The 41,607-nt window shown below is 60.8% G+C and carries 39 protein-coding genes; 14 read left to right on the forward strand and 25 right to left on the reverse strand.

All coding sequences use genetic code 11. The annotated features are described in order from the left end of the window. Positions 1 to 76: 76 nt before the first annotated feature. Complete coding sequence (gene bipL, locus ACW9IB_RS22815; RefSeq protein WP_457368594.1) at positions 77 to 1,018, reverse strand: phospholipase BipL; 942 nt, start codon at positions 1,016 to 1,018, stop codon at positions 77 to 79. A 99-nt stretch (positions 1,019 to 1,117) separates the two neighbouring features. Here bipL and ACW9IB_RS22820 point away from each other — a divergent pair, with 99 nt between their 5' ends. Further along, on the forward strand, positions 1,118 to 1,693 hold the full coding sequence (locus ACW9IB_RS22820; RefSeq protein ID WP_457368595.1) for a DUF6436 domain-containing protein: 576 nt from the start codon (positions 1,118 to 1,120) through the stop codon (positions 1,691 to 1,693). A gap of 31 nt (positions 1,694 to 1,724) precedes the next feature. Beyond that, positions 1,725 to 4,079, forward strand: coding sequence for a penicillin acylase family protein (locus tag ACW9IB_RS22825; protein ID WP_457415622.1), 2,355 nt, complete (start codon positions 1,725 to 1,727; stop codon positions 4,077 to 4,079). A gap of 32 nt (positions 4,080 to 4,111) precedes the next feature. Here ACW9IB_RS22825 and ACW9IB_RS22830 read toward each other — a convergent pair whose 3' ends face one another. Continuing rightward, the gene (locus tag ACW9IB_RS22830; protein WP_457415623.1) at positions 4,112 to 5,014 is read right to left on the reverse strand and encodes an AraC family transcriptional regulator; all 903 of its coding nucleotides are present in this window, start codon (positions 5,012 to 5,014) and stop codon (positions 4,112 to 4,114) included. Positions 5,015 to 5,113: 99 nt separating this feature from the next. On the opposite strand from ACW9IB_RS22830, the gene ACW9IB_RS22835 reads away from it, so the two are divergent. Beyond that, positions 5,114 to 5,467: a carboxymuconolactone decarboxylase family protein gene (locus ACW9IB_RS22835; protein ID WP_016973032.1), complete on the forward strand. Its 354-nt coding sequence runs from the start codon at positions 5,114 to 5,116 to the stop codon at positions 5,465 to 5,467. Here ACW9IB_RS22835 and ACW9IB_RS22840 read toward each other — a convergent pair. Continuing rightward, a complete protein-coding gene (locus tag ACW9IB_RS22840; RefSeq protein ID WP_457415624.1) occupies positions 5,445 to 6,410 on the reverse strand; it encodes a GlxA family transcriptional regulator in 966 nt (321 codons plus the stop codon). The genes ACW9IB_RS22835 and ACW9IB_RS22840 overlap by 23 nt on opposite strands. A gap of 259 nt (positions 6,411 to 6,669) precedes the next feature. On the opposite strand from ACW9IB_RS22840, the gene ACW9IB_RS22845 reads away from it, so the two are divergent. Then, complete coding sequence (locus ACW9IB_RS22845) at positions 6,670 to 7,311, forward strand: HD domain-containing protein (protein WP_457368599.1); 642 nt, start codon at positions 6,670 to 6,672, stop codon at positions 7,309 to 7,311. Between the two features lie 142 nt (positions 7,312 to 7,453). Here ACW9IB_RS22845 and ACW9IB_RS22850 read toward each other — a convergent pair whose 3' ends face one another. The 8 genes from ACW9IB_RS22850 to ACW9IB_RS22885 all read right to left on the reverse strand — a co-directional run bounded on the left by ACW9IB_RS22850 (position 7,454) and on the right by ACW9IB_RS22885 (position 16,670). Continuing rightward, entirely contained in the window at positions 7,454 to 8,338 is an 885-nt protein-coding gene (locus ACW9IB_RS22850) for an ABC transporter permease subunit (RefSeq protein WP_457368600.1), read from the reverse strand. Then, positions 8,335 to 9,255 carry an ABC transporter permease subunit gene (locus tag ACW9IB_RS22855; protein WP_457368601.1) on the reverse strand — a complete coding sequence of 307 codons (921 nt, stop codon included), beginning with the start codon at positions 9,253 to 9,255 and terminating at the stop codon, positions 8,335 to 8,337. Before ACW9IB_RS22855 ends, ACW9IB_RS22850 begins: the two co-directional genes overlap by 4 nt. After that, positions 9,252 to 10,394, reverse strand: a complete 1,143-nt coding sequence (locus ACW9IB_RS22860; RefSeq protein ID WP_457368602.1) for an ABC transporter ATP-binding protein — start codon at positions 10,392 to 10,394, stop codon at positions 9,252 to 9,254. The genes ACW9IB_RS22855 and ACW9IB_RS22860 overlap by 4 nt, the downstream gene beginning before the upstream one ends. 71 nt (positions 10,395 to 10,465) lie before the next feature. Then, positions 10,466 to 11,560, reverse strand: a complete 1,095-nt coding sequence (locus tag ACW9IB_RS22865) for a polyamine ABC transporter substrate-binding protein (protein WP_457415625.1) — start codon at positions 11,558 to 11,560, stop codon at positions 10,466 to 10,468. Positions 11,561 to 11,780: 220 nt separating this feature from the next. Beyond that, positions 11,781 to 12,875 (reverse strand): polyamine ABC transporter substrate-binding protein, encoded by a 1,095-nt coding sequence (locus ACW9IB_RS22870; RefSeq protein ID WP_457415639.1) that lies wholly within the window; start codon positions 12,873 to 12,875, stop codon positions 11,781 to 11,783. Positions 12,876 to 13,070: 195 nt separating this feature from the next. Beyond that, on the reverse strand, positions 13,071 to 14,435 hold the full coding sequence (locus ACW9IB_RS22875; RefSeq protein ID WP_457368604.1) for an aspartate aminotransferase family protein: 1,365 nt from the start codon (positions 14,433 to 14,435) through the stop codon (positions 13,071 to 13,073). Between the two features lie 57 nt (positions 14,436 to 14,492). After that, positions 14,493 to 15,851, reverse strand: coding sequence for a glutamine synthetase family protein (locus tag ACW9IB_RS22880; protein WP_457368605.1), 1,359 nt, complete (start codon positions 15,849 to 15,851; stop codon positions 14,493 to 14,495). 39 nt (positions 15,852 to 15,890) lie between these two features. After that, positions 15,891 to 16,670, reverse strand: a complete 780-nt coding sequence (locus ACW9IB_RS22885; protein WP_457415626.1) for a gamma-glutamyl-gamma-aminobutyrate hydrolase family protein — start codon at positions 16,668 to 16,670, stop codon at positions 15,891 to 15,893. Positions 16,671 to 16,948: 278 nt separating this feature from the next. Between ACW9IB_RS22885 and ACW9IB_RS22890 the strand changes: the two genes are divergently transcribed. Together ACW9IB_RS22890 and ACW9IB_RS22895 are read left to right on the forward strand one after the other, a co-directional pair. Beyond that, a complete protein-coding gene (locus ACW9IB_RS22890) occupies positions 16,949 to 18,325 on the forward strand; it encodes a glutamine synthetase family protein (RefSeq protein WP_457368607.1) in 1,377 nt (458 codons plus the stop codon). 235 nt (positions 18,326 to 18,560) lie between these two features. Then, positions 18,561 to 19,220 carry a TetR/AcrR family transcriptional regulator gene (locus ACW9IB_RS22895; RefSeq protein WP_457415627.1) on the forward strand — a complete coding sequence of 220 codons (660 nt, stop codon included), beginning with the start codon at positions 18,561 to 18,563 and terminating at the stop codon, positions 19,218 to 19,220. 75 nt (positions 19,221 to 19,295) lie between these two features. Here the strand turns inward: ACW9IB_RS22895 and ACW9IB_RS22900 are convergent, their stop codons facing one another. The 8 genes from ACW9IB_RS22900 to ACW9IB_RS22935 form a co-directional block, all read right to left on the reverse strand. After that, the gene (locus ACW9IB_RS22900; protein ID WP_003213899.1) at positions 19,296 to 19,511 is read right to left on the reverse strand and encodes a TOBE domain-containing protein; all 216 of its coding nucleotides are present in this window, start codon (positions 19,509 to 19,511) and stop codon (positions 19,296 to 19,298) included. Positions 19,512 to 19,539: 28 nt separating this feature from the next. Next, positions 19,540 to 20,346, reverse strand: coding sequence for an aliphatic sulfonates ABC transporter ATP-binding protein (gene ssuB / locus ACW9IB_RS22905; protein WP_457415628.1), 807 nt, complete (start codon positions 20,344 to 20,346; stop codon positions 19,540 to 19,542). Next, positions 20,343 to 21,128, reverse strand: a complete 786-nt coding sequence (gene ssuC, locus ACW9IB_RS22910; protein WP_457368610.1) for an aliphatic sulfonate ABC transporter permease SsuC — start codon at positions 21,126 to 21,128, stop codon at positions 20,343 to 20,345. The genes ssuB and ssuC overlap by 4 nt, the downstream gene beginning before the upstream one ends. A gap of 9 nt (positions 21,129 to 21,137) precedes the next feature. Beyond that, positions 21,138 to 22,286 carry an FMNH2-dependent alkanesulfonate monooxygenase gene (ssuD, locus tag ACW9IB_RS22915; protein ID WP_457415629.1) on the reverse strand — a complete coding sequence of 383 codons (1,149 nt, stop codon included), beginning with the start codon at positions 22,284 to 22,286 and terminating at the stop codon, positions 21,138 to 21,140. Positions 22,287 to 22,311: 25 nt separating this feature from the next. Continuing rightward, a complete protein-coding gene (locus ACW9IB_RS22920) occupies positions 22,312 to 23,280 on the reverse strand; it encodes a sulfonate ABC transporter substrate-binding protein (protein WP_457368612.1) in 969 nt (322 codons plus the stop codon). A gap of 95 nt (positions 23,281 to 23,375) precedes the next feature. Next, positions 23,376 to 23,969, reverse strand: coding sequence for an NADPH-dependent FMN reductase (gene ssuE / locus ACW9IB_RS22925; RefSeq protein WP_457368613.1), 594 nt, complete (start codon positions 23,967 to 23,969; stop codon positions 23,376 to 23,378). Positions 23,970 to 24,285: 316 nt separating this feature from the next. After that, complete coding sequence (locus ACW9IB_RS22930; RefSeq protein ID WP_457415630.1) at positions 24,286 to 24,924, reverse strand: peroxiredoxin; 639 nt, start codon at positions 24,922 to 24,924, stop codon at positions 24,286 to 24,288. 272 nt (positions 24,925 to 25,196) lie between these two features. Further along, the gene (locus ACW9IB_RS22935) at positions 25,197 to 26,549 is read right to left on the reverse strand and encodes an OprD family porin (protein WP_457415631.1); all 1,353 of its coding nucleotides are present in this window, start codon (positions 26,547 to 26,549) and stop codon (positions 25,197 to 25,199) included. A gap of 370 nt (positions 26,550 to 26,919) precedes the next feature. On the opposite strand from ACW9IB_RS22935, the gene tauA reads away from it, so the two are divergent. Beyond that, positions 26,920 to 27,906: a taurine ABC transporter substrate-binding protein gene (gene tauA / locus ACW9IB_RS22940; RefSeq protein WP_457415632.1), complete on the forward strand. Its 987-nt coding sequence runs from the start codon at positions 26,920 to 26,922 to the stop codon at positions 27,904 to 27,906. Positions 27,907 to 28,035: 129 nt separating this feature from the next. On the opposite strand, the gene argA is transcribed toward tauA, so the two are convergent. Together argA and argE are read right to left on the reverse strand one after the other, a co-directional pair. Further along, positions 28,036 to 29,334, reverse strand: coding sequence for an amino-acid N-acetyltransferase (argA, locus tag ACW9IB_RS22945; protein WP_457368618.1), 1,299 nt, complete (start codon positions 29,332 to 29,334; stop codon positions 28,036 to 28,038). A 133-nt stretch (positions 29,335 to 29,467) separates the two neighbouring features. Next, positions 29,468 to 30,616 (reverse strand): acetylornithine deacetylase, encoded by a 1,149-nt coding sequence (gene argE, locus ACW9IB_RS22950; RefSeq protein WP_457368619.1) that lies wholly within the window; start codon positions 30,614 to 30,616, stop codon positions 29,468 to 29,470. A 158-nt stretch (positions 30,617 to 30,774) separates the two neighbouring features. Between argE and ACW9IB_RS22955 the strand changes: the two genes are divergently transcribed. Next, positions 30,775 to 32,142 (forward strand): CYTH domain-containing protein, encoded by a 1,368-nt coding sequence (locus ACW9IB_RS22955; RefSeq protein ID WP_457368620.1) that lies wholly within the window; start codon positions 30,775 to 30,777, stop codon positions 32,140 to 32,142. Positions 32,143 to 32,229: 87 nt separating this feature from the next. On the opposite strand, the gene ACW9IB_RS22960 is transcribed toward ACW9IB_RS22955, so the two are convergent. After that, positions 32,230 to 32,700 (reverse strand): Lrp/AsnC family transcriptional regulator, encoded by a 471-nt coding sequence (locus tag ACW9IB_RS22960; RefSeq protein ID WP_010167872.1) that lies wholly within the window; start codon positions 32,698 to 32,700, stop codon positions 32,230 to 32,232. A gap of 127 nt (positions 32,701 to 32,827) precedes the next feature. Between ACW9IB_RS22960 and ACW9IB_RS22965 the strand changes: the two genes are divergently transcribed. The 6 genes from ACW9IB_RS22965 to ACW9IB_RS22990 all read left to right on the forward strand — a co-directional run bounded on the left by ACW9IB_RS22965 (position 32,828) and on the right by ACW9IB_RS22990 (position 38,078). Then, the gene (locus ACW9IB_RS22965; protein WP_457415633.1) at positions 32,828 to 33,166 is read left to right on the forward strand and encodes a hypothetical protein; all 339 of its coding nucleotides are present in this window, start codon (positions 32,828 to 32,830) and stop codon (positions 33,164 to 33,166) included. Between the two features lie 83 nt (positions 33,167 to 33,249). Continuing rightward, entirely contained in the window at positions 33,250 to 34,932 is a 1,683-nt protein-coding gene (locus tag ACW9IB_RS22970) for a GspE/PulE family protein (RefSeq protein WP_457415634.1), read from the forward strand. A 78-nt stretch (positions 34,933 to 35,010) separates the two neighbouring features. Further along, positions 35,011 to 35,931 carry an SPFH domain-containing protein gene (locus tag ACW9IB_RS22975; protein ID WP_457369220.1) on the forward strand — a complete coding sequence of 307 codons (921 nt, stop codon included), beginning with the start codon at positions 35,011 to 35,013 and terminating at the stop codon, positions 35,929 to 35,931. A gap of 10 nt (positions 35,932 to 35,941) precedes the next feature. Beyond that, a complete protein-coding gene (locus ACW9IB_RS22980) occupies positions 35,942 to 36,388 on the forward strand; it encodes an NfeD family protein (RefSeq protein ID WP_457369219.1) in 447 nt (148 codons plus the stop codon). Positions 36,389 to 36,457: 69 nt separating this feature from the next. Further along, positions 36,458 to 36,772 (forward strand): DUF2388 domain-containing protein, encoded by a 315-nt coding sequence (locus ACW9IB_RS22985; RefSeq protein ID WP_003176799.1) that lies wholly within the window; start codon positions 36,458 to 36,460, stop codon positions 36,770 to 36,772. 163 nt (positions 36,773 to 36,935) lie between these two features. Further along, positions 36,936 to 38,078 carry a DegT/DnrJ/EryC1/StrS family aminotransferase gene (locus ACW9IB_RS22990; protein WP_457415635.1) on the forward strand — a complete coding sequence of 381 codons (1,143 nt, stop codon included), beginning with the start codon at positions 36,936 to 36,938 and terminating at the stop codon, positions 38,076 to 38,078. A 140-nt stretch (positions 38,079 to 38,218) separates the two neighbouring features. On the opposite strand, the gene gcvH is transcribed toward ACW9IB_RS22990, so the two are convergent. The 3 genes from gcvH to ACW9IB_RS23005 form a co-directional block, all read right to left on the reverse strand. Beyond that, the gene (gcvH, locus tag ACW9IB_RS22995) at positions 38,219 to 38,605 is read right to left on the reverse strand and encodes a glycine cleavage system protein GcvH (protein WP_457415636.1); all 387 of its coding nucleotides are present in this window, start codon (positions 38,603 to 38,605) and stop codon (positions 38,219 to 38,221) included. A 53-nt stretch (positions 38,606 to 38,658) separates the two neighbouring features. Continuing rightward, a complete protein-coding gene (gcvT, locus tag ACW9IB_RS23000; protein ID WP_457415637.1) occupies positions 38,659 to 39,741 on the reverse strand; it encodes a glycine cleavage system aminomethyltransferase GcvT in 1,083 nt (360 codons plus the stop codon). A gap of 156 nt (positions 39,742 to 39,897) precedes the next feature. Continuing rightward, positions 39,898 to 41,514, reverse strand: coding sequence for an ABC transporter permease (locus ACW9IB_RS23005; protein ID WP_457415638.1), 1,617 nt, complete (start codon positions 41,512 to 41,514; stop codon positions 39,898 to 39,900). Positions 41,515 to 41,607 lie beyond the last annotated feature (93 nt).

Raw genomic sequence — 41,607 nt, forward strand, 5'->3', positions numbered from 1 at the left:
GCAGTGGATCAGTCAGCAAATCCGGTGACTGACACTCCGCATTCGCGAGCAAGCCCGCTCCCACATTTGAATGGCGCTACTTCAGTTGATCCGAAAGAAACCTGAAGTACACCTCACGAATCTCCGGAATCTCATTCGCCAGGTGATGCCTGCCACGCGGCAGCATCAGCACTTCAGGCTGATCGAACTTGCCGCGCAGCACCCGCAGGTTGTGCTGCCAGTCCACCGTCATGTCTTCCTCACCCTGCACGATCACCGGTCGCCTCGGGCTGGCAGGCGCCGCTTCGATGCGCCTGATCCAGCGCACCAATGCGCCGACCCAGGCGGTAGGCAACTGCCGGGGCTGCAAGGGGTCGGCCTCCAGGAATGCCTTGAACGTGGGGTCGTTGGTGTTTTCGCTGAAGCGCCGCGCGATGCCTTTGACGAACGGACGCAGCAGGTAATAACTGACCTGCGACCAGCCCCACGCACGCGGTCGCACCAGCGGCGCCAGCAGGAACGTCTTGCCCTGGGCCGGGCTGTCGGCGCCGTGGTTGAGCACATGATCCAATACCACCGCGCCACCGGTACTTTGCCCGAACAGGTGCCAGGGTTGCGGCAGTCGCAGGGCGCCGGCCTGGGCGAACAGTGCCTGCACCACGTCCTGGTACACCGAAAAGTCCTCGATGCTGGCACGCGCGCCACTCGACAGGCCATGCCCGGGCAAATCGCAGGCGATCACCACAAAGCCCTGGTCCAGCGCCCAGTTCACCACATTGCGGTACAGTCCCATGTGATCGTAGAAACCATGGAACAGGAACAGCGTCGCCACCGGCGCGGGCGGCCACCACACCTGGGCCACCACCTGGAAACCGTCCACCTCGAAACGCCCCAGACGGCTCACCGCCGGCACCGCACGGGCGGCCAGGTCCAGCCCGTAGAATCGCTGGTAGACCCGCGCTTCGGCTGAAAGCGGCTGCGCGTCCACCAGGGGCCGCAGGCTTTCGCGCAGATGATCGGGGTCAAACGTGACGGGCATAAAGGGATCCAGACTGACGGTGAAGATGAATATCGAGCTGCGATATTCATCTGTCGAGACAAGCATGGCAAGCTACGCGACCTTCGAGGATACATCCGCATGCGACAGCCTTACCGCACCGCCCTCTTCGCCAGCCTGATCCTGATCCTCTGCGCCGGCGTGCTATGGGCGGCGTATGACTGGTTCCAGGGCCGTTACCTGCGCGCCTTCAGCGAACACACTGCGGTCTTCTCCGGCGATACCCTGCGCCTGCCCGCCGACCTCAGCGGCCCCGGCCCGATCCGCCTGGTGCACTTCTGGGACCCGGCCTGCCCCTGCAATGTCGGCAACCAGCAGCACCTGGGCGAGTTGATCGATCACTACGCGCCCCAGGGCGTGGAATTCTATGCCCTGCAAAAACCCGGCAGCCACGGCCAGCTCCCCGACAACCTGCGCAGCCTGAAAACCCTCACCACCCTGCCCGGCGCCGACCACGTACCGGCCAGCCCGGCCGTGGGCATCTGGGACCGCACGGGCAAACTGGCGTACTTCGGCCCCTACAGCGAAGGGCTGACGTGCAACGCCGACAACAGTTTTATTGAGCCGATCTTGAAAGCCCTTGAAGCCGGACGCGAGGTGAATGCCACGCACACCTTGGCGGTGGGCTGCTATTGTTCGTGGCCAAACGGCTTGTAGTTCGACACACCACTCTCGGTAAGGAATGTTCATGAAGCGCGTCTTGCAGGTTCTTGCGGTTCTGGTGGTGCTCGTTGCCCTCGGCACCGGCTGGTACATCTACAGCAAGCAACCGACCCGCCAGGGCACGGTGACGCTGGCCAATCTGCAAGGTTCGGTCACGGTGCGTTATGACGACCGGGGGGTGCCGCACATTCGTGCCGAGAACGAGGCCGATCTGTATCGTGCGCTCGGGTTTGTGCATGCCCAGGACCGCTTGTTCCAGATGGAGATCATGCGGCGCCTGGCCCGGGGCGAGTTGGCCGAGGTGCTGGGGCCGAAGGTGCTGGAGACCGACAAACTGTTCCGCAGCCTGCGCATTCGCGAGCGTGCCGCCACGTATGTGGCGCAGCTGGACCATGAGTCTGCGCACTGGAAGGCGCTGCAAGCCTATCTGGACGGGATCAACCAGTATCAGGACAGCCACGCCAGCCCCATGGAGTTCGACGTGCTTGGCATTCCCAAGCGGCCGTTTACCGCCGAGGACACCATCAGCGTCGCCGGGTATATGGCCTACAGCTTTGCCGCTGCGTTTCGTACCGAACCCTTGCTGACTTACGTACGCGACCAATTGGGCAGCGACTACCTGAACGTCTTCGATCTCGGCTGGCAACCCAAGGGCGCGCTCAACCTCGCCGCCAGTGACTGGCAGACCCTCGGCGCCCTCGCCTCCCTGAGCGAGCAGGCCCTGGCGGACAACGGCCTGCCGCAGTTCGAAGGCAGCAACGCATGGGCCATCAGCGGCAGCCGCACCAAGAGCGGCAAACCGTTGCTGGCGGGTGACCCGCACATTCGTTTCTCGGTGCCGTCGGTGTGGTACGAGGCGCAACTTTCGGCGCCGGGCTTCGAGCTGTATGGCTATCACAACGCGCTGGTGCCGGTGGCGTTCCTGGGGCACAACCTGGATTTCGGCTGGAGCCTGACCATGTTCCAGAACGACGACCTCGACCTGATCGCCGAGAAGGTCAACCCGGACAACCCCAACCAGGTCTGGTACCACGGCCAGTGGGTCGACATGACCCGCAGCGAACAGCAGATCGCCGTAAAAGGCCAGGCGCCGGTCACCCTCACCCTGCGCCAGTCGCCCCACGGGCCGATCGTCAATGACGTGCTCGGCGAGAACGCCGGCAAGACGCCGATCGCCATGTGGTGGGCCTTCCTCGACACGCCGAACCCGATCCTCGAAGGGTTCTACCAGCTCAACCGCGCCGACACGCTGGCCAAGGCCCGTGCGGCGGCGGCGAAGGTGTCTGCCCCGGGCCTGAATATCGTGTGGGCCAACGCCAAGGGGGATATCGGCTGGTGGGCGGCCGCGCAGTTGCCGATACGCCCCGCCGGCGCCAATCCGGGTTTTATCCTCGATGGCAGCACGGCCCAGGCCGACAAGCTGGGCTTTTACCCGTTCAGCGCCAACCCCCAGGAAGAAAACCCGGCACGCGGCTATGTGGTATCGGCCAATGCCCAGCCGGTCTCGCCCACCGGCATGGAGATTCCCGGTTATTACAACCTGGCTGACCGTGGCCAGCAGCTGAACGCGCAGTTGAGCGACAAGAGCGTGAAGTGGGACGTGAACAACAGCCAGGCGTTGCAGCTGGGCACCACTACCGCCTATGGCCCGCGCTTGCTGGCGCCGCTGTTGCCGGTATTGCGCGAGGTGGTCAAGGACCCCGCACAGCTGAAGCTGGTGGAACAGCTTGCCAGCTGGAAGGGTGACTACCCGCTGGACTCCACCAGCGCCACGCTGTTCAACCAGTTCCTGTTCAACCTCGCCGACGCAACGTTCCACCCCAAACTCGGCGACGGCATGTTCAAGACCCTGCTCAGCACCCGGGTGATCGACGCCGCCCTGCCGCGCCTGGCCGCCACGGCGGATTCACCCTGGTGGGACGGCAAGCGTGCCGAGCTCGTCAAACTCGCCTGGGACAATAGCCTGGCGCACCTCAAGGCCACCTTCGGCGACGACCCGGGCCAGTGGCAATGGGGCAAGGCCCACACCCTGACCCACGGGCACCCGTTGGGCTCGCAGAAACCGCTGGATCGTGTGGTCAACGTCGGCCCCTTCCCGGCACCGGGCACCCATGAAGTGCCCAACAACCAGTCAGCCAATATCGGCCCCGCACCTTGGCCGGTGACCTACGGGCCATCGACCCGTCGCTTGATCGACTTCGCCGATGTCGCCCACGCGCTCACCATCAACCCGGTCGGCCAGAGCGGAGTGCCCTTCGACCGGCATTACGGCGACCAGGCGGAAAGCTACATCGAAGGCGGCTACGAGCAGGCCCATTTCACCGATGAGGAAGTGACGGCGAATACGCGCGGTACGCTCAAGCTGCTGCCCGCCCGATAACCGCGATCTGGGTGGGAGCTGCAGCGTGGCGGCTATTGCGCCCGCACCCGCCCCGGCGCCTCGCCGTAGGTTTCCTTGAACTTCTTGGTGAACGCCGCCTGGGACTGGTAACCCACCTGGGCGGCGATATCCAGCAGGCTCAGGCGCGACTGGCGCACCAGGTTGAACGCCAGTTCCATGCGCAGCTGGGTCAGCAGCACCCACGGCGAGACCCCCGCCACTTTCACGAACGCACGCATGAAGGTAGCCCGGGACATGCTCGCGGTGACCGCCAGGCTGTCGATGGTCCAGTCATGCCCCGGGTCGGCCAGCATCGCTTGCCAGACCTTGCTCAGGCGCTTGTCGGCGAGCAAGGCGAAGGTACCGGCCACCGGTGCCTGGCGCGTGAGCCACGTGCGCAAAATCAGGGTGAACAGCGCTGACGACAGCGCATCGATAAAAGACCTCGCCCCTAACTGCTGGCCGTCCGCCTCGCTGCGCAACAGGGCAATCAGCGCGGCCAGTTGCCCGTCCGCCTGCCATTGGCGGCTGGACACCACCAAAAACTCCGGCAACGCACCGAACAGCAGGGATTGGCGGTTGTAGTGAAAGCTGCCGCAGAGCATGTCCAGGTCCGGCTGGTCGCCGCCCAGGCGATGCACCGGGAGCAGGCCGCCATCGATGACCCTGGGCTGCATCGGCCGGATCCGCGCGCCCTGGCTGCGCAGCAGGTGCGTGGCGCCGCCCGGCATCAGCAGGATGTCGCCTTCTTCCAGGGTGACGTGCTGCCCACCGGACAACTCCGCGCGGCAGTTGCCACTGAGCACGATGTGATACGGCGCAACGCCAAGGTTTTCCGGCGAGTGATCCAGGGCCCAGTCGCCCTGAAACTGGCAACGCAGGTCCAGACTGCCGCGCAGGTTGGCCAGCGCGATAAGGGTGTCGATCGAATTCATTTGCGAGCATCGGTCAAAAAGATGAGCGGATTGAACAATCACGCGTCCCTCGAACAGCACAGACTGGCTTCACACCCAACCTGCTGAGGAGTTACCGAAATGTTCAATAACTGGTCCGACTTGCTGCCTACCGTGAAGAAAGCCTTTGGCGCACTGGGCAAGAGCAACCCGAAGATGGTCAAAGCCTACATGGCGCTGGGCGAAGCTGCCGAGGAAAACAATGTTCTCGACGCCAAGACCCGCGAGCTGATTTCCATCGCCGTGGCCATCACCACCCGCTGCGACGGTTGCATCGGCGTGCATGCGGATGCGGCGATCAAGGCCGGCGCCACCCGCGAAGAAGTCGCCGCGACCCTGGCCACCGCGATCTCGCTGAATGCCGGCGCCGCCTACATCTACTCGCTGCGCGCGCTGGAAGCCTACGACACACTCAAACCGGCGCCGCAAAGTTAAGCCGAAATTGTTGCGGCGTCACGCCCAGCCGGCGATTGAACACACTGCGCATGTGCTGGGCGTCCCGGAACCCACATTGATAGGCCACCGTCTTCAGGGGTGCGGGACTGCCTTCGAGCATCACCCGCGCCGCATCCACCCGCGCCCGCTCGACGAACTCCGCGGGTGTCATGCGTGCTTCACGGGCAAAGACCCGGGAGAAGTTGCGCGCACTCATGTTCGCCGCCTTGGCTAGGTCGGCGATGGTCAGGTCCCCCGTCAAGTTCGCCAACACGTACAGCTGCACCTGCGCCACCGCCGAGGTGGTTTCGGCGTGGGGCGTGAGAAACGGGCTGAACTGCGACTGCCCACCCGAACGCTGGGTGAATACCACCAGGCGCTTGGCCACGCTCAGCGCCACTTCCGGGCCGTGGTCCTGGGCCAGCAAATACAACGACAGATCGATACCTGCCGTGACGCCCGCCGAGGTGTAGAGGTTGCCGTCCTGCACGTAGAGGCGGTCGGCGTCGACCTGGGCCGTGGGGCACAGGCGCGCCAGGTCAGCGGCGTCGTTCCAGTGAGTGGTGACGGTCTTGCCGTCCAGCAACCCGGCGCGCGCGAGCATGAAGGCGCCGTTGCAGATGGAGCCGAAGCGTTGCGCTCTTTGAGTGGCACCGCGCAGCCAGTCATCGAACTCGGCACCGAAATCCTCGAAGGGCAATTGCGGGCCGCCGGCCACCAGCAGCAGGTCGTAGGCATGCAGGGCTTCGCGGTAATGCCGGTGGGCTTGCAATGACAAACCGTTGGAGGCGGCCAGGGTGCCGTGGCCAAGGCCAAGCACTTCCAACTGGTAATGATCCTCGGGCGGCAGGAAACGGTTGGCCTCGCAGAACACATCCATGGGGCCGGTCACGTCCAGTGACTGGACGCCGGGGAAGATCAGGATGGCAACGGTTCTATGCATGGCGAAACCTTATGACTGGCGGACACGAAACCCTGTGGGAGCTGGCTTGCCTGCGATACAGGCACCTCGGTGTATCAGGTATACCGAGTTGATGCTATCGCAGGCAAGCCAGCTCCCACATTTGACCGTGTATACCTTTGGCGCGATTTGAAGGCAGGTTGGCCGACATCGCGCCCTCGTGCCGATAGCCCCTTCGCGGGCGCGCGACCAGACTGAACTCATCGGCGCCACCCCCGGCGCTTTGTTGAGGAGAACGACCATGAGCACCACCATCGCCGGCATCCAGATTCCGGACAGCGCCCTGGCCAAGGCCACCACCGAATACATTCGCGATGTCGAATCCGACCTGCTGTACCACCACTCCCGCCGGGTGTTTCTGTTCGGCGCCCTGAGCGGCGAGCGCAAACAACTGGCCTACAACCCCGAACTGCTTTATGTGGGCGCCATGTTCCATGACTTGGGCCTGGTGGAAGGCCACCGCAGTGACGACGAACGTTTCGAAGTGGACGGCGCCAACGCGGCCGCAGACTTCCTCAAGCCTTACGGGCTGAGCGATGACGATATCGAGCAGGTGTGGCTGTCCATCGCCCTGCACACCACACCGGGCGTGCCGAAGCATTTGCGCCCGACCGTGGCGCTGGTGACCGCAGGCGTGGAAATGGACGTGCTGGGCATGGACTACGCCGCGTTCAGCACCGTGCAGCGCGAAGCGGTGGTGCATGCGCATCCACGGGGTGAAGGGTTCAAGGAGTGCATCATCTGTGCCTTCGCCGATGGCTTGCGCCACCGCCCGCAGACCACGTTTGGCAACGTGAAGACCGATGTACTGGTGGATCAGGAGCCCGGGTTCAAGCCGATGAATTTTGTGGAGGTTATCCGCAAGTCGCCTTGGGTGGCCTGACCCACAACCGGATAAACACCACAAAACCACTGTGGGAGCTGGCTTGCCTGCGATGAGGCCGTGTCAGTCGACTCATCTGTCGACTGACACACCGCTATCGCAGGCAAGCCGGCCTCCCACATTTTTAACCGCGTTGCACCAATCAGACCGATGCAGGCGCGCGGCGCTTGTCCGGCTGTTGCCAGCCGTCCGCAGCCGCTTCTTCGATGGCTTGCTGGATGGCCTTCTTGCGGTGCTCTTCGGCACGGCGGCTGAAGAACCACACCAGGAAGGTCACCAGCGACACCGCCAGCAGGATCAGGCTGGCCACGGCGTTGATCTCGGGTTTGACCCCCAGGCGCACCGCCGAGAACACTTCCATCGGTAAGGTGGTCGACCCCGGCCCCGATACGAAGCTGGCCAGTACCAGGTCGTCGAGGGACAACGCGAACGACATCATGCCGCCCGCCGCCAGCGACGGCGCGATCATCGGGATGGTGATCAGGAAGAACACCTTCCAGGGCCGTGCACCGAGATCCATGGCCGCCTCTTCGATCGACAGGTCCAGTTCACGCAACCGCGCCGACACCACCACCGCCACATACGCCGCACAGAAGGTAGTGTGGGCGATCCAGATCGTGACGATGCCACGCTCCTGGGGCCAGCCGATCATCTGCGCCATGGCCACGAACAGCAGCAACAGCGACAGACCGGTGATCACTTCCGGCATCACCAGCGGCGCAGTGACCAGGCCGCCGAACAGCGTGCGCCCCTTGAAGTGGCTGATGCGGGTCAGCACAAACGCTGCCAGCGTACCCAGCGCCACCGCCGCCACTGCCGTGTAGCAGGCGATTTCCAGCGAGCGGCCCACCGAGCCCATCAACTGGGTGTTGTCCAGCAGGCCCACGTACCACTTCACCGACCAACCGCCCCAGACTGTCACCAGTTTGGATTCGTTGAACGAGTAGATCACCAGGATCAGCATCGGCAGGTAGATGAACAGCAGCCCCGCCACCAGCATGAAGCTTGAGAAACTGACGCGCTTCATATCTTGCCCTCCATCTCTTTGGCCTGGCTGCGGTTGAACAGGATGATCGGAATGATCAGGATCGCCAGCATCACCACCGCCAGGGCGGACGCTACCGGCCAGTCACGGTTGTTGAAGAACTCTTGCCACAACACTTTACCGATCATCAGGGTTTCCGGGCCGCCGAGCAGTTCCGGGATCACGAACTCGCCCACCACCGGGATGAACACCAGCATGCAGCCGGCGATGATGCCGTTCTTGGACAGCGGCACGGTGATCTTCCAGAAGCTGTTGAACGTGCTCGACCCCAGGTCGGAGGCGGCTTCCAGCAGGCTCTGGTCGTGTTTCACCAGGTTGGCGTAGAGCGGCAGGATCATGAATGGCAGGTACGAATAGACCACGCCGATATACACCGCGATGTTGGTATTGAGGATCTGCAACGGCTCGTTGATCAGCCCCATGGACATCAGGAAGCCATTGAGCAGACCGTTGTTGCTGAGGATGCCCATCCACGCGTACACACGGATCAGAATCGCCGTCCAGGTCGGCATCATGATCAGCAGCACCAACACGGTCTGCACTTCCTTGCGGGCGCTGGCGATGGCGTAGGCCATCGGATAGCCGATCAACAGGCACAGCAGCGTGCTGAAAAACGCCATCTTCAGCGAGCCCAGGTACGCCGAAATGTACAGCTCGTCGTCACCGAGCATTGCGTAGTTGGCGAGGTTGAGCACCAACTGCAATTTCTGCTCGACGAAGGTGTAGATCTCGGTATACGGCGGGATCGCCACGTCGGCTTCGGCAAAGCTGATCTTCAGAACGATGAAGAACGGCAGCATGAAGAACAGGAACAGCCAGAGGAAAGGGATCCCGATGACCACATGCCGGCCACCGGGGGTTATTCGTTGCAGCTGGCGCTTGAGCTTTTTCATGTTCATGAGCGCAGTACCACGCCGCTGTCGTCTTCCCACCATACGTAGACCTGATCACCCCAGGTCGGTCGCTGGCCACGGCGCTCGGCGTTGGCGACGAACGACTGCACCAGCTTGCCGCTCGGCAGCTCCACGTAGAACACCGAGTGGCCGCCCAGGTAGGCGATGTCGTGCACCTTGCCGCTGGACCAGTTGTGCTCGCAGGTCGGCATCTCGGAAGTGACCAGCAGCTTTTCCGGGCGGATGGCGTAGGTCACCGACTTGTCTTCCACCGACGTGGCGATGCCGTAGCCCACGTAGATGTCGCGGTCCAGGTCCGGGCACTTGAGCACCGCATGGCCCTCGGCGTCGTCCACCACCTGGGTTTCGAAAATGTTCACGTTGCCGATGAACTCGCACACCAGGCGGCTGGTGGGCGTCTCGTAGATATCGATCGGGCTGCCGATCTGGGCGATCCAGCCCAGGTGCATGATGGCGATGCGCTCGGCCATGGTCATGGCCTCTTCCTGGTCGTGGGTCACCATGACGCAGGTCACGCCGACGCGCTCGATGATCTCCACCAGCTCGAGCTGCATCTGCGAACGCAGCTTCTTGTCGAGGGCGCCCATGGGCTCATCGAGCAATAACAGTTTCGGGCGCTTGGCCAGGGAGCGCGCCAGGGCCACACGTTGACGCTGGCCACCGGACAACTGGTGCGGCTTGCGCTTGGCGAACTGGCTCATCTGCACCAGCTTGAGCATCTCGGCCACGCGGGCGTCGATCTCGGCCTTGGGGATCTTGTCCTGTTGCAGACCGAACGCGATGTTCTGCGCCACGGTCATGTGCGGGAACAGGGCGTAGGACTGGAACATCATGTTGATCGGCCGCTCGTAGGGCGGCATGTCGGTGATGTCTTCGCCGTCGAGGTAGATGCGGCCTTCGGTCGGGCGCTCGAAACCCGCGAGCATGCGCAGCAAAGTGGATTTGCCCGATCCCGAACCGCCGAGCAAGGCGAAGATCTCGCCCTTCTTGATTTCCAGGGACACATCGTCCACGGCAATCGTCTCGTCGAACTTCTTCGTGACCCGGTCGATTTTGACCAGCACCTTTTTCGGTGTCTGGTCGCCCTCGAGGGCTTTCTTATAGGCGCCGGAGGCAACTGCCATTTACGAAACTCCCAACAAAATTTTCGGTTCACCCAACGTAGGCGAGCCTTGGATAGTTTGAGCTTTAAGCCTTACTTGCCCGTCTTGACCTTGGTCCAGCTACGGGTCATCAAACGTTGCACTTTCGGGGGTAACTCGAAGTTGACGAATGTCCGCTCGAGAACCGCCTGCGGTGGATAAACCGACTCGTCGGTGCGTATCGATTGTTCCATCAGCTTGTCCGCCCCGGGGTTAGGGTTGGCGTAGCCGACGTAATCACTGACCTGAGCGATCACCTCAGGTTGCAGCAAATAGTTGATGAAGGCGTGGGCCTCTTTGACGTTGGCCGCATCCTTGGGGATGGCCAGCACGTCGAACCAGAGGTTGCCGCCTTCTTTGGGAATCGCGTAGGCGATGTTCACGCCCTTGCCGGCTTCTTTCGCGCGGGCCTTGGCCTGGAACACGTCGCCGGAGAACCCGGCAGCCACGCAGATATTGCCGTTGGCCAGGTCCGAGATGTATTTGGAGGAATGGAAGTAGGTCACGTAGGGTCGCACTTTCAGCAGCTTTTCTTCGGCCTTCTTGTAGTCTTCGGGGTTCTCGCTGTTGGGGTTCAGGCCCATGTAGTTGAGCACCGCCGGCAGCATTTCATCCGCCGAATCCATGAACGACACACCACAGCTGGCCAGTTTCTTCATGTTTTCCGGTTCGAACAGCACGGCCCAGGAGTCGATATGGTCGACGCCCAGCACTTCCTTCACCTTATCGACGTTGTAACCGATGCCGTTGGTGCCCCACAGGTACGGCACCGCGTACTGGTTGCCCGGGTCATTCTTTTCCAGGCGCTTGAGCAGCGCCGGATCGAGGTTGGCGTAATTCGTCAGCAGCGACTTGTCGAGCTTCTGGAACGCCCCGGCCTTGATCTGCTTGCCCAGGAAGTGGTTGGACGGCACGACCACGTCGTAACCGGTACGCCCGGCCAGCAGCTTGCCTTCCAGGGTTTCGTTGGAGTCGAACACGTCGTACACGGGCTTGATCCCGCTGGCCTTTTCGAAGTTGGCCAGGGTGTCGGTGCCGATATAGTCCGACCAGTTATAAATATGCACCGTCGGTGCAGCCTGCACGCTCAACGTCAGCGTGATACCGGCACCCACGAACATGGCTTTGCGAAATAAAGAAATTGGCAAGTGGAGGTCCTCTTAAATAGTTGGGCCCTAAAGTTGTTGCCCGGCAACAAAACCGGCGCGCAACTTACCCTCGATAAACCGATCCGGCAAAACTTTCTGTCATTTAATTTGTAGGAGCGAGCTTGCTCGCGAAAAACTCACTGGCGCCGCGTTCTTCCTGAATGCCCGCGTCATCGTTGACGATTTTCGCGAGCAAGCTCGCTCCTACAGGGTTACAGCCTTACTTACCCGATTTGATCTTGGTCCAGCTGCGCGTCATTTCACGCTGGGTCGCAGCCGGCAGGTCGGCAATGGCGTAGAGCTTGGCCTGCACGTCCGCTGGCGGGTAGATGCCCGGGTCGCTGGTGATGCCCTTGTCGACCAGTGCGGTGGCTTTCTCGTTACCGTTCGGGAAATGCACGCTGTTGGTGATCGCAGCCATGACTTCCGGCTTGAGCAGGTAGTTCATGAACTTGTAGGCGGCGTCGGTGTTTTCGGCATCTTTGGGGATGGCAACCATGTCGAAGAAGCTGCCAGCGCCTTCTTTCGGAATGTCGTAGGCCACTTTGACCTTGCCACCGGCTTCAGCCGCGCGGGCCTTGGCCTGCTCGATGTCACCCGAGTAACCCACGGCCACACAGATGTTGCCGTTGGCCAGGTCGGAGATGTACTTGGAGGAGTGGAAGTAGCCGATGGAAGGACGGATTTTCAGGAACAGTTCTTCGGCTTTCTTCAGATCGTCTTTCTTTTGGGTGTCGGTCGGCAGGCCCAGGTAATGCAGCGCCACCGGCAGCATCTCGGTTGGCGAATCAAGGAAGCTCACGCCGCAGCTTTTCAGCTTGGCGATGTTTTCAGGCTTGAGCAGCACGTCCCAGGAATCGATCTTGTCCACGCCCAGCGCGGCCTTGACCTTCTCCGGGTTGTAGCCGATGCCGATCGAGCCCCACATGTACGGGAAGGCGTGCTTGTTGTCCGGGTCGCTGACCGACACGGCTTTAAGCAGGGATTTGTTCAGGTTGTCGTAGTTGGACAGTTTGGACTTGTCCAGCTCCTGGTAGACACCGGCCTTGATCTGCTTGGCCAGGAAGTTGTTCGACGGTACGACGATGTCGTAGCCGGACTTGCCTGCCAGCAACTTGGCTTCCAGGGTCTCGTTACTGTCGAACACGTCGTACACCACTTTGATGCCCGACTCTTTTTCGAAGTTGGCGATGGTGTCCGGTGCAATGTAGTCGGACCAGTTGTAGACGTGCAGCACTTTATCGTCTGCCTGGGCCGCGCCCGCCATTGCGCCCATCAGGGACAAGGCGAGGAGGGTCTTGCCAGCGTTCTTCAAACCTAATGCCTTCATTATGGTGATGCTCCAATTTTTCTTTTTTGGGCCACGTTCCTACAGTGTTCAGCGGCCCGTCTAAAGGGCAGCAAAACAGGGCGACAGTCTGGCAAGTTCTTGGGCCGGCTTTCAACCAAAGCCTCATTTATAACTGCTCAGCACGCAGCGCCCGAAGCCGCTGCGTTCTGAGCCTAGCACTTAGCCCTGCAATGCCGCCAAAGTCAGGTCCAGGCAATGCCGTGCCTTGGTCACCAACTCGTCGATTTCAGCCGTGCTGATCACCAGCGGCGGCGAAATGATCATGGTGTCGCCCACGGCGCGCATGATCAGGCCATTGTTGAAACAGAAGTTGCGGCAGATCATGCCGACGCCACGGTCTTCATAGCGTTTGCGCGTGGCCTTGTCCTGCACCAGTTCGATTGCGCCGAGCATGCCCACACCGCGAACCTCGCCCACCAACGGGTGATCAGCCAGTTCCCTCAGACGTTTCTGCAAATACGGTGCCGTTTCTTCGTGAACACGGCTGACGATTTTTTCATCGCGCATGATGCGGATGTTTTCCAAGGCCACCGCCGCCGCCACCGGGTGACCGGAGTAGGTGAAGCCGTGGTTGAAATCGCCCCCTTCATTGAGAACTTCCACCACTTCGTCGCGCACGATCAGGCCGCCCATGGGGATGTAACCCGAGGTCAGGCCCTTGGCGATGGTCATCATGTGTGGCTTGAGGTCGAAGAAATCGCTGCCGAACCACTCACCGGTGCGACCGAACCCGCAGATCACCTCGTCGGCGATGAACAGGATGTCGTACTTGGCGAGGATTTCCTTGATGCGCGGCCAGTAGGTGGCGGGCGGAACGATCACGCCACCGGCCCCCTGGATCGGCTCCGCAATAAAAGCGCCGACGTTGTCCACGCCCAGCTCCAGGATCTTCTCTTCCAGTTGGTTGGCGGCCCATACGCCGAACTCTTCGGGGCTCATGTCGCCGCCTTCGCCGAACCAGTACGGCTGGGCGATATGGGTGATGCCCGGGATCGGCAAGTCGCCCTGCTCGTGCATGTAGGTCATGCCACCCAGGCTCGCGCCGGCCACGGTGGAGCCGTGGTAGCCGTTCTTGCGGCTGATGATGGTTTTCTTGTTCGGTTGGCCCTTGATCGCCCAATAATGGCGGACCATGCGCAACATGGTGTCGTTGCCTTCGGAACCGGAGCCGGTGAAGAACACATGGTTCATGCCTTCGGGCGCGATTTCGGAAATGACCTTGGCCAGTTCCAGCACCGGCGGGTGCGCGGTCTGGAAGAACAGGTTGTAGTACGGCAGTTCCTTCATTTGTTTGGCGGCGACCTCGGCCAGCTCTTCGCGACCGTAACCCACCGCCACACACCACAGGCCCGCCATGCCATCGAGGATCTTGTTGCCTTCGCTGTCCCACAGGTACACACCCTTGGCGTGGGTAATGATGCGCGGGCCTTTTTCTTTCAATTGCTTGAAGTCGCTGAACGGCGCCAGGTGGTGCTCACTGCTCAAGGCTTGCCATTCGCGGGTTTGCGGGTTGTTGCTGGACATACCAATCTCCTAGAACTACAGGTGAGGGTGCGCCGTCTGCACGGCGCACCCGGCGCATCAGACGGCAAAGAGCAGGAATTCCCGCTCCCACGAACTGATCACGCGCTTGAAGTTTTCATGCTCGGCCCGCTTGACCGCGACGTAGCCTGTGATGAATTTATGACCCAGGTATTTCTCGATGGTCTTGCTGTTTTCCATGCGTTCCAGGGCGTCTTCGATGGTAAGCGGCAGGCGCAGGTTGCGGCGCTCGTAACCACGACCCACTACCGGCGCGCTCGGGTTATGGCCTTCGACCATGCCGATGAAACCGCACAGCAAGCTGGCGGCAATCGCCAGGTACGGGTTGGCGTCGGCACCCGGCAAGCGGTTTTCCACGCGGCGGTTCTGCGGCCCGGCATCCGGTACGCGCAAGCCCACGGTGCGGTTCTCTTCGCCCCACTCCACGTTCACAGGCGCCGAAGTATCCGGCAGGAAGCGGCGGAACGAGTTCACGTTGGGGGCAAACAAGGGCAGCAGTTCGGGGATGAACTTCTGCAGGCCACCGATGTGGTTGAGAAACAGCTGGCTCATGGTCCCGTCTTCATTGGAGAAGACGTTCTTGCCGGTGGCAATGTCGATGATGCTCTGGTGCAGGTGCATCGCGCTGCCAGGCTCGCCGGTCATCGGCTTGGCCATGAAGGTGGCGGCCACATCGTGCTTGAGCGCGGCCTCACGCATGGTGCGTTTGAACACCAGGATCTGGTCGGCCAGGGACAGGGCATCGCCGTGACGGAAATTGATTTCCATCTGCGCCGTGCCGTCCTCGTGGATCAGGGTGTCGAGGTCCAGCTCCTGCAATTCGCACCAGTCGTAGACGTCTTCGAACAGCGGGTCGAATTCGTTGGCCGCTTCTATGGAGAAGGACTGACGACCCGTTTCCGGACGCCCGGAACGGCCAATCGGCGGTTGCAGCGGGAAGTCCGGGTCTTCGCAGCGCTTGGTCAGGTAGAACTCCATCTCCGGCGCCACGATGGGCTGCCAGCCTTTGTCGGCGTAGAGCTTGAGGACTTTCTTGAGCACGTTGCGCGGCGACAGCTCGATGGGGTTGCCCTGCTTGTCGTAGGTGTCGTGGATCACCTGTGCAGTGGGCTCGATGGCCCAGGGCACCAGGAACACCGCGTTCTGGTCGGGGCGGCAGATCATGTCGATGTCGGCCGGGTCGAGCAGTTCGTAATAGATGTCGTCTTCGACATAGTCGCCGGTCACGGTCTGTAGCAGAACGCTTTCGGGCAGGCGCATGCCTTTTTCGGCGATGAATTTGTTGGTCGGCGAGATTTTGCCCCGGGTAATCCCGGTGAGGTCGCCAATCATGCATTCGACTTCTGTGATCTTGTGGTCTTTCAACCAATCGGTGAGCTGGTCGAGGTTGTTACTCATAAATGCCTCTGGGCTGGGTTTCCTGACACCCATTAAAGGTCAGGCGTTGGTTGACGCAGCATCCGCGTCGCGTTGCATCGCCCGCTTTCGACAGGCGGTACCGAATGCCTGGAAGATCGCGAGATAGTGCGGGTTAGAACTTACCTGCCATTCGGGGTGCCATTGCACTCCTAAAGCAAAAGCCTTGCCCGCAATAACAGAAAAAGCTTCGATCAAGCCGTCCGGTGCCGTGGCCTCGACCTGCAACCCCGGCGCCAGGCGGTCGACGCCCTGCCCGTGAATCGAGTTGACCTGAATCGTCTGCGGCAACCCCAGGCTTGCCAATACCCCATTCGGGGAGATCGCCACGGCATGCGCAGGGCCGTACTGGACGTCCAGCGGCTGGGTGTCGTCTTCGCGGTGATCCATCATGCCGGGCACTTCGTGAACCTTCTGGTGCAGGCTGCCGCCAAAAGCCACGTTCATTTCCTGGAAACCCCGGCAGATCCCCAGCACCGGCACGCCTGCCGCGATGGCGGCGCGCAATAGCGGCAAGGTGGTGCGGTCCCGTGCAGAATCATGAGCAGTCCCGGGCGCGCTGGCCGGACCGTCGTAGTGAAAGGGTTCGATGTTGGAGGGAGAGCCGGTGAAAAGAATGCCGTCCAGACTGTCAAGAATATTGGCCGGTTCGAACACATCCCCGAGGGACGGAATGATCAATGGCAAGCCCTTGGCAGCGGTGGCCACTGCACGGACATATTTGTCGCCACTGATGTGATAAGCATGCAGACCGACCTGTTTGGAGCAGGCGGTGACGCCGATTAACGGCAGGCGAGACATGAAGCACCCCGGTATTATTGCTGTTATGGGTTTGAATCGAGCTTAGCCTTGTTCATTTTTTTACACAACACCCCCGTAAAAAATACAACACGGCCCGCTCAAGCCTGCTAGTCCCAAGCCGCCTAAACCCAAAAAACCGCCCCAAAAAGCCCCAAAAAAGCCCTCGCGGCGCTTTTTTAGGGCAAAAAAGGCCTTGCTTGACTTCGGCATGCCGTTCGGGTTGACTGAAACCAGAAAAGATCAATGATTGATATTTTTAACAACAAAGGTGTTGCATCATGTCGGTACCCCCGCGTGCCGTTCAGCTTAACGAAGCGAACGCGTTCCTTAAGGATCATCCTGAGGTTCTGTACGTAGACCTTCTAATTGCGGATATGAATGGTGTGGTGCGCGGCAAGCGCATCGAACGCACCAGCCTCCACAAGGTTTACGAGAAGGGCATTAACCTGCCTGCCTCTTTATTTGCTCTGGATATCAACGGCTCCACGGTGGAAAGCACCGGCCTGGGCCTGGACATCGGTGATGCTGACCGAATCTGCTATCCCATCCCCGACACCCTGTGCAATGAGCCCTGGCAAAAGCGCCCTACCGCGCAACTGCTGATGACCATGCACGAACTCGAAGGTGAACCTTTCTTCGCCGATCCGCGCGAAGTGCTCCGCCAAGTTGTAAGCAAATTTGACGACCTCGGTCTGACCATCTGCGCCGCCTTCGAACTCGAGTTCTACCTGATCGACCAGGAGAACGTGAACGGCCGTCCACAACCGCCCCGCTCGCCGATTTCCGGCAAACGCCCGCACTCGACACAGGTCTACCTGATCGACGACCTCGACGAATACGTCGACTGCCTCCAGGACATTCTGGAAGGTGCAAAAGAGCAAGGCATTCCGGCCGACGCCATCGTCAAGGAAAGCGCCCCGGCGCAATTCGAAGTCAACCTGCACCACGTGGCCGACCCGATCAAGGCCTGCGACTACGCGGTACTGCTCAAGCGCCTGATCAAGAACATCGCCTACGACCATGAGATGGACACCACCTTCATGGCCAAGCCCTACCCGGGCCAGGCAGGCAACGGTCTGCATGTGCACATCTCCGTACTGGACAAGGACGGCAAGAATATTTTTGCCAGCGAGGATCCCGAGCAGAACGCCGCATTGCGTCACGCGATCGGCGGTGTGCTCGAGACCCTGCCCGCCCAGATGGCGTTCCTGTGCCCCAACGTCAACTCCTACCGTCGTTTTGGCGCGCAGTTCTACGTGCCGAACTCGCCGAGCTGGGGCCTGGACAACCGCACCGTCGCCCTGCGCGTGCCTACCGGCTCGGCGGATGCCGTACGCCTGGAACACCGCGTGGCCGGCGCCGACGCCAACCCGTACCTGCTGATGGCCTCGGTCCTGGCTGGTGTGCACCACGGCCTGACCAACAAGATCGAGCCGAACGCACCGGTGGAAGGCAACAGCTACGAGCAGAACGAACAAAGCCTGCCGAACAACCTGCGTGATGCCCTGCGCGAGCTGGACGACAGCGAGGTGATGGCCAAGTACATCGATCCGAAGTACATCGATATCTTCGTCGCCTGCAAGGAAAGTGAGCTGGAAGAGTTCGAACACTCCATCTCCGACCTTGAGTACAACTGGTACCTGCATACCGTCTAAACGGCGGTTGCATTAAAAAACGCCACAGGCTTTTGGTCTGTGGCGTTTTTTTATGGTTTTTTTCAGGCAGACCGAGGTGAGTTCATCGCAGCGATGCGGCGGCCCGACAAGCCAGCTCCCACATTTTGATCTGTGAACACATTCAAAGGTGGGAGCTGGCTTGCCTGCGATGAGGCCCCGGCAGACAACACACCTTCCTGCTCATACAATGCCCGCTGCCTTGTAGGAGACATCCATGACCACCCGCCCCGCCGCCCCTCGCAAACCCCGCGCCCGCAGCCAGGCCCGGATAGACGCGATTCTCGACGCCGCCCGCACTTTGCTGGCTGCCGAAGGCGTGGCGAGTTTGTCGATTTACAGCGTGGCCGAGCGGGCAGAGATTCCGCCGTCGTCGGTGTACCACTTCTTCGCCAGTGTGCCGGCATTGCTGGAAGCCTTGACCGCTGACGTCCACGGCGCCTTCCGGGCGGCTATTCAAGCGCCTATCGATCATGAGTCACTCAAGCACTGGCGCGATCTATCCTGCATCGTCGAACAGCGCATGCTCACCATCTACGAGCAAGACGCCGCCGCCCGCCAGTTGATCCTGGCCCAGCACGGGTTGACCGAAGTGACCCAGGCGGATCGCCAGCATGACCTGGAGTTGGGAGATTTGATGTTGGCCGTGTTCAGCCGCCACTTCGAAGTGCCGACCTTGCCAAAAGAGGTGGATGTGTTTGCGTTGGCACTGGAGCTGAGTGACCGTGTCTACGCACGCTCGATACATCAGCACGGGCACATCACCGCGCGCATGGCCGAGGAAGGGATGCGGGTGTTTGATGCGTATGTGGGGCTCTACTTGCCAGCCTATTTGCCCAAACGGGCCTCATCGCAGGCAAGCCAGCTCCCACACTGACGGCATTCCAGGGTTAGAACGCGATCACTGTGGGAGCTGGCTTGCCTGCGATAGCGGCCTCAAGACCGACGCCAATCACAACTTGGCAATCGACACCTCGGTGGATTTCACGAACGCGATCACTTCGCTGCCGATCACCAGTTCCAGCTCTTTGACCGAGCGGGTGGTGATCACGGAAGTGACGATGCCGGACGCGGTCTGCACGTCGATTTCCGACAGCACGTCGCCTTCGACGATTTCCTTGATGGTGCCTTTGAATTGGTTACGTACGTTGATGGCTTTGATAGTCATGGTGTTCTTCCTTCGTGGGACGAGTGAGTTATTGAGCCCAACGCAATTGCGTAGGCAGCGGTGAAACAGGTTCGGGTTCCGGCGGCGAACCGGGCAACGACAACACGCGGTTCAGGACTTCAGCTTCCAGCGCCGCCAGGCGATGGGAGCCACGAGCTCTCGGGCGAGGCAGGTCGACCACCAGATCGAGGCCGATTTCGCCGTCTTCGATCAGGATCACGCGGTCAGCGATGGCCACGGCTTCGCTGACGTCATGGGTCACCAGCAACACGGTGAAACCGTGTTTCTGCCAAAGGTTTTCGATCAGTTGCTGCATTTCGATGCGGGTCAGGGCATCCAGCGCGCCCAGCGGTTCATCGAGCAACAGCAAGCGCGGTTGATGGATCAGCGCCCGGGCCAGGGCCACGCGCTGCTTCTGGCCGCCGGACAACGCGGCGGGCCATTCATTGGCGCGTTCGGCCAGGCCTACCGCCTCCAGCGCTTCGAGCGCCTTGGCACGCCAATCGCCCTTGAGTCCCAGGCCGACGTTGTCGATGATTTTTTTCCACGGCAGCAGGCGCGCTTCCTGGAACATCAACCGCGTATCTTCGATCGCCTCGCTCAGCGGCGCGGCACCGGCCAGCAACTCGCCGCTGCTGGCTTTGTCCAGGCCCGCCAACAGGCGCAACAAGGTACTTTTGCCGCAACCGCTGCGACCGACCACGGCCACGAACTGGCCTGCCGGAATGTGCAGGTCGATGTCCTTGAGCACTTCCCGCGCACCGAACGCCTTGCGCAACTTGCGCACGGCCAGCGGAATACCCTTGAGCAGGCGCGGAGGTTGTTGAGCCGTCATGCCGCACCTCCTTTCACTTGGTAAGCCGGATGCCAGCGCAGCCACACACGCTCCAGGCCGCGAGCCGCCAGGTCGGCGAGCTTGCCGAGAATGGCGTACATCACGATGGCCAGCACCACCACGTCGGTTTGCAGGAATTCACGGGCGTTCATCGCCAGATAGCCGATACCGGAGCTGGCCGAGATGGTTTCCGCCACGATCAGCGTCAGCCACATGAAACCCAGGGCAAAGCGCACACCCACCAGAATCGACGGCAGCGCGCCGGGCAGGATCACCTGACGGAACAGGCTGAAGCCGGACAATCCGTAGCTGCGCGACATTTCCACCAACGCCGGGTCGACGTTACGGATGCCGTGATACGTGTTGAGGTAGATCGGGAACAGCGTGCCGAGGGCGACCAGGAAAATCTTCGCCGTCTCGTCAATGCCGAACCACAGGATCACCAGCGGAATCAGCGCCAGGTGCGGCACGTTGCGGATCATCTGCACCGAACTGTCCAGCAGGCGCTCGCCCCACTTCGACAGGCCGGTGATAAAGCCCAGGGCCAGGCCAATGCTGCCGCCGATCACGAAACCCAGGCCCGCACGCCAGCCACTGATTGCCAGGTGCGTCCAGATTTCGCCGCTGGCGACCAGGTTGATACCGGCTTCGATCACGGCGCTGGGCGCCGGCAGAATACGGGTCGACAGCCAACCCGCCGACACCGACAACTGCCACACCGCCAACAGCAACAACGGCAGCACCCAGGGCGCTACGCGATGGCTCAGTTTCTGAACATTCATAAGGCCGCCTCAGCTCTGTGACGCAGCTTTGGGAAGGATATCGTTGGCGACCATCTCGCCGAACGGGCTCACGTATCCGGCGCTTTTCGGCAGCTCGGGACGTTCGATGTCCAAGTGCGGGAACAGCAGTTCGGCCACGCGATACGACTCCTCGAGGTGGGGGTAACCCGAGAAGATAAAGGTGTCGATGCCCAGGTCCGCGTACTCCTTGACCCGCGCCGCAACCGTTGGGCCATCGCCCACCAGCGCAGTACCCGCGCCGCCCCGCACCAGGCCGACACCGGCCCACAGATTGGGGCTGACTTCCAGATTGTCGCGGTTGCCGCCATGCAAGGCCGCCATGCGTTGCTGGCCCACGGAATCGAAGCGCGCCAGGGACGCCTGGGCACGGGCGATGGTGTCGTCATCCAGGTGGGAGATCAGTTTGTCGGCGGCTTTCCACGCCTCTTCGTTGGTTTCACGCACGATCACATGCAAGCGAATACCGAAGCGCACGGTGCGCCCGAGTTTTGCCGCCTTGGCGCGAACCTGTGCGATTTTTTCAGCGACGGCCGCCGGGGGCTCGCCCCAGGTCAACACCATTTCCACCTGCTCGGCTGCCAGGTCCTGGGCCGCTTCGGAGGAACCGCCGAAATACAGCGGCGGACGCGGTTGCTGAATCGGCGGGTACAGCAGCTTGGCGCCTTTGACGCTGATGTGCTGGCCGTCGTAATCCACCGTTTCGCCTTCCAGCACACGGCGCCAGATGCGGGTGAATTCCACCGAAGCCTGGTAGCGCTCTTCGTGGCTGAGGAACAGACCATCACCAGCCAATTCTTCCGGATCGCCGCCGGTGACCAGGTTGAACAACGCACGGCCACCGGACAGGCGATCCAGGGTCGCGGCCTGACGCGCGGCCACCGTCGGGGAAATGATCCCGGGGCGCAGGGCGACCAGGAATTTCAAACGCTGGGTCACCGGGATCAGCGAGGCGGCCACCAGCCATGAGTCTTCGCAGGAGCGACCGGTGGGAATAAGCACCCCGCCGAACCCCAGGCGGTCTGCCGCCTGGGCTACTTGTTGCAGGTAACCGTGGTCAACGGCGCGGGCGCCTTCGGCGGTGCCAAGGTAATGGCCGTCGCCGTGGGTAGGCAGGAACCAGAAAATATTGAGGCTCATGGAGTTGTCTCCTGAAGAAGTCGGATTACGGCGCTTTGGCCACGGCGGCGGGTGGCGTCCAGATCACGTCCTTGATGTTCAAGGGTTTGGGGATCAATTTGAGTTGATAGAAGCTGTCGGCGATTTTCTGTTGGGCGGCGACCACTTCCGGGGTCAGAAACAGCGCGCCGTAGCCCTGGCGCTTCACCGAAGTCAGGGTGATGTCAGCCGGCAGGCCGAGCAGTGGCGCTACCTGTTCAGTCACTTCCTGCGGGTTGGCCTTGGACCACTCGCCCACGGCGCGCACTTCTTCGATCAACGCCTTGACTACCTCGGGGTGTTTTTCGGCGTACGGTTTGGTCGCCAGGTAGAACTGATGGTTGTCGGCGATGCCGGTGCCGTCACGCAGGGTGCGGGCTTGCAGCTGTTTCTCGGCGGCGGCCTGGTACGGGTCCCAGATGACCCAGGCGTCCACGCTGCCACGTTCGAACGCGGCACGCGCATCGGCGGGCGGCAGGAACACGGTCTGCACGTCTGTGTATTTCAGGCCGGCATCTTCCAGCGCGCGCACCAGCAGGTAGTGCACGTTGGAGCCTTTGTTGAGCACGACTTTCTTGCCCTTGAGCTCGGCCACGGATTTGATCGGCGAGTCTTTGGGCACCAGGATCGCTTCACTGGTCGGTGCCGGTGGCTCGTAGGCCACGTAGAGCAGATCGGCACCGGCGGCCTGGGCGAACACCGGCGGGGTTTCGCCGGTGACGCCGAAGTCGATGGAGCCCACGTTCAGGCCCTCCAGCAACTGCGGACCGCCAGGGAACTCAGTCCACTGAACGTTGACGCCTTGGGCAGCCAAACGCTTTTCCAACGAGCCTTTGGCTTTGAGCAGCACCAGCGTGCCGTATTTCTGATAACCGATCCGCAGGGTTTCTGCGGCCTGGGCTTGAACCATGGCGCCGAAGGACACAGCCGCAGCAAACAGTGCGACCAGACCACGACGCAAGATGACAGTGCGCATGGCGCTCTCTCCAAAAATGCGATAAGGGGGGTTGGCTGCACCTGCTTGGCCGTTGGCGGCTGAGTAAGGTGAGTACTTCTGTAGTTCGGTGTGGCTTAAATGCTCCAGCGAGCACTCAACAAACGTTCATTCAACACATTGGGGTCCAGCGGTTTCGGGCGACGGGCCATGGCGCTGTAAAACGTCTCCAGGGCCTCGTGCAAACGGTGTTCGAGTACAGGCACCAACTGGGCCTGGGCACTGCCTTCGCCATAGGCGATCTGGCTGTCTTCGGCAAAGATGCCGTGGAGCAATTCCTGGGCTTTGAGCGCCGACAACACGGGCTTCAAGGCATAGTCCACCGCCAGCATGTGGGCGATGCTGCCGCCAGTGGCCATTGGCAACACGATCTTGTGCGCCAGGGCCCGTTCGGGCAGCAGGTCCAGCACGGTTTTCAAGGCGCCGGAAAACGAGGCCTTGTACACCGGTGTAGCGATCACCAGGCCATCGGCGTTGGCCACTTGCTGCAACAGGTCGATGACCTTGGGGCTGTCGAAGCGTGCGTGCAACAAGTCTTCCGCCGGGAAGTCCCGTATCTGGTAACTCACCACCTCCACACCTTTGTCCTGCAACCATTGACGGGTTTTCTCCAGCAAGACCCCGGAGCGGGAACGCTGACTGGGACTGCCTCCAAGTGTTACGACCAACATGCGGGAATTCCTTGAGCGGGTGCCGGCGGTTCGCTGTGTGACGATGGCGCCAAGATGGAACAGACCTTATCAGCTGATTCATATATCTATAAATCTTATTTTTTCATTTGTTTATTCTTTAAATGAATATGCAACCCATCAAAACGCGAGCGAAAAAAAAGGCCGTGAAAACGGCCTGAAAACCCCTGCTATGTGAGACTTGAAATGCAGGCACCTGTGGGAGCGGGCTTGCTCGCGAAAGCGGTGTGTCATGAAAAGAGGCATCAACTGACAGTCTGCATTCGCGAGCAAGCCCGCTCCCACATTGGGTCCTGCGTTAACGATTCGGTTGTGGGGTGAGCCGCAGGTACGGCTTCACCGCGCGGTAGCCTTTCGGAAAGCGTTTCTTGATTTCTTCCTCATCCTTGAGCGACGGCACGATCACCACCTCATCACCGTCCACCCAGTTGGCGGGCGTGGCGACCTTGTGGTTGTCGGTCAGTTGCAGCGAGTCGATGACCCGCAGGATTTCATGGAAGTTGCGCCCCGTGCTGGCCGGGTAGGTGATGGTCAGGCGAATCTTCTTGTTCGGGTCGATCACGAACAAGGAACGCACGGTAAGGGTGTCACTGGCGTTCGGGTGGATCAGGTCATACAGGTCGGAGACCTTGCGATCGGCATCGGCCAGGATCGGAAAGTTGACGACGGTGTTCTGGGTTTCGTTGATGTCCTCGATCCACTTGTGGTGGGAGTCCACCGGGTCGACCGACAGGGCAATCGCCTTGACGCCGCGCCGGGCGAATTCGTCCTTGAGTTTGGCGGTAAAGCCCAGCTCGGTGGTGCACACCGGGGTGAAGTCCGCCGGGTGGGAAAACAACACCCCCCAGCTGTCGCCCAGCCATTCGTGGAAACGGATCTTGCCGGCGCTGGAATCCTGTTCGAAGTCGGGGGCGATATCGCCCAGTCTTAGGCACATGGTGTGGCTCCTGGTGAGTGCTTATAGCGCCTACTGTGCAGGGTTTCTGAGTTATTTAAAAAGAATAAATATCGATTTATCTAGACGATAAGTGAATATTAAAAATGTGTTCATTGGACGCGGCAACGGACGAGGCGCACCATGGGTTCCAAGGTTCGAGAAGGCCTTGAGACGCTGTAAAAGAGGGGTTCAGGAAGGGCTTGCGGGGGTTGAGCCCGACTTGAAACGCAAGACACCTTGCCCGGCATTGCGCCGGGCAAGGCTTTACAGTCTTACAACAGCGGGATCGAGTAGCTGACGATCAAGCGGTTTTCGTCCTGGGAACGGGTGTTCGCCAGGTCGGTGCGCCACATCGCGTTTTTCCACGCGAAGCCGAGGTTTTTCAGCGGACCTTCCGGCACAACGTAGGCCAGGGTCAGGTCGCGTTCCCACTCGGTTTTTTCGCCAACGATGGTGTCGATGTTGTCGCCACGCAGGTAAACCACGCCAGCCGTCAGGCCAGGTACGCCGACCTTGGCGAAGTCGTAGGCGTAGCGAGCTTGCCAGGTACGCTCGCCGGCACGGGCGAACTTCTGGATCTGCATGTCGGTGATGGTGCTGTTCGACGAGCCGTCACCCTGGTTCAGCCAAGGGAAGTCACTGTCACCCTTGGTGTACTGGTAGCCAGCGCCGAAGGTGTGACCGTTGACCGAGTACAGCGCCAGGTAGCTGTACAGATCGTTGTCGACCTTACCCTTGACCTTGGTGGCGTTGGTCGGATGGTCGGAGTAGTAACCGGTGGTGTAGTAGCCAGCGGTATCACCGTTGGCGCCGTTGTCACGGCTGCGGTAGTAACGCAGGTCACTCTTCAGGACGCCAGGACCGATTGCCCAGTTGTGCACCAGGCCCAGGAAGTTCTGCTCGTAGAAGTCCTTCAGCTCGCCGTAGTAGTACGAAGCGGTCAGGTCTTTGGTGATTTTGTAATCAGCACCGGCGTAGTAGAACTTGTTGACGAAGTTACCGGCGTTGTAGTTCGAGCTACCGTTGGCGCCAGCCAGCGACAGGCCTTCGTTGTTGCTGGAGTTACGCCCTTTGGCGTGCTCGATCTGACCGGCAGTCAGGGTCAGGTCCTTGATCTCGCCGGAAGTGATCTGGCCACCCTGGAAGGTTTGCGGCAGCAGACGACCGTCGTTGGTCTTGATGACCGGGTTGTTTGGCTGCAGGGTGCCGATTTTCAGCTCGGTCTGGGAGATCTTGACCTTGCCGGTCACGCCCAGGCTGGCGAAATCATGAACAGCCTTGTTGCCATCGCTTGGGAAGATGGTGCCGCCCGAAGCAGTACCACTGTAGTTGCCGTGATCTGCGCGGCTGGAGTCCAGGCGCACGCCGTACAGGCCGATCGCGTCAACACCGAACTGAACGGTACCTTGGGTGTAACCCGAGATGAAACGCAGATCGAAGCCTTGGCCCCATTCAGCGTTCTTGTTACGAGTGGTGGCGCCAGGCGCACCATCGCGGTTGTCGGTGTTGATGTAAAAGTTACGCAGCCCCAGTGTTGCCTTGCTGTCTTCGATGAAACCGGCGGAGTTTGCCTGTTGGGCAATCGCAGCGACAGCCACGGCCAACGCCAATGTTGACTTCTTCATGTACCGCTCCTCTCATTTCTAATTTTTGTATTTCTTTGGTCGCGGGTCTGACGCCCTTGATCCACAGATGCGCGATTAGCGCCAGATAGTGAATACCAAGTCAATCGTAACCTTGTGTGTCTACTACCTTCGTCTAACCGCTGTTGATTTGGTCCCTGCAGGGTAATGAGTTTTTCATACACCCAAAAAGAATTATTTCATTCTTTTTCATACGATCCAGGAATAAGTCTTTCCATGGCACGGGCCGAACAGCATAGACAACCCGCTCCATAAGCTAATGCCCAAATGGTATTTACTCGCCTGTTTTTAGATCGATTAGTGTGACCGTACTGTTGCATACGTCACTCACGATCAAAAAGGCGACGCCATCATGGCCAAACGCACATCCTCTCGTCAATTTGTTACAGTTTTTGTGTCACTAATACTTTCTTTTGGTGTCCAAGCGGCCGGCCTCACCGTGGGCTACCAAACCGGCATCGACCCCAGCAAAGTCCCACAGGCAGACGGCCTCTACGAGAAAACCCTCGGCGAAACGATCAACTGGCGCCGATTCAACAGCGGGCCAGAAGTCGTCACCGCTATCGCCTCGGGCGATGTGCAGATCGGCAACCTGGGGTCCAGCCCTCTCGCCGCAGCCGCTTCGCGCAACCTGCCGATCGTGGCGTTTATCGTATCGGCACAGATCAACGCATCTGAAGCGCTGGTGGTGCGCAACGGCAGCGGCATCGATAAACCCGCCGACCTGGTCGGCAAAACCATCGCTACCCCCTTCGTCTCAACCTCTCATTACAGCCTGCTCGGCGCCTTGAAGCACTGGGGCCTGGACACCCGGCAAGTCAAAGTGGTGAACCTGCAACCCGCCGAAATTGCCGCCGCATGGAAACGGGGCGACATCGACGGCGCCTTCGTGTGGTCGCCGGCACTCGGCGAAATTCGCAAGACCGGCAAAACCCTGACAGACGCGGCCCAGGTGGGCCAGTGGGGCGCACCCACCTTTGAAGTGTGGGTGGCGCGCAAGGATTTCGCGGAAAAACATCCTGACGTAGTGGCCAGGTTTGCCAAGGTCACCCTGGATTCGTTCGCCGACTATGCAGCCCATAAAGATAGCTGGACGGTGGATTCCGAGCCGGTGCAGAAAATCGCCAAATTGACAGGCTCGAACGCAGCCGACATTCCCGAGCTGCTGTCCGGCACGACCTTTCCGGATGCACAGGCACAGCAGACCGATGCCCTGCTCAAAGGCGGCACGGCGAAGGCGATTGGGGAAACGGCGAAATTCTTGAAGGAACAGGGGAAGGTTGAAACGGTGTTGCCGGACTATTCGGCGTTCGTGACCGACAAATTTATCGGCCATTAGCAGATCCAGTGTGGGAGAGGGCTTGCTCGCGAAGACATCGTGTCAGTCAATATAAGGCTGATTGATACACCGCCTTCGCGAGCAAGCCCGCTCCCACATTCAGAGCTGCTGTATTTTCAATCTCCGACTTTACAGGGCCTTTTCGAAAATCTTCGAATTGCGCTGATAGTTGTACAGCGACGCCCGCGCCGCAGGCAGTCGATCCACGCTGCTCGGCGCAAAACCGCGCTCACGGAACCAATGGGCCGTACGCGTGGTGAGCACGAACAAAGTCTTCAAGCCCTGCGCCCGTGCACGGCTTTCGATGCGCTCCAGCAACTCGTCCCCGCGGCCACCGTGGCGGTATTCCGGGTTCACCGCCAGGCACGCCAGCTCACCCGCGTCCGAATCCGCAATCTGATACAGCGCTGCACAGGCGATGATCATGCCTTCGCGCTCCACCACACTGAACTGCTCGATCTCGCGTTCCAGCACTTCCCGCGAACGCCGCACCAGAATCCCTTGCTCCTCCAGCGGGCTGATCAAGTCAAGCAAACCGCCCACGTCTTCAATCGCCGCTTCACGCACCAGCTCGAATTGTTCCTGGGCCACCAGCGTGCCGCCGCCGTCCCGGGTAAACAATTCGGTGAGCAAGGCACCGTCTTCGGCGTAGCTGACGATATGACTGCGCCCTACACCACCCCGGCAGGCCTCGGCAGCCGCATCGAGCAACTCGGCCTGGTAATTGCTGCCCAGGCGCTGCAAGTGGGCCGGTACTTGTTGCGGACGCAGCTCGCGAACCAGGCGACCGTTTTCGTCGATCAGCCCCAGGTCGGCACCGAACAGCAACAACTTGTCGGCGCCCAGGTCGATGGCGGCGCGGGTCGCGACGTCTTCACAGGCCAGGTTGAAGATTTCACCGGTCGGCGAATAGCCCAACGGCGACAGCAGCACAATGGAGCGCTCATCCAGCAGACGGTTGATGCCCTTGCGATCGACCCGGCGCACTTCGCCGGTGTGGTGGTAATCCACCCCTTCCAGCACGCCGATGGGCCGCGCGGTTACCAGGTTGCCGCTGGCGACACGCAAGCGCGAGCCCTGCATCGGCGACGAGGCCATGTCCATGGACAGGCGCGCTTCAATGGCAATACGCAGGTGGCCGACCGCGTCGATCACACACTCCAGGGTCGCGGCATCGGTGATGCGCAAACCTTCGTGGTAAGCCGGGGTCAGGCCGCGCGCTTCAAGGCGCGCTTCGATCTGTGGACGCGAGCCGTGCACCAGCACCAATCGCACGCCGAGGCTGTGGAGCAGCACCAGGTCGTGGACGATATTGCCGAAGTTGGGATGTTCCACACCGTCGCCGGGCAGCATGACCACGAAGGTGCAGTCCCGGTGAGCGTTGATGTAGGGCGAAGCGTGACGAAGCCAATTGACGTATTCGGGCATGAACCTGGGCCTGTAATAAAAAGCAGCCAAAAAGAATGAATCGTTAAAACGCACAGCGGGCTGATGGTTATCGTCGGAACAGGCTTGGCGACACGCTCGCTCTCCTTCTATGTACGAATGGGCTGGGGTTAATTTATGCGGGCTTCAGGCAGTAATGCTCGATCAGTTCCCGCAATAGACGCACTGTAGGCGTCAAGCGTGACATTTCGAGGTATTCGCCCGGCTGGTGGGCACACGCGATATCGCCCGGGCCCAGCACCAGGGTTTCGCACCCAAGGCGCTGAAGATAAGGCGCTTCGGTGCCGAACGCTACTGCTTCGGCACGATGGCCGGTCAATCGTTCCGCGACCCGCACCAACTCGGCGTCTTCCGCTTGTTCGAACGGCGGCACTTCAGGAAACAGCGGCGCGTAATCGATCGTCACCTGATGGCGCTCGGCCACAGGTTGCAGCTTCTGGCGGATGGCGTCGCGCAGCACCTGAGGGTCCATGCCCGGCAAAGGCCGCAGGTCGAACTCCAGGGAGCACTGACCGCAGATGCGGTTGGGGTTGTCGCCACCATGGATGCAGCCGAAATTCAGGGTCGGCTGCGGCACACTGAATTGCGGGTTGCGGTATTCGCGTTGCCAGGCCAGGCGCAGGCCACGCAGTTCGCCGATGGCATCGTGCATGGCCTCCAGGGCGCTGTGCCCTAGGCGCGGGTCCGACGAGTGGCCGCTTTGGCCAAGAATGTCGATACGCTCCATCATCACGCCTTTGTGCAGTCGGATCGGCTTGAGGCCCGTCGGCTCGCCGATCACCGCCGCACGGCCCAGTGGGCGTCCGGCTTCGGCCAGCGCCCGGGCGCCGGCCATGGAGCTTTCTTCGTCGCACGTGGCGAGGATCAGCAAGGGTTGCTTGAACGGTTGGTCCAGCAATGGCAACACGGCCTCAATGGCCAAGGCGAAAAAACCCTTCATGTCGCAACTGCCCAACCCTACCCAACGGCCGTCAACTTCCGTCAGCTTGAGCGGATCGGTTTTCCACAGCGCCGCATCGTAAGGAACGGTGTCGCTATGGCCCGACAGCACCAGGCCACCAGGTCCCGTGCCATACGTGGCCAACAGGTTGAATTTGCCAGGGCTGACCTGCTGGATATCGATGGCGAACCCCAGATCCCCCAGCCAACCGGCCAGCAGGTCGATCACGGGGCGATTGGTCTGGTCGAGAGACGCCTGGGTGCAACTGACCGACGGCGCGGCAATCAGCGCGGCGAACTGCTCTTTCATGGTGGGTAATGGCATGCGCGGTCTCTCAACTTCCCGGATGAAGCCCACTATAGAGCCATCTGTACGACACAATAAACCGTTGCGGCGCGTTGCCGGGCTCAGTCCTGTACACTGCACGGCCTTGGCAGCCACTCTTTTCCCCGGCTGCGCTCCCGATCCTGGATTTTCCGGCCATGCAGAAAGAAACCGAAATCAAGCTCCGCGTCAGCCGCGAAACACTCGCCGCGCTGCGTGAGCACCCGTTACTGAAAAAACGCAACAAAAGTGGCTGGGAACGCCGTGAGTTGATGAACCAGTATTTCGACACTCCCGAGCGCGAACTGGCCCAGGCCAAAGTCGCCCTGCGCTTGCGCAAGGACGGTGACGCCATCATCCAGACCCTCAAGACCCGAGGCCAGAGCGTCGCCGGCCTGTCGGAACGCAACGAGTACAACTGGGACCTGCCCAAAGCCAAGCTCGACGTGAAAAAACTCGACGGCGAATGTTGGCCCGAGCAGTTGGCCGAACTGGACAAAAAGACCCTCAAGCCGATCTTCACCACCGACTTCGTGCGTGAACGCGCCGAAATCGCCTGGGGCCGTGGCAAGGCCAAAGTGGTGATCGAAGCCGCCCTGGACCTGGGCCATGTGGTCGTCGGCAAGCAGAAGGAAGAAATCTGCGAGCTGGAACTGGAACTGCGCGAAGGCGAACCGGCCGCCCTGCTGGAACTGGCCGCCGAATTGGCCGAAACCCTGGCGCTGATGCCCTGCGATATCAGCAAGGCCGAACGCGGCTATCGCCTGTACGACGCCAGCAGCTATTCCCTGAGCCTGCCCGCGCCGCAACTGCACGCCGAAATGCCCCTGGACGATGCCTTCGCCGCGATCCTGTGGCACCTGCTGGGCAGCAGCCAGCGCCTGGCCGAGCAATACCGCTTCAATGGCCACTGGCGCCTGCTGCAAGACTGGGTCGACAACCTCGGCGAACTGCGCGCCCTGATCGGCAGCCTGGGCCAGGCCGCACCGCGTCAAGCCACCCGTGAACTGCGCAGCGCACTGGATGCATTGCTGGAAGACTGGCGCCCGCTGGTACAGGCTGGCGACGACGATGAAGACATTCGCAAAGCCGCGCCGGAACAGTTCATCGAAGAACTGGACGACGTGCGTTGGGGCCTGTTCTCACTCAACGCATCGCGCTGGCTGCTGGCTCGCACCTGGACCGTTGACCGCAACGTGCGGGGTAACCGTCAGGGCGCGGCGCAGATCACCAACTGGCTGCCGCGCCTCTTGGCCGAAGACGCCGTCGCCCTGCAACTGCCGCGCTACCAACAACAGCCGGAAGACCTGGCCGAGCAGCTGCCGCGCATCGAGCGCATCCAGGCCTGGCTGCACCACGCCCGTCACGTGGTGGACATACCGGAGCTGGACCGCTTGTACGGCGAGTTGAACAAGCTGGCGCAACTGGCCCACCAACCGATCACCGATGAATCGCTGGATGCGCGGATGCAGCAGGCGATTGCGGTGTTTCAGAACCGCGCCTGGAAAACTTTGCTGCGCCTGTAAAATCGCTATCGCGGGCAAGCCCGGCTCCCACAGGGGAATGCATTCCAAATGTGGGAGCCGGGCTTGCCCGCGATGAGACCATCCCTGTCAGCGCAATACTGGCAGGCTGGTGGTGGACTTGATCTCCGACAAGGCCACAATCGAATTGACCTCCTGAATCCCCGGCACCATCGACAGTTTTTCGAAGAAAAACCGCTCATAGGCCTCGATGTCCGAGGTGACGATGCGCAGCAGAAAATCCACCGCCCCCATCAGCACATAACACTCCAGCACTTCCGGAAAGCCGCGAATCGCCTCGGTGAATTCCGTGAAGTTGGAACGACCGTGGGCGTTGAGTTTGACCTCGGCGAAAATCTGCGTATTAAGGCCGATCTTCTTGCGGTCCAGCAGTGTGACCTGACCCCGGATGACGCCCTCCTCCTTGAGCCGTTGAATCCGTCGCCAGCACGGCGATTGGGACAAGCCCACCTGTTCAGCGATCTGCGCGCTGGAGAGGGATGCGTCCTCTTGCAGAAGCGCCAGGATGCGACGGTCATAGACGTCCAGCTCGCTGTGCATATAAATACCTTCTAGGCAGCTAATTTTGAATTGAACAAGTCTATAAATAGGAAAAACAGCTCATCTTAGATAAGAAATCTCCCGAGACGAATGTAAAAATTTCGCCCATCAACTCAGGAGACTTCCCATGCAGGCCGTCGAAACCGACCACAGCGTTACCCGCGTCGACGCGTGGGCCGTCAACAGCGCCCATTGTCAGGCGCATTACCGGATCGTCGCCGAGGCAGAACCTGATGTGCTGTGCCGGGTGCTCAACCATTTCGCGCTGCAGTTTCTAATGCCTCGACAGGTCAAGGTGGACAGAGAAGATGATCTGCTCAACATCGAGATCATGGTGGATGGCCTGAGCTGGCACCGGGCCCAAGTGATTGGCGAAAAGATTCGAAACCTGATCAGCGTCTGCGCCCTGGACATATGGCCGGCCGATTCCGTGCGGCCCTCACCGATGATGGCAGCCGCCCGGTAAAAACCTGACATACACGCTGGCAGGAAGATTCATGCAGCCTGGCTAGCCTGGGGTTACGCCCAATGCCCCCAGGAACACCACGAATGTCAGTTGATCAACGATTGGACCTCCATCAGTTGTTACCCGCTCTGGCCAAGGACGGGTTGATCACTGGGGATTTGGCGAAACGCGTGCTGGCGCAACCGATCGATAACAGCCAGCATCCATTGGAGTGTATTGCCGCGCAGGGGTCGTGCCTGGAAACCCTCACCCAATGGCTTGCCCGGCTGGCCGGGCAACCTTACTTGCGTATCGACCCGTTGAAGATCGACGTGGCGGCCGTGGTGCCGCTGATGTCCCATGCCTTTGCTCAGCGTCACGCCATTCTCGCGGTCGCCGTGGATGCGCAGACCGTGACTGTCGCCAGTGCCCAGCCCCATGTCACGGGTTGGGAGACCGGGCTGGCACAGGTGCTCAAACGGTCGATCAAGCGCGTGGTGGCCAACCCCCAGGATATCCGGCGCTGTACCGGTGAGTTTTACCGGTTGGCGAAATCGGTCAGCGGCGCAGATCAGAAAACCGCCGGCACGGGTGCAATCGAACAGTTGCTCAACCTCGGCGCCAGCGACGAAGAGCCGGACGCCAACGACGCGCACATCGTCAATATCGTCGACTGGCTGTTGCAGTACGCCTTCAGCCAACGGGCGAGCGACATCCATTTGGAGCCGTGTCGCGACCAGGGCCGCGTACGCTTTCGCATCGATGGGCTGCTGCATGACGTCTATCAATTCCCGCCGCAGGTTATTTTGGCGGTGGTCAGCCGCCTGAAGAGCCTGGGGCGCATGAACGTGGCGGAAAAGCGCAAACCCCAGGACGGTCGGGTCAAGACCAAAAGTCCGACGGGGGCGGAAGTCGAACTGCGACTTTCGACCTTACCCACGGCCTTTGGCGAAAAACTGGTGATGCGGATTTTCGACCCACAGGTGTTGCTCAAGGACTTCGACCAGTTGGGCCTTTCCCCCGAGGACCAACAACGCTGGCACGCCCTGACAGGCCAGACCAACGGCATCATCCTGGTCACAGGTCCGACCGGCTCGGGCAAGACCAGCACCCTCTACACCACGCTCAAGCAACTGGCGACCCGAGAGGTCAACCTGTGCACGGTGGAAGACCCGATCGAGATGGTCGAACCGGCGTTCAACCAGATGCAGGTGCAACACAATATCGACCTGACCTTCGCCAGCGGCATTCGCGCCCTGCTGCGTCAGGACCCGGACATCATCATGATCGGCGAGATTCGCGACCAGGAAACCGCCGAAATGGCGATCCAGGCTGCGCTGACCGGGCACCTCGTATTGTCGACGCTGCACACCAATGACGCCCCCAGTGCTATCAGCCGCTTACTGGAGTTGGGCGTTGCGCATTACTTGATCAAGGCCACGCTGTTGGGCGTGATGGCACAACGTCTGGTACGGGTGCTGTGCCCCCATTGCAAACGCACGGAAAGCGGCACCCACGAGGCAGCAGGCTGCGCCGAATGTCGGAACAGCGGCTACCGGGGGCGCGCCGGCGTCTATGAAATCATGGTGCTGGACGATGACCTCAAGGCGCTGATCACACCCGGCACCGACGTGCAGGCCCTGCGCCACGCGGCCACCGCACGGGGTATGTGCAGCCTGCGGATGGCTGCCATGCACAAGGTGAAGGCCGGCCAGACCACGATGACCGAGGTATTGCGTGTCACGCCCGGGGATCCTGAAACAAATCCTTTGATTGTTGCCGGGTGAAACCGTCCTTATCGCTGGCAACACCGTTACAATCGGCGACAACACCGTTTCACCGACATCATCAGATAGGGAATCGCTATGCAGATCGGAACCGTACTGCTTCTTTTCGTGGGCCTGGCTATCGCCATCCTGTTCATGGGCTTCAAGGTGGTGCCCCAGGGCTACCAATGGACGGTCGAGCGCTTCGGCCGCTACACCAACACCCTCAAGCCCGGCCTGAACATCATCATCCCGGTCATGGACCGCATCGGTCGCAAGATCAACGTGATGGAAAGCGTGCTCGACATCCCGCCCCAGGAAGTCATCACCGCCGACAACGCCACCGTGCAGATCGACGCGGTGTGCTTCTTCCAGGTGGTCAATACGGCCCAGGCGGCCTATGAGGTCAACAACCTCGAACATGCGATCCGCAACCTGCTGCAAACCAACATCCGGACCGTGCTCGGCTCCATGGAACTGGACGCCATGCTCAGCCAGCGTGACGGCATCAACGAAAAACTGTTGAAAACCGTGGACGAAGCCACCGCGCCGTGGGGCATCAAGATCACTCGTATCGAAATCAAGGACATCAGCCCGCCTGCGGACTTGATGGCCGCGATGTCGGGCCAGATGAAGGCCGAGCGGATCAAGCGTGCCCAGATCCTTGAAGCCGAAGGTCTGCGGGCGTCGGCGATCCTGACCGCCGAAGGCAAGAAGCAGGCGCAGATTCTCGAAGCCGAGGGTAGCCGCCAGGCCGCGTTCCTTGAGTCCGAAGCCCGCGAGCGCCAGGCCGAAGCGGAAGCGCGTGCCACGCAGGTGGTGTCCGAAGCGATCGCGTCAGGCAACGTGCAGGCGGTCAATTACTTTGTCGCACAAAAATATGTCGACGCGTTGGGCAAGCTGGCCTCCGCCAACAACAGCAAGGTCATTCTGATGCCGCTGGAAGCCAGCCAGGTGATCGGTGCCGTCGGGGGTATCGGCGAAATCGTCAGGGCAACATTCGACAACAAGAAAGGCTGAGGCCGCCGCCATGTGGGACTTCCTGCAGCATCTGTCGTTCTGGGACTGGCTGGCACTGGGCACGGTGCTATTGATCCTCGAAGTTTTTGGCGCCGGCGGTTACCTGTTGTGGATGGGTATCGCCGCAGCGGCCGTGGGCGTGATCAAGTTTCTGGTCCCGCCACTCGGGCTGGAATGGCAACTGCTGCTGTTCGCGGTGCTGTCGATACTGACCGCGGTTTACTGGTGGAAACGCCAGCGCAGCAGTGCCAAGACCAGCGATCAGCCAGGGTTGAATGAGCGAGGGTCAGAACTGATAGGCCGCACCTTTGTGGTGCATCAAGCCATCATTGAGGGGCGCGGCAAGATCAAAGTCGGCGATGGCGTCTGGATGGTCACCGGCCCCGACAGCGCGGTAGGCGCTCAAGTACGGGTGGTTGGCCAGGAAGGCGTGGTTTTAAAGGTTGAAACTGTTTAGTCAATGATGGAACTCGGCCGGGCTTACTACAATCATAAAGTACAGATAACCCACCCGGAGTCACCCATCATGCGTCTTAAATATGCTGTCGCAACCCTTGCTGTGCTTTCCCTCCCTGTCGGTTCAGCCATGGCCGACAGTTTCTGGCGCAATGTCATCTCATCGGGCGCCACCACCGGCTCGACATACCTGACGTTCAAGGACCACAAACTGGTGGTTGCCGCTCAAGACGACGCCGGCAGCTTCGTTGCCAGCGACGGCGGCATCCGTGGCCCATACCTGGAAGCCGCCATGCAGAAGGTCCGCGCCGACAACCCTGGCTTGCAAGCCACGGACATGGAACTGGCCAACGCCATCCTCGCGAAAAACGCTGTTACCGAGTGAGTCCATCACTCTGAAGAATGCCGCTGATGAAGCGGCATTTTTTTGCCCGCAAGGTAACGATTCATTTACAGGCGACAGGCTATATTCAGTCAGCCCATGCAACCATGTCAGCACTGATACGTCTCTCACTCATCGCCAATCTGAAACGGATGCCTTCGTCGTCATGAGCCAACAGCCCTTCCTGCCGTTCTCCAAACCTACCATCGACGAAGCCACCATTTCGGCGGTCGGCGATGTACTGCGCTCGGGCTGGATCACCAGCGGGCCGAAAGTGCAGGCGTTCGAAGCCCAGTTGTCTGAGTACTTTGGCGGTCGGCCAGTGCGTACCTTCAATTCGGGCACCTGCACCATGGAAATCGCCTTGCGCATCGCCGGTATCGGGCCAGGTGACGAAGTCATCACCACCCCCATCTCTTGGGTTGCCACCGCCAACGTGATTCTGGAAGTGGGCGCCACACCGGTATTTGCCGACATCGACCCGATTACCCGCAACATCGACCTGGCGCAGGTCGAAGCCGCGATCACCCCGCGCACCAAGGCGATCATCCCGGTTTACCTCGCCGGCCTGCCCCTGGACATGCCGATGCTGTATGCCCTGGCCAACAAGTACAACCTGCGTATTGTCGAAGATGCCGCCCAGGCCCTGGGTTCCAGCTGGGATGGCGAACGCATTGGCGCCACGGGCGACTTCGTGTCGTTCAGCTTCCAGGCGAACAAGAACATCACCTCGTCCGAGGGCGGTTGTCTGGTGCTGAACAACGCCGAGGAGGCACGCCTGGCCGAGAAGTACCGCCTGCAAGGTGTCACTCGCAGCGGTTACGACGGGCTGGACGTGGACGTGCTGGGCGGCAAGTTCAACATGACCGACATTGCCGCCGCCATCGGCCTGGGACAATTTGCCCATATCGAGAAAATCACCGCGCACCGCCAGCACCTGGCGCGGCACTATTTCAAATGTTTCGGCGCTGACTTCGAGGCGCAATACGGCGCCCAACTGCCGCCGGCAGACTTCGAAAACAGCAACTGGCACCTGTTTCAGCTGGTATTGCCGGAGCGTCAGGACGGCCTGCCGGCGCGCGCCACCTTCATGGAGCAGATGCAGGCCCATGGCATCGGAATTGGCTATCACTACCCGCCGATCCACCTGCTGAGCCTGTATCGGGCGCAGGGGTTCAAAGAAGGCATGTTCCCGGTGGCAGAGAAAGTCGGGCGTTTGATCGTGTCGTTGTCGATGTTCACGGCGATGACAGAGGCGGATGTGGAGCGGTCGGTGGCAGCCGTGAAAGCGGTACTGGCAGCAGGCTGAAAAATCCGGCTCACCGCAAGCAACTGTGGGAGCTGACTCGCCTGCGATGGCATCACTGCGGTGTAACTGATACACCGAGGTGCCTGCATCGCAGGCAAGCCAGCTCCCACACTGATCTGTATTGTTTCAGCTACCTGTATCTACTCGCCGATAGCGGCTTTGTAGCCGGCGGCATCCAGCAACTTGGCCAGGTCTGCGTCCGCATTGCTTGGCTTGAGCTTGAAGATCCAGGACTCGTAAGGGGTTTCGTTCAACGATTCCGGGCTGTCGGCCAGTTCTTCGTTGACCTTGATGACTTCACCGGCTACCGGCGAATAGATGTCCGAAGCGGCTTTCACCGACTCCACGACGCCAGCAGTGTCACCCGCAGCGAAGACTTTGCCCACTTCCGCCAACTCGACAAACACCACATCACCCAACGCTTCCTGGGCGTGGTCGGAGATCCCGACAGTCACGGTGCCGTCAGCTTCCAGACGGGCCCATTCGTGGCTTTCGGCAAAACGCAGGTCGGCAGGGATATCGCTCATAGTCTGTGTCCTCAAGAAGTAATGTCAGCGGCCTTGGGCCTGCCGGAAATAGGTTAGATCAAGGTTTTGCCATAGCGCACGAAGGTCGGCTTGACCACTCGAACCGGGTACCACTTGCCGCGGATTTCCACTTCGGCCCGATCGGCAGTCGCCGTCGGTACTCGCGCCAGGGCAATGGATTTGCTCAACGTAGGAGAGAAACTACCACTGGTGATCTCTCCTTCGCCAACATTGGCGATACGAACCACCTGATGAGCGCGTAAAACCCCGCGCTCTTCCAGTACCAGCCCCACCAGTTTGGATTGCACACCGCCCGCTTTTTCGGCCTCGAGCGCAGCACGCCCGATGAACGTGCGTTCGGTCGGCTCCCACGCAATGGTCCAGGCCATATTGGCGGCCAGCGGCGAAACATCCTGGTGAATATCCTGGCCGTACAGGTTCATGCCGGCTTCCAGGCGCAAGGTATCCCGGGCGCCCAGACCGATGGGTGAAATACCGGCCCCCACCAGGTCGTTGAAAAAGGCCGGTGCCTGATCGGCAGGCAGCACGATTTCCAGGCCATCTTCGCCGGTGTAGCCGGTACGGGCGATAAACCAGTCGCCATCGGCCAGGCCTTCAAACGGCTTGAGCTGATGGATCAAGGCCGCGCGAGATTGGGACACCAGCTCGGCAATCTTCTGCCGTGCATGGGGGCCTTGGATAGCGAGCATGGCCAGCTCGGGCCTCTCCTGCAGCTGCACCGCGTAGTTGCCCGACTGCGCCTGCATCCAGGCCATGTCCTGGTCACGGGTGGCGGCATTGACCACCAACCGATAACCGGTCTGGGTGCGATAGACGATCATGTCGTCCACCACACCGCCCTGCTCGTTGAGCATGGCGCTGTACAACGCACGGCCGCAGCCGTGCAAACGATCGACGTCATTGGCCAGCAGATACTGGAGCCACTCCTTGGCCTGAAGGCCTGTGACATCGATCACGGTCATGTGAGATACATCGAACACCCCGCAATCGCGTCGCACCTGATGGTGTTCTTCGACTTGCGAGCCGTAGTGCAGAGGCATATCCCAACCGCCAAAATCGACCATTTTCGCGCCGAGGGCGAGATGCAGGTCATACAGAGGCGTACGCTGTCCCATGGGTTTCTCCTTCCGGGCTTGGCGAAGGTGCGGCAGGTTGCCTTTCATGCTGAACACCTTGGATTACAAGGCTTGCAGCCATGTCCAGCGTCCCGACCCGAAAGACGGACCGCACCGAATGCCGCGCATTGTAGCCGCAAGCCGTAGGACTGGCACCTAACCGATTGGCCGCGCGGAGCGTCGAATGAGCCCGATGACCGGCAACAGGCCCACCAGCACCAGGGTCAACGCCGGCAAAGAAGCCCGCGCCCACTCGCCTTCGCTGGTCATCTCGAAAATGCGTACCGCCAGGGTGTCCCAGCCAAACGGGCGCATCAGCAAAGTAGCGGGCATCTCCTTGAGCACATCGACGAACACCAAGAGCGCGGCGCTCAATGTCCCGGGCAGCAACAGAGGCAGATACACTTTGCAAAACAGTCGTGGCCCGCTCACACCCAGGCTGCGTGCGGCTTCAGGCAATGAAGGACGGATTCGCGCCAGGCTGTTTTCCAGCGGTCCGTAGGCCACCGCCAGAAAACGCACCAGATAGGCCAGCACCAGCGCCGACAGGCTGCCCAGCAGCAACGGCTTGCCCGCGCCACCCAGCCACCCCGACAGCGGCACCACCCACTGGCGGTCCAGGTAGCTGAAGGCCAACATGATCGACACCGCCAGCACCGAACCTGGCAAGGCATAGCCGACGTTCGCCAGGCTGATGCCGGAGCGGATCGCCCGGGTCGGTGCGAGGCGATTGGCGAACGCCAGCACCAGCGCCACGCTCACCGTGATCAGGGCAGCAATGCCACCCAGGTAGAGGGTGTGGGCGATCAGGCCCGAATAGCGCTCATCCAGGTCGAAGCGGCCGCGCTGCCAGAACCACACGACCAGTTGCAGCATGGGAATCACAAAGGCGCAAGCGAACACCAGGCCGCACCAGAAGCTGGCCGCGGCCCCCTTGAGCCCGCTCAGGTGGTACAGCGCCTTGCCCCGCGGCCGTTCGTTGCTCGCTCGACTGGCACCCCGGGCCCGCCGTTCGCCGTACAGCACCACCATTACCACCAGCAGCAACAGGCTGGCCAATTGCGCTGCGCTCGACAGGCTGAAAAAGCCGTACCAGGTCTTGTAGATGGCCGTGGTGAAGGTGTCGAAGTTGAACACCGAAACCGCCCCGAAATCCGCCAGGGTCTCCATCAGCGCCAAGGCCACACCGGCGCCGATCGCAGGCCGCGCCATGGGCAGGGCCACACGCCAGAACGCCTGCCACGGCGACTGTCCCAGCACCCGCGCGGCCTCCATCAAACCTTTGCCCTGGGCCAGGAACGCAGTGCGCGCCAGCAGATAAACGTAGGGATAGAACACCAGCACCAACACGATGATCACGCCGCCGGTGGAGCGCACGCGAGGTAACCTCACACCACTGCCGAACCATTCACGCAGTGCCGTTTGCACGGGGCCCGCGAAGTCCAGCAGCCCCACGAACACAAATGCCAGCACATAGGCCGGAATCGCGAAGGGCAACATCAACGCCCAATCGAGCCAGCGCCGGCCAGGGAACTCGCAGAGGCTGGTCAGCCAGGCCAGGCTGACGCCCAGCAAGGTCACGCCCATGCCGACACCCAGCACCAGCGTCAGGGTATTGCCCAGCAGCCGGGGCATCTGGGTGTCCCAGAGGTGGGACCAGATTTGCGCATCGATGCTTTGCCAGGACAGCAGCAGCACGCTCAGCGACAGTAATACCAGGGCGGCGACGCTGAAGACCGGCAGGTACCAGCGGCGTTGGGCGGGGTGGGCCAAAGGTGATTCTCAGTGGATGAATATTTTGAAGTCACCGCGAATCAATGTGGGAGCTGGCTTGCCTGCGATACAGGCACCTCGGTGTATCAGTGA

Source organism: Pseudomonas sp. SDO524_S393 (assembly GCF_054071875.1).

Bases quoted from the DNA above. Each gene is read 5' to 3' on its own strand.
- ACW9IB_RS22920 (WP_457368612.1), bottom strand. From the start codon at position 23,280: ATGCGCACTGTCATCTTGCGTCGTGGTCTGGTCGCACTGTTTGCTGCG.
- ACW9IB_RS22900 (WP_003213899.1), bottom strand. From the start codon at position 19,511: ATGACTATCAAAGCCATCAACGTACGTAACCAATTCAAAGGCACCATC.
- ssuB (WP_457415628.1), bottom strand. From the start codon at position 20,346: ATGACGGCTCAACAACCTCCGCGCCTGCTCAAGGGTATTCCGCTGGCC.
- ACW9IB_RS22955 (WP_457368620.1), top strand. From the start codon at position 30,775: ATGCAGAAAGAAACCGAAATCAAGCTCCGCGTCAGCCGCGAAACACTC.
- ACW9IB_RS22980 (WP_457369219.1), top strand. From the start codon at position 35,942: ATGTGGGACTTCCTGCAGCATCTGTCGTTCTGGGACTGGCTGGCACTG.
- ACW9IB_RS22990 (WP_457415635.1), top strand. From the start codon at position 36,936: ATGAGCCAACAGCCCTTCCTGCCGTTCTCCAAACCTACCATCGACGAA.
- ACW9IB_RS22825 (WP_457415622.1), top strand. From the start codon at position 1,725: ATGAAGCGCGTCTTGCAGGTTCTTGCGGTTCTGGTGGTGCTCGTTGCC.
- ACW9IB_RS22975 (WP_457369220.1), top strand. From the start codon at position 35,011: ATGCAGATCGGAACCGTACTGCTTCTTTTCGTGGGCCTGGCTATCGCC.
- argE (WP_457368619.1), bottom strand. From the start codon at position 30,616: ATGCCATTACCCACCATGAAAGAGCAGTTCGCCGCGCTGATTGCCGCG.
- ACW9IB_RS22835 (WP_016973032.1), top strand. From the start codon at position 5,114: ATGTTCAATAACTGGTCCGACTTGCTGCCTACCGTGAAGAAAGCCTTT.
- ACW9IB_RS22985 (WP_003176799.1), top strand. From the start codon at position 36,458: ATGCGTCTTAAATATGCTGTCGCAACCCTTGCTGTGCTTTCCCTCCCT.
- gcvT (WP_457415637.1), bottom strand. From the start codon at position 39,741: ATGGGACAGCGTACGCCTCTGTATGACCTGCATCTCGCCCTCGGCGCG.
- ACW9IB_RS22885 (WP_457415626.1), bottom strand. From the start codon at position 16,670: ATGTCTCGCCTGCCGTTAATCGGCGTCACCGCCTGCTCCAAACAGGTC.
- ACW9IB_RS22855 (WP_457368601.1), bottom strand. From the start codon at position 9,255: ATGAACATGAAAAAGCTCAAGCGCCAGCTGCAACGAATAACCCCCGGT.
- ACW9IB_RS22880 (WP_457368605.1), bottom strand. From the start codon at position 15,851: ATGAGTAACAACCTCGACCAGCTCACCGATTGGTTGAAAGACCACAAG.
- ssuD (WP_457415629.1), bottom strand. From the start codon at position 22,286: ATGAGCCTCAATATTTTCTGGTTCCTGCCTACCCACGGCGACGGCCAT.
- gcvH (WP_457415636.1), bottom strand. From the start codon at position 38,605: ATGAGCGATATCCCTGCCGACCTGCGTTTTGCCGAAAGCCACGAATGG.
- ACW9IB_RS22935 (WP_457415631.1), bottom strand. From the start codon at position 26,549: ATGAAGAAGTCAACATTGGCGTTGGCCGTGGCTGTCGCTGCGATTGCC.
- ACW9IB_RS22820 (WP_457368595.1), top strand. From the start codon at position 1,118: ATGCGACAGCCTTACCGCACCGCCCTCTTCGCCAGCCTGATCCTGATC.
- ssuE (WP_457368613.1), bottom strand. From the start codon at position 23,969: ATGTTGGTCGTAACACTTGGAGGCAGTCCCAGTCAGCGTTCCCGCTCC.
- ACW9IB_RS22845 (WP_457368599.1), top strand. From the start codon at position 6,670: ATGAGCACCACCATCGCCGGCATCCAGATTCCGGACAGCGCCCTGGCC.
- ACW9IB_RS22895 (WP_457415627.1), top strand. From the start codon at position 18,561: ATGACCACCCGCCCCGCCGCCCCTCGCAAACCCCGCGCCCGCAGCCAG.
- ACW9IB_RS22840 (WP_457415624.1), bottom strand. From the start codon at position 6,410: ATGCATAGAACCGTTGCCATCCTGATCTTCCCCGGCGTCCAGTCACTG.
- ACW9IB_RS22965 (WP_457415633.1), top strand. From the start codon at position 32,828: ATGCAGGCCGTCGAAACCGACCACAGCGTTACCCGCGTCGACGCGTGG.
- ACW9IB_RS22960 (WP_010167872.1), bottom strand. From the start codon at position 32,700: ATGCACAGCGAGCTGGACGTCTATGACCGTCGCATCCTGGCGCTTCTG.
- ACW9IB_RS22890 (WP_457368607.1), top strand. From the start codon at position 16,949: ATGTCGGTACCCCCGCGTGCCGTTCAGCTTAACGAAGCGAACGCGTTC.
- ACW9IB_RS22850 (WP_457368600.1), bottom strand. From the start codon at position 8,338: ATGAAGCGCGTCAGTTTCTCAAGCTTCATGCTGGTGGCGGGGCTGCTG.
- argA (WP_457368618.1), bottom strand. From the start codon at position 29,334: ATGCCCGAATACGTCAATTGGCTTCGTCACGCTTCGCCCTACATCAAC.
- ACW9IB_RS22970 (WP_457415634.1), top strand. From the start codon at position 33,250: ATGTCAGTTGATCAACGATTGGACCTCCATCAGTTGTTACCCGCTCTG.
- bipL (WP_457368594.1), bottom strand. From the start codon at position 1,018: ATGCCCGTCACGTTTGACCCCGATCATCTGCGCGAAAGCCTGCGGCCC.
- ACW9IB_RS22930 (WP_457415630.1), bottom strand. From the start codon at position 24,924: ATGTGCCTAAGACTGGGCGATATCGCCCCCGACTTCGAACAGGATTCC.
- ACW9IB_RS22830 (WP_457415623.1), bottom strand. From the start codon at position 5,014: ATGAATTCGATCGACACCCTTATCGCGCTGGCCAACCTGCGCGGCAGT.
- ACW9IB_RS22860 (WP_457368602.1), bottom strand. From the start codon at position 10,394: ATGGCAGTTGCCTCCGGCGCCTATAAGAAAGCCCTCGAGGGCGACCAG.
- ssuC (WP_457368610.1), bottom strand. From the start codon at position 21,128: ATGAATGTTCAGAAACTGAGCCATCGCGTAGCGCCCTGGGTGCTGCCG.
- ACW9IB_RS22875 (WP_457368604.1), bottom strand. From the start codon at position 14,435: ATGTCCAGCAACAACCCGCAAACCCGCGAATGGCAAGCCTTGAGCAGT.
- tauA (WP_457415632.1), top strand. From the start codon at position 26,920: ATGGCCAAACGCACATCCTCTCGTCAATTTGTTACAGTTTTTGTGTCA.